The sequence below is a fragment of the Acinetobacter sp. NIPH 1852 genome, from assembly GCF_022549455.1.
Classification (GTDB): domain Bacteria; phylum Pseudomonadota; class Gammaproteobacteria; order Pseudomonadales; family Moraxellaceae; genus Acinetobacter.
In genome coordinates, this window is record NZ_JAKZGG010000008.1 from 57,672 (window position 1) to 115,342 (window position 57,671).

Sequence of the window (57,671 nt, forward strand, 5' to 3'; positions counted from 1 at the left end):
CAAGTCATTAACCTAGTACGTCGTACAGATGCAATTGCTGAGATGCAGGCTTTAGGTATCCAACATGTGGTTGCAACTGATCAGGAGGATTGGAAGCAACAAGTCAAAGCCATTCATGTGGATCAAACTCTGATTGCTGGGGTCGATTCAATCGGTGGAACGGCTAGTGGTGAGATGCTGAATTTGCTAAGTGAAAATAGTCTATTGGTTTCATTTGGCAGTATGACGGGCGAAACCATGCAGATTTCATCGGGTGATTTGATATTCAAACAAGCGACGGTAAAAGGTTTTTGGGCAAGTGTAGTGAATAAAGAAATGCCAGCAGAACGTAAAAAAGCGTTGTTTGTTGAGTTGTTAACGCTTGCGACGCAAAAGAAACTGATTTTACCTGTTGAGGGTGTTTTTAGTTTTGATGACATTAAAACGGCTGCACTGAAGGCGACTCAGGGCGCTCGTCAGGGTAAAGTATTATTAAAACCATAATTGGAAAAATAGCAGATCAGCCGTGCGGTTGGTCTGTTTAAGTTCAGACACAATAAAAAGGAAAAAAGTATGATCGGACAACTGCTCGTAGGATTGATTGCTTTATTGCATGTTTATATTTTAGTGCTTGAAATGTTTTTGTGGGATAAACCCGCGGGTTTAAAGGCATTTGGTAATAGCTTGGAAAAAGCACAACTGACCAAAGTCTTGGCACAAAATCAGGGTCTTTATAATGGTTTTCTTGCCGCAGGTTTATTGTGGTCGTTGTGTGCACCTGAAAGCTACGCATTGCCTTTAGCGAATTTCTTTTTAGGCTGTGTGTTGGTGGCTGGTATTTATGGTGGGCTGACCGCCAGTAAAAAGATTATTTATATTCAAGCTGTGCCGGCATTGATTGCTTTAATTGCGGTTAACTTTTTTTAATGGATAAAGGTATTCACTCGATCTCGTTTGTGTTTTAATGCAATCAGTTTGAGATGAGCCTCATACAGTATATCGGACGATACGATATACGACTAAGCCCCTTAATTGGGGCTTTTTTACGACGATATAAATGATTTTAATCGGTTAAATGTTGTCTAAACCGAACCATTGACGTTTTTGATAGGCACTGTCCCAAAACAACCACTCCAGTTTTGCACCCATGGTATAAGCCGCGTGCATTTTCGCTAAAGTATCTTCATCACAGCGCGCCGCTACTTTATCCACGGTCGCGATCACATTGCGTACCGCTGTATTAAATTCTTCACCTGCATATGTATCAATCCATGCTTGGTACGGGTTATTCGCAACCGATTGGCTTACGATATCTTTCCCCACTTCCGCGTAAATCCAGAAACAAGGCAGTAGCGCTGCCAAAATCACGGGATAGCTTTCTGACCAAGCGGTCGCTGTCAGGAAAGAGGTGTAATGATGGCAAGCGAGTGTCAAAGGTGTGTTTTCAAACTCGGTTTTAGTGACGTCAAATTCCTGCATAAAATCATTATGCAAACTGCGCTCAACAATAATCGCAATTTTGGCAGCCTCAGAAAACTGAATCACATCATCGGCATCAAAGGCTTTTGCTGCTGCAACCGCAAGCGCACGACCATAAGCCAATAAATAATGTGCATCTTGAATCACATAATGACAAAAAACCGTACGATCCAAGGTTCCCGCAGCAAGTTCTTGGTTAAAGGGCAAGGCTAAAATTTGTTGATATAAATCGTGGTTGCGTTGCCAAAGTGTTTGGGAAAAAGTCATCAATTGAACCTGTTAAAAAATGATAAAAATGCATCTTGTTAAAACTATAACAGAACTCCGTTTTAATCGCTTTTGATCTCAAAATAAGTCCAACAATCTGCACTATCTTTCGGCAAAAACTCGCCTACAATAGACACATTTTTATGACCCAACAATTTCGAATAAAAGGCTGCTCATGAAGCATTTCCGTTTTTCAATATTCTTTACGATCGTGTGCTTGGCACTGTCTGCTTATTGGGGCTATACGCATGGCCCTGAGGCGGGTGTGTCAACCATGCTCAAAGCCTTAACCATTACGGCCATCTTGGCCATTATGGAAGTTTCACTCTCATTTGATAATGCTGTTGTGAATGCCTCAGTGTTACGCAACTGGGATCATTTTTGGAAGATGCTATTCTTAACTGTCGGTATCTTAATCGCTGTATTTGGCATGCGTTTAATCTTCCCCGTTATGATTGTGGCTGTGACCGCAGACATGGGTATGATGGAAGTGGTGAAATTGGCACTGAATGATCCAAAGGCATACTCCGCACGCCTCATGGAACATCATCCTGAGATTGCTGCCTTTGGTGGCACATTCCTGTTAATGGTGTTTTTAAACTTCTTCTTTGATGATGAAAAAGAAACCCATTGGTTCCGTTGGATCGAATCTAAACTTGCGCATTTGGCCAGTGTCCCTGCGATGTCTGTGTTTATTGCATTGGTGGCGATGTTGATTATGGCGTCGCATGTCGATGAAGCGAAGCGTTTGGTTGTGACCATGGCGGGTATTTGGGGCATTGTGGTTTACATTGGCGTGAAAGTCTTAAGTCATTTACTGGGTGGTGAACCCGAAGTAGACGAGAGTGGAAATGCAGTAACCTCAGGTGCTGATGGTGCGTCGAAAGGTGTGGTAAAAGCAGGGATTGGTGGTTTCTTGTATTTAGAAGTGCTCGATGCATCTTTCAGTTTCGATGGCGTCATTGGTGCGTTTGCGATTACCAGTGATGTGGTAATCATCATGCTCGGTCTAGCGATTGGTGCGATCTTCGTGCGCTCGATGACGATTTATTTGGTCGAGAAGGGTACTTTAGAGGCTTATATTTTCCTAGAACATGGTGCGCACTATGCGATTGGTGCTTTGGCCTTTATCATGATTAGCAGTGGTACGGGTGTGCATGTACCAGAAGTGGTGACAGGTTTGATTGGTGTGGCATTTATTGTTTGGGCGGTGATCGCTTCTATTCAATATAACAAGCGACAGCAACAATTGTCTTAAGCTTGAATTCAGTTTACTGAATTAGCATGATATGAAGGGGCGGAAACGTCCCTTTTTAATTTTTTGGTTGTGTTTTTATTTAACGCTTTGTGAGCGGATGGCTTATAATCCGCTGAGCCAGTTTTAGTGTCTTGAAATGATGAATGCTTTAGAACGCCGTTCAACCTTTGCCTTAAGTAGCATTTTTGCCTTACGCATGTTGGGCTTGTTCATGATTATTCCTGTGTTTGCGGTTGCAGGACAATCATATCAATATGCAACACCAGCATTGATCGGTTTGGCGGTCGGCGTGTATGGACTGACCCAAGCACTGTTACAGATTCCATTTAGTTTGCTGGCTGATCGGTTTAATCGTAAGCCTTTGGTCATCCTTGGCTTATTGTTATTTGCACTCGGTGGTGCGATTGCGGCCATGTCAGAAACCATTTATGGGGTGATTATTGGTCGAGCAATTGCGGGCGCTGGCGCGGTTTCTGCGGTGGTCATGGCTTTGCTGGCAGATGTGACGCGTGAAGAGCAACGCACTAAAGCCATGGCGATTATGGGCATGAGTATCGGTCTGTCATTTGTGGTCGCCTTTAGCCTAGGTCCTTGGTTGACTCATCTCGTGGGAATCTCAGGGCTATTTTGGGTTACCACACTGATGGGCTTGATTGCGATCGTGATGTTGTCGTTGGTTCCCAAAGTCACACGCCATCATCGCAACTTTCAACAAGGCTATTTGCCACAGCTTAAACAAGTCATTCAGATGGCTGATTTGAATCGACTGCATGTTTCTGTTTTTTCTTTACATTTACTTCTCACCGCGATGTTTTTGTATGTGCCGTCGCAGTTAATCGAATATGCTCAAATTCCTTTGGCAAAACATGGTTGGGTGTATTTACCGTTATTGCTGATTAGTCTGTTTTTTGCTTTTCCAAGCATTATCATTGCTGAAAAATATCGCAAAATGCGCGGCATTTTCTTGTCTGCAATCGTAGGGATTATTCTCGGACTCTTTATTTTGATTTTTGGTTATGAATCAAAATATCTGTTATTGGTAGGTTTAGGTATTTTCTTTATTGCCTTTAATGTGATGGAAGCGCTATTGCCATCGTGGTTGTCTAAATCGGCACCGCTGCAATCCAAAGCGACTGCGATGGGGGTGAATGCCAGTGCCCAATTTTTAGGTGCATTTTGTGGTGGTATGCTGGGTGGTCAATTGATCATGTTACAGAATACTGCACTGGGTTGGAGTGTGCTGACAGTCATTGCTATACTATGGTTGTTGATTAGTTTTCGTCTCGCCCAGCCCCGTTATTTGTCTTCAGTGGTGTTTACATTACCTGAAATTAAACAAATGGATGAGTGGACTTCTAAACTATTGGCAATTCGTGGTATTGAAGAAGTTGTGGTGATGCCTGATCAGCAAGTTGCTTATATTAAAGTCGATAAACAGTGCTTAGATGCTGCCGCGCGACATGATTTAACGCAGCTGTTGGGGAAAGAGCTAGCCATTTAAGCATAACTCTTATAAAGTAAAACACAGAAATACATAGGATGATGACAGCAAATGCGTGGTGTGAATAAAGTAATTTTAGTCGGTACTTTGGGTAAAGATCCTGAAACAAAAACTTTTCCAAATGGTGGCTCGCTCACACAGTTTTCGATTGCAACCAGTGAATCGTGGACAGATAAAAGTACGGGCGAACGTAAAGAACAGACTGAGTGGCATCGTATTGTATTGCATAACCGTTTAGGTGAAATCGCGCAGCAATATTTGCGCAAAGGCTCAAAAGTGTACATCGAAGGTTCATTGCGTACACGCCAATGGACAGACCAAAATGGTCAAGAGCGTTACACCACAGAAATTCGTGGCGATCAAATGCAAATGTTGGATTCACGTCAGCAAAGTAGTGAACAAGGCGGTGGCGATTTCAACCAACCACGTTTTAATAACAATAATAATCAAGGCGGTGGTTACCAAAATACAGGTTATAACAATAACCAAGGTGGTCAGGGTCAAGGCAATTATGCGGGCAATCCACAAGCGGGTAATGGTTTTAATACACCAAAATCTGCACCACAACCTGCTGCGACAGCACCTGCTGATTTAGATGATGATTTACCGTTCTGACACCTACTAGAGATATACTTTTGTAAAGTTTATAAAATTATTCTTTATTGATAGAGTGTTATAAAAAAGTTTACAGACATTAGAAATAATTCTGTAAACTTTTTTTATTTTGATAGTGAGGCTCCAAACATTGTTCAAAGCCTCATCCTGATAGAGAATAATTTAAGAATTTACGCTTTAATTAAGGGTAGATCCTCCTCAGGTGGGCGTTTTGTTTCTTTAGCGCATTTGGTTCGAATGTTTTTAAATCTATTCTCCCCACTTTCTAGTCTTTTTATGTTTCTAAATTCAGTAGCTGCCCGTAGAGCTGCATCTTCAAAAGAACATGTTTCTGAGTCACGTATCTCTTGAGTCATTTCTGATAAAACAGCTTCTTCACCAAATTCTAAGCAAGCCATATTGAAATGATAGTGTTCTTTACCAGCCTTATATACAGATTCTGCTGCTAATGTTGCGCGCTGAACTTTTTTCATATTTATTTCCTCTTTTAATAGGGAGTATCTATTAAAAATTAAACCTTGTTTCAATTAGAATCATATATTTTATTAGCGTGTATATAGATTCTAGAGTTTAGGTAAATCATAGTTTTTAAAGAAAAAAGTTCTAAAAAAACTATATGTATGATGGATTAAATTAAGCTTTTGTTGAGATATTTTTAATTTTTCAAAATCCCTAACACTGTGAGATTATCGGCAGAATAGTCATAGTGTGTTATAAGATTTTTATTGATTACTATTCCAAAATTAGCTAATTCATCTAAGACGGCATTCTTTACTTCTTGAGATAACTCAATCCCTTGATGGGCTGCTTTATTAAGCCAAAAATATGACTCGAGAAGTTTCTCAGAGTTATCGCTGTAAAATTCATACAGATAGTAGCCTAATTGATGCTGGCATTTACTATGATTTAGCTCTGCACCCTGATGGAAATAATTTATTGCTTTATCATAGTCTGGCTCTATAAGTTCACCATTACTATATAAAATACCTAGCATAAAAGCTGCTTCAGGCTCCTTGGGCAGTATTTTTTCTAAAATTTCTGATCCTAAATCGATGTCTTGTTCACATTTGATACCTGCAGAAATTGCACAAGCTAGGATAATTCGATTCTCATTAGTAATTTTAGAGCGATCTAGAAAATCAAAACCTAATATGGTATTTCGTGGTTTAATAGTACTGCCTCGTAGGTAAGCATTGGCTAAATGCTCAATAGCTAAATTTGATTGAAATTTTTCAGCCAAGTGGCATAACTCAAAATAATAATTTGTATATCCATGTTCTTCAAATTCAAATTCGAATGCTAGTTCAATACAATCTAGATTATTAAATTGAAGACCTTTTGCTATTAATTCTTTTGCTTTATTAATCTCTACAGCCCCGCCTCGGCCATGTAAATACATTTTAGCTAGGCATCCTATTGAGTCATCATTTCCTAAAGCGATCGCTTTTTGGTGGTATTCTCTAGCTAATTTAGGGTGGTATTCAAATATACCATCTAGATCGTGACCATTACCTAATGCATGCAATGAATGATTATCACCTAAAGAGGCTGCACGTAAATATAACTCCTTTGCTCTTGTTAAATCTTTTTGAACGTAGAGTCCCTGACGGTACATATAGGCCAATTGATTTATAGCTTCACGATGATTTTTTTCAGCACAAGTATTGAAGCGTTCATATGCTGTCTGATAATTATGATCAATTAAAGATAGTAAAGCTAATAGAAATTTAGCTTCGATATCACTATTAGTTTGATCAAGCTTCTGCAATAAAAAGGATGTATTTGTGCCTCCTTTTTTATCAGAAATATACTGTTCACCAATTAATTTTTTTAGAAAAACTATTGTAAGAGGTGACCTTTGATCAACGAGCCATTGACATTTACCCATTGAACTTAGGAGGGGCATGTTGTATTTCAAAAAGTTACATAAAGCAGGAATCTTATCTTTTACGACAAATTCAATATAATTTTCCCAAATAACTTTAAATTCTGAAGGAGTGATTTTAAAATCTTTGGAAGAAGGCCATGGCCATAATAATGCAGGTATATTGAAATCTATTTCAAATTCTTTAGAGATCAATTGTGGCAATTTTACAATCACAGACGGGGTAATAATCAGAGGATTCTCAGGAGAAAATTCAGCTCTGAAAGCCTTATAATCATCAAAATTAAAAGCTTTCGCTACCAAATCTAAAATAATATATTGTTTACACTGGAAGTTATTAAAGCTACCAGAAGAAAGGTAGTGTTTTAAATTACTTGCTAAAGAAGTAAGGTGTTTTTCTGTATGAATCATAATAAAACTCACAAACCATCAACTACAGGTAGTTCATAAAACTGCCTATAGTTTCGTAAAAGATGATTTGGTTGTTCTAACTACAAATTTTTTTGTAATTGCCCAGTCCCCGCACTAATCTATTTTTACCTATTAATAGGCCGAAAAGCACCTGCGCTTTTTTTACAGTAAATAATGGCTACTTAAAATGCAAGTATCAATTATCATATTTTTACTTATAAATTTAACAAAACTTCATAATATATTGATATATATGAAAATATATATTTTTGGTATATATATCCATTTTAAATCGCAAGCTTAGAAATATTAAAAAGGCATAAAACTCAGTTTTATGCCTTTTTTGTTTTAGTTATAGCGTAGAAGCAATAATTTTCTATTTTTTAAACTATAGGCTATAACCACTATCTGTTTCTGCCAGTTGACGTAGGCCATCGATTAACGTGTCGATAAGCTTTTCAACCACCAAGCGTTGTCCTTTTCGTGACGCATATACCAACTGAACCGTTCCTCGATTAGATTTCCATTCAGGGAGAATATGAATTAGTTTGCCCTTCTCAATATCGGCTTGCACGGTTAAATAGGGTAGGTCTGCGATGCCGATGCCATCACTTACCGCATAATACACGCCAGCCAAATCATTACTTTTTACTCGGGGTGAATAGGCTACATCGACCGTTTCATCACGATTCACGCTGCATAAATGCCAAACATATTGATTTTTCTGAATGCCCAAAGCCACACTCGGGTAATCTTGTAATTCTGAATAATGTTGGATCTGTTTGCCTTGCAATAATTCGGGCGCTGCAACCAGACAATGCTCAGTGCGGATCACATCACGAACAATCAGGCTTGAATCTTCAGTGGGTTCAAAATTGGTTCGGATCGCGATATCGATATCATCATGTAATACGTCGACACGGCGGCTGGTGAGTTCTAAGGAGATTTCAACTTTGGGATGGTTTTTTAAAAATTGATTCAATAATTTGCGTACTTGAAAATGCATCATTAAAGGCGGACAGCTAATTTTGACCAAACCTTGAGGTTCACTTTTTTGCTTGAGTAATACATTTTCAGCACATTCAACTTGAGCAATCACCTTGCAACACTCTTCATAAAACTCTTGTCCGAGTTCGGTGACTTTAAAATGCCGTGTAGTTCTTTGAATCAGACTTACATTGAACTTATTTTCTAGATCAATAATACGTCGACTCAGTTTGGATTTGCTGATATTTTCCGCTTCACTGGCTGCACTAAAGCCGCCATGTTTTACCACGAGATAGAAATAGTAAAAGTCATCAAATGAGTTCATCACGGCAAATGAAATCCTATAAAGGTTAAAGATTAGAATAGCATTGACTATTCTAATCTTTATTGAACATTTTATTTTTGTGAGGTGTTTTGATTGTAACTGTTGATCAGGTTGCGATAGTCAGGGATATGATTTGAGAACAATGCACCTAAACCTTCGATATCATTACGCCAGTCACGATGCAATTCACACGCCATGCCAAACCAAGTCATCATTTGTGCGCCTGCGCTAGACATACGATCCCAAGCAGCGTCGCGGGTTAATGCATTAAACGTCCCAGATGCATCAGTAATCACAAACACATCAAATTCTTCTGCAAGTGCTGAAAGCGTAGGAAAAGCGACACATACTTCGGTGACGACACCTGCAATAATCAATTGCTTTTTACCTGTCGCTTTGACGGCTTTTACAAAGTCTTCATTGTCCCATGCATTAATTTGACCTGGACGAGCGATGTAAGGTGCGTCTGGGAATATTTCTTTGAGTTCTGGGACCAATGGACCATTTGGACCATTTTCAAAACTGGTGGTTAAAATGGTGGGTAAATTAAAATATTTTGCGGCATTTGCCAGTGCCAATACATTATTTTTAAATTTATCAGGGTCAATATCACGAACTAGAGACAGTAAACCTGTTTGATGATCGACCAGTAGTACAGCCGCATTGTCTTTGTCTAGGCGAATATAGTCTTGACTCATTAGTGGTATTCCTCATGTTTCTGTAAAATGAATAAGAGCGTAGATGATCTCTTTTTCGTATTGCTCAAAATGATGCTAGCTAAATTTATAAGTTGAATGAAGTCTAAGAAATGAGATTATGAATATCAAAAATAGGATGATTGATGATTCTAGCTACTCATGTGGTTTTTATTAATCTGATTGTCCCATATATAGAATAATGTGTTGTCAATCTATGTCTATAAGCCGTCCTCGCTGAAGCGTACAATCTATATTAATAACAGAACTTCTACCTTACAGGAGAAACCAAATGAAAAAAATTCTCGGTGTGTATCAAAATAAGCAGATGCACTGGGTCGGCGATGGTTTTCCCGTCTATAACTTATTTTCCTATGACCGTTTAGGACAAAGTATTAGTCCATTTTTACTCTTGGATTATGCTGCGCCATATCGGTTTGATCCAACCACAGCACAACATGGTGTGGGTTCACATCCACATCGCGGTTTTGAGACAGTCACTATTGCCTACCAAGGTGAGGTGACACATAAAGATTCTGCGGGTGGTGGTGGAACCATTCAAGCGGGTGATGTGCAATGGATGACAGCTGGTGCAGGGATCTTGCATCAAGAGTTTCATTCTCCTGAGTTTGCTCAGCAGGGTGGTTTATTTGAAATGGTACAACTCTGGGTAAATTTGCCAGCGCATTCAAAAATGACACCAGCAAAATACCAAGCCATTGAAGCCAGCCAAATCCAAAGTATTGCGCTTGATGATGTCGGAAGTGAATTACGCGTCATTGCTGGTCAATATCAGGATACGGCAGGTGCAGCAAGCACATTTAGCCCTGTGAATGTATGGGATGGAACTTTAGTTGAAGGTCAAGCACATACCTTTTATGTGACGGAAGGGCATAGCGCATTGTTTGTGTTGCTTTCAGGAGAGGTGGTATTCAATGAAACTCAAACGATTGAAGCACCAAGTTTGGTGGTTTTAAGTCGTGATGAGATTGATTTTAATATCAAGGCCCAACAAAACAGCAAATTCCTGATTTTGACAGGTCAGCCACTGAATGAGCCCATTGAAGGTTATGGCCCATTTGTGATGAATAACAAAGCCGAAATAATGGAAGCGATTAATGATTTTAATCGTGGTAAATTTGGAGGAATAGCGAGTTAATTCATTTATTAATCAGTGATCTATAAGAAAGCCCGAAACTCCATTAGAGTCTCGGGCTTTCGGTATAAAGGGTGCTCTATTGATTTTTTTAATATTATGTCACTTATAATTATTCAGCTTGTTATGTGACTTAGTTCTCGTTATTGTTTAATCAGAATAGCGCGATTTTTGTCCTTTGCAAAGCCCTTCAAGTACAAAAAATGGATAAATAAAGACGGATCTGTATAATTATTGCTGTTTTTATATAATAAATTTAATAATTTCATGTGTTTATGGTTAAAATTTTAATTGTGATAAAGTGTAACAACAGATATTAACCACATTTCGACAAAACTCTGACTTTAATGCTGAATCTGGTATTTTTTAATACCGTATTTAGGTTAAGGATCAGTCATAATCAATAAAAATCATCAACTGATGGGACATAATTTTGGATATTGCAATTATAGGCAGTGGAATGGCAGGGCTTGCTGCAGCCAGAATCCTACATGATGCAGGACATAAAGTGACGATATTCGAAGCACTTGCTGGTCGAGGCATGGATAGTCATAGTATTGATTTTGATGGTGGGATCATTGACGCACCTTTGCGTGTGATGAACCCAAAGCTTTGGAAAAATACGCTGAGCTTGGCGAGCTACTTGGGCATTGAAACATTCCCAGTACGTACCTTTATGGCGTGCAGTTGGTTATTTGAAGACAGAACTGAAACATGGTTGACCACGTCGCGTAGCCGCATTGGTAATTTTCCGATCATTAATAACCGTAAAGGCATCCAGCAATATGGTTGGCGACTTGTTAAAGGCATGTTGCAACTCAAAACTGCGGTGCATCAATTTTTTAAATCAGACAATCAAGACATCACTTTAGCTGAATTTATGAATCAATATCATATTGAGGAAGTATTTTGGCATGGTACGGTGATGCCTGTTTTATACACCATCTGCACTTGTCATCCCAAAACCATTGGTGAGTGGCCTGCGAAACCGTTATTAGAATTTATTCGCCAACTCACTGAAGGTGAAGCTTTGTTACGGATGAAGGGCGGTACACCTGCTTTGGTCAGCCGCTTAATTGAAGGGATTGAAATTCACAGTGGTTCACCTGTGCAAAAAGTAGAACAACAAGGCGAACAAATCTTGGTTGAAAATGAGCAAGGTGAAAGACAGCTTTTTGATCGTGTAGTGATTGCAACGCCAACCCCTGTCATCGAAAATTTCCTGAAGCAACCTCAATTTGCCGATGACATTGCCTTGCTACAAAAGTTCAGATTTGAGCAAGGTGATCTCGTCATTCATACCGATCCAATCGTGATGCCAGAGCGCCGTAAAGATTGGGCAGTGTTAAGTTATATGATGGATCGTAAGTTTACTCGTCAGCAATTTACGGTATGGATCAATGCGATTGAGCCAAGTTTAGTTGGTAAAAATGCAGTGTTCCAAACATGGTGTCCTGTGATTGATATTGATCCAAAGAAAATTATTTCCAAGGTGAAACTCACGCGTGCTGTGGTTGACTCGGAAACTGTCGCACTGAATAAGCAGATTCAACAACGTCATTTAGATATCAACCGTAAAATCTTTTATTGTGGTTCATGGTCATGTGATGGTTTGCCAATCTTAGAATCAGCGGTCACCTCTGCGATGAAAATTGCTGAGATTATTGGTGCTCCAGCTCCCTTTGTTGGGCTTAAACCTAAAGTGACGGTCGCGCCTGAACTCGGTTATTAAGATGACCAACCACAAACAAGCGCTGTTCGAGAAAATCCTAGGGCATAAGTATGCGATTGATGCAAAACGCCTTGGTGATGACTCGCCGCTTGCTTGGAGTAATTTAGGGTATTGGCAAGCCCCACAGTCGGATTTACAGCAACATGATTATCCGCAGGCTTGCCAGACTTTAGCCGATCAAGTCGCAATCTCAGTCCAACTCAAAAAATCAGATCGTGTTTTAGATCTAGGCTGTGGGCAAGGGGCGAGTTTGTTGCATTGGCTTAATGAGTATGATGTGGAACAACTCAGTGCGGTTGAATTACAAACAACATGTATAGAACAAATTCAAAAAAACTTGCCGCAGGTTGAAAGCTATTGCCAATCTTTTTTGAATTTAAAACAACTGAATTTTTTGAATTCATTTGATGCGGTGGTTTGTATCGATGCAGCCTATCACAGTAATTTGAATTCATTTCTCAATTCAGCCACCTCGGTTTTAAATTCAAAAGGTCGAATCGCGTTTCATTATTTGATGTGGTCTGATGCTTGGCAGCATTGTCGTTATCTACGAAAACAACAATATCGTTATCTGCTAAAAAGTGCCGATGTGCAGTGGCAGCATTTGATGAATGAGCAACAACTCGTACAGACCTTAGCAGAGCATGGTTTGGGTGATATTGTTATTCAGGATTTTTCAGTGCCTGTTTTAGCTGGATTTGCTGAATATATTGAAACAAGCACGATAGAGAAAAAGTTGTTTGATCTTGCTCAATTCAAAATAGACATGACGGCCAAGTTATGCCGAAAACTCTATAGAGATGGTTTAGTGCGTTATATTCAGATCAGTGCTGTCAAAAATTAGCGCATAAAAAAAGGCTTAAACCCGATGATGAGTTTAAGCCTTTTTTGAATTTGATGGTGCCGGCACACGGATTCGAACTGTGGACCTACTGATTACAAGTCAGTTGCTCTACCAACTGAGCTATGCCGGCAACGTGGCGTGAATTTTACCGAATTTGGGTAAAAAGACAAGCGAAAAAGTGAGCAAACAGATAATTTTAATTTGATTGTTGATCAATTTCATTTGTGTTGATTGGAGTAAATCCCAACTATCTTAGGATTCAATAGTCTTTATTGGAAAGCATAAGACATTGCTGTTTAGATATTCGTATGGATTTTTGATCTGTTTTCTTTTGTTGATACGTTAAAAATAAAAACTATAAGTTGAGAACCTCGATCAAATTAGTGAGAATGTCACAGGCTCAAGCTTCTGACAATTGTACAAAGCGCCATGCTAAAGAACTTTGGTTTATTTTTTGGTCAATTTTAATTAACTGTAGACAACCTATGAACAAGCAACAACTCGCTTCCAAAATTTGGGACTCAGCAAACAGAATGCGCTCAAAGATTGAGGCAAATGAATACAAAGACTATATCTTAGGGTTCATGTTCTACAAATTTCTATCAGACAAAGAGCAAGCCTTTTTAGAAGCTAACGACTTTAGTCAGGCTGATATTGAAGCACTCACAGAAGAAGATCCTGAAACTGTTGAATTTATTAAAAATGGTATTGGTTATTTCATTGCCTATGACAACTTATTTTCAACATGGTTAAAGAAAGGGAATGATTTTAACGTTGCCAATGTCCGTGATGCGCTTTCTGCCTTTGGGCGTTTAATCAATAATTCACATAAAAAAGTATTTGATGGTATTTTTAAAACACTGGAAACAGGTTTAAGTAAACTTGGTGACAACTCAAACAGTCAAACCAAAGCCATCAGCGATTTATTGCAATTGATCAAAGTTATTCCGATGAATAATAAACAAGATTATGATGTACTTGGATTTATTTATGAGTATTTGATTGGTTCGTTTGCTGCCAATGCGGGCAAAAAAGCAGGTGAGTTCTACACACCACATGAAGTATCTGTGCTGATGTCTGAAATCATTGCGTATCATTTAAAAGATCAGCAAGAAATCAAAATTTATGACCCAACCAGTGGCTCAGGTTCATTGCTGATTAATATCGGTACTTCTGTTGCCAAACATGTCAATGATGCGAATAAAATCAAATACTATGCCCAAGAGTTAAAAGAAAATACATATAACCTGACTCGTATGAACTTGGTTATGCGTGGTATTTTACCCTCCAATATTGTAGCTCGAAATGCCGATACCTTAGAGGATGATTGGCCGTATTTTGATGACAATGATCCGATCAATACCTACGAGCCATTGTATGTCGATGCAGTGGTATCTAATCCACCGTACTCGCAAGCATGGGAGCCTGCAAATAAAGAGTCAGATCCTCGTTATGCCCGTTTTGGTTTAGCACCAAAAACTAAAGCAGATTATGCGTTTTTACTACATGATCTATATCACTTAAAACCTGATGGCATCATGGCGATTGTTCTGCCACACGGCGTATTGTTTCGTGGTGGTGAAGAAGAGCGTATTCGTAAAAACTTGCTTGAAAATAAGCATATTGATGCAATCATCGGGTTACCTGCCAATATCTTCTTTGGTACAGGTATTCCAACCGTAATCATTATTTTAAAACAACGTCGCCAAAGTAGTGATGTGCTTATTGTCGATGCATCCAAAGGCTTTATCAAAGTTGGTAAAAATAACCATCTACAAGCGTCGAATATCAAGAAAATTGTTGATGCTGTTGTACAGCGTAAAGATATTGAGCAATTTTCTAAATTGGTCAGTTTGGAAGAAATTCGTGAGCAAGGCTATAACTTAAATATTCCACGTTATGTAGACTCATCAGCAACAGCGGAAACTTGGGATATTTATGCCACGATCTTTGGCGGTATTCCAAAGAAAGAAATTGATGCATATGCCGAGTATTGGAAGGCATTCCCTCAGTTACGCCAAGACTTGTTTACTGACAGCGACACACCTTATGTCGATTTAGCCACGACAGAAATCAGTAACGCCATTCATCAGCATGCGAATGTTCAAACATTTAAAACGCAATTTAATACTGCTTTTGCCAATTTCCATGATTATTTAAAAGCTGAACTCATTGGCAAGATGCAGTCTTTGCATATTGCACAGCAGGAAAATGTTTTAAGTCAGGATATTTTCAAGCGGTTGGAAAATATTGCTTTAGTTGACAAATATCAAGCCTATCAAGCCTTGGATGATCAATGGCAAAGCATCGCAGGGGACTTGGAGATTATTCAATCTGAAGGTTTGGCTGCTGCAAAGATTGTGAATCCTAATATCGTCATTAAAAAGAAAGATGGTAAGGAGCAGGAAGTTCAAGATGGTTGGGCGGGTTATGTGTTGCCGTTTGATTTAGTGCAACAACATTTACTCATTGATGAACTCGTTGCTTTACAAAGCAAAGAACGTGCTTTAACTGAAGTGAGTGCTGAAATTGAAGCGATTATGGACTCGTTGTCTGAAGAATATAAAGACACTTTATTAAATGATGCCAATGATGCTTTTGTAACAGCAGCGATTACCAAAGCGTTGAAACAGGCATTTGAAGAGATTGAAACGCCTGAAATCCGTGCGATTAATGAATTGTTAGAATTGCTTGCAAATAAAGCGAAAAAGCCTGAGCAAGAACAGTTTGTACAGGCACACCCTGAGGTGCAATGGGCCAAGATTGAAGCCAATAAAAACGGCACATTTGCTTTAGGTAAAGTGAAAGCCTATTTAAAAACTTTACAAGCTGATTTTACTTTTGCGGAAGACTCTCTGGAAGCGAAGTTGTTCCAAGTGGAAGATTTACTTGCACAGGAAAAAGAGCTGAAAGCTGAGATTAAAGCTGATGCTAATGCTTTACACCTTTTGACTAAAACCACGATTGAAGCTTTAGAAGATTCGCAAGTTTTGGAGTTGTTAGAAGCGAAGTGGGTGCAACCGATTGTTTCTGCAATTTTAGCGTTGCCGAATGAAGTGATTGAGCATTTGACTGATCTGATGCAGGCTTTGGCAGATAAGTATGCAGTGACCTATACCGAAACCACGCAAAAGTTGACCGAGGCAGAGCATAGTCTTGCCAACTTGATTGATGATTTAACAGGCGATGATTTTGATATGCAAGGTTTGACACAATTTCAAACTTTGTTAAAAGGGGCGTAATGTGGAAAAGCAAAAATACCCTGAGGTGAGGTTTAGTCAGTTTCATAAAAGTTGGGAAGTACAGCCATTAAACAATATTTTTGGAAAGATTAGGAATGCCTTTGTTGGTACTGCGACTCCCTTTTATGTAAAAAAAGGTAACTTCTATTTAGAATCTAATAATGTAAAAGATGGGAAAATCAATAAAAAAACACAAATTTTTATTGATGATTATTTCTATTTCAAACAAAGGGATAAATGGCTTAAAACTGATGATCTTGTGATGGTTCAATCAGGTCATGTGGGGCACTCAGCTGTAATTTCTGAAGAATTAAATAATTCAGCAGCTCATGCTTTGATTATGTTCTCAGATTATAAGGTGCAAACTAATCCTCACTTTTTAAATTATCAATGGCAAACGAATAGTGCGAAAAAGGCTATTGAAAAAATTGCTACAGGTAATACGATTAGGCATATTCTTTCATCGGATATGAAAGAATTTCTATCTTTCTTTTCTAGTTATGATGAACAAATCCAAATCGGTAACTTTTTCCAAAACCTTGATCAATCTATTGCATTACAAGAAAAGAAACTTGCCCAAACGCAAAATTTAAAAAAAGCCATGTTGGAAAAAATGTTTCCTAAAGCAGGAAGTAAGCAACCTGAGATTCGTTTAAAAGGGTTTAGTGGGGATTGGGAGCAGCAATCTATAGGAGATTTTACAAAAGTAGGCTCAGGTGCTCGAGTTCATAAAGAAGAGTGGACTTCATCAGGAGTTCCTTTTTATAGATCAAGTGATGTTGTTTCAAGTTATAAAGGTAATGATAATTCTAAGGCTTATATTCCATTTAGCTTGTTTGAAAAGTTGATACAAATCTCTGGTCGATTGGAAAAAGATGATTTATTAGTTACTGGTGGTGGCTCAATTGGCATACCTTATCTAGTCCCAAATAATGAGCCACTATATTCAAAAGATGCAGATTTAATTTGGATTAAAAAATCTAAAAAATTTAATAGCCAGTATTTGTATACTTTTTTTTCTACAAGTTACTTTAGAAATTTTATTGCTAGTATTTCTCATATTGGAACAATTGCGCATTATACAATAGAGCAAGTTAAAGCGACGCCTGTTTGCTTACCTTCTATTGAGGAACAGGTTCAAATTGGTAATTTTTTCAAACAACTTGACGAAACACTTGCTCTACAACAGCAACAGCTTCAGACCTTAAAAAAATTAAAACAGGCATTTTTAGAAAAGATGTTTGTTTAATTAATCCCCCTTGCGGAACAGTGTTCCTCACCTTTAACAAAGGGGGGGGACTCCTACTTGATGTAAGGAGATAGAATTTAAAATTGATTTGATAAAAGCAAATAGACCATGACATTTAAAACAGAAACAGCATTTGAACAGGCATTTATCGAAACTCTTTTTAACAAAGGGTGGGAAAGTACGGTTCTAAAAAATCCAACGGAACAGGATTTAATTAAAAACTGGGCAAAAATTCTATTTGAAAATAACAGTGGTATAGATCGACTGAATGGTCAGCCACTTACTGACTCTGAAATGGCACAGATACTCGAACAAATCAAAAAATTGCGTACACCGTTGGCACTCAATGGCTTTATTAACGGTAAAACAGTTTCTATCAAACGAGACAATCCAAATGATTCAGCACACTTGGGTAAAGAAATCAGTCTCAGCATCTATGACCGACAACAAATTGCGGCTGGGGAAAGCCGTTACCAAATCGTACAACAGCCAAAATTCCCAACGTCTTCACCGATTTTAAATGACCGACGTGGCGATATCATGTTGCTGATCAATGGTATGCCACTGTTTCATATCGAACTGAAACGCTCAGGCGTCCCTGTCAGTCAGGCAGCACATCAAATCGAAAACTATGCCCGTTCAGGCATCTTTTCAGGATTATTTTCATTGGTACAGATCTTTGTTGCCATGAATCCAGAAGAAACAAAATACTTTGCTAATCCTGGGCCTGAAGGCAAATTTAATTCAGATTACTATTTTAACTGGGCAGATTTTAATAACGAACCAATCAACCATTGGAAAGATATTGCTGCAGATCTATTGTCTATCCCAATGGCACATCAGTTGATCGGTTTTTATACCGTTGCGGATAAAACCGATGGTGTGCTGAAAGTCATGCGTAGTTATCAGTTCTATGCTGTACGTGCTATTTCAGACCGTGTGGCTCGTATTGGATGGGATGGGCGTGATCGTTTAGGAGGTTATATCTGGCATACCACTGGTTCGGGTAAAACCATGACCAGTTTTAAATCAGCTTATCTGATTGCAACCTCGAAAGATGCTGATAAAGTGATTTTCTTGATGGATCGTATTGAACTCGGCACGCAGTCATTAGAACAATACAACAACTTTGCAGATACCGATGATTTTGTACAATCGACCGAAAATACCTATGCGCTGATTAGCAAACTCAAAAGTACCAATCCGAACGAAGTCCTGATTGTTAGCTCAATTCAAAAAATGAGTAATATTAGAGATGAAGAAGGTGGAATCAATGCGCATGATTTAGCACAAATCCAAAACAAACGTATTGTGATTATTGTCGATGAAGCACATCGATCAACGATGGGAGCAAATTTAACATCGAATCAAATTGGTGAAGACCCAAAATCAGCAAAATCAGATGGTATGCTGATTACGATTAAACAAACCTTTCCTAAAGCAGTGTTCTTTGGTTTTACAGGGACACCGATTCAAGACGAAAATGAAAAAAATAAGAATACTACAGCGACTGTATTTGGGCATGAGTTGCACCGTTACAGTATCGCAGATGGTATTCGAGATAAAAACGTACTCGGTTTTGATCCTTACCTGATTTCAACCTATAAAGACTCAAAGTTAAGAGAATTTATTGCTTTAGATGAAGCCAAAGCAAAGACGGTCCAAGAAGCTTTGGATGATTCTAAAAAGAAAGAAATTTATTTACGTTTTATGGATAAAAGTCAGGTGGCTATGGCGGGTCATTGGGACAAAGCCAATAACTATGTCAGAGGAATTGAAGATTACTTAACAACAGCACAGTATCGTCGTCCAGCGCATCAGAAGAAAGTGGTTGAAGATATTTTAGAGAACTGGATTCAATATAGCCAAAATAATAAATTTCACGGCATGTTTGCGACCAGTAGTATTGCTGAAGCAATTGAATATTATCGCTTATTTAAAAAACTTAAACCTGAGCTAAAAATTACGGCACTGTTTGATCCAAATATTGATAATAATGAAAATGCTAAATTCAAAGAAGATGGCTTAGTTGAGATCATAAGCGATTATAACAATCGTTATGGCATGGAGTTCAGTTTAGCCACCCACGCCAAAATGAAGCGTGATATTGCTGATCGTTTAGCCCATAAAGAATTGTATAAGCGTGTAGAACATACCCCTGAAAAGCAGCTTGATCTATTGATTGTTGTTGATCAGATGCTGACAGGTTTTGATTCTAAGTGGGTCAATACTTTGTACTTGGATAAAATGCTTGAGTATGCAAACTTGATTCAAGCATTCTCACGTACCAACCGCTTATTTGGTAAAGATAAGCCATTCGGTATCATTCGATATTACCGACGTCCGCATACGATGAAACGTAATATTGATGCAGCAGTTAAGTTATATTCAGGCGATAAACCTTTGGCTTTATTTGTAGATAAACTGCAAGACAACCTAGATAAATTAAATTCTATTTTTATTGATATAGAGCAACTGTTTAAAAATGCAGGCATCGAAAACTTTGAAAAGTTACCTGAAGATAAAGAGGCTTGTGGTCAGTTTGCAAAGTTATTTAAACAATTTAATGAGCATTTGGAAGCTGCAAAAATCCAAGGCTTTAATTGGAACACACTGACATATCACTTTAACGATAATGATGCTTCTAAATCATCATTCCAAGTTGCAATAGATGAGCAAGCATACCTCATTCTTGCTTTACGTTATAAAGAATTATTTTCTGAAGGTGGAAGTGGTGGCGGTGGGGGCAGTGTTCCATTTGAGATAGACGGCTATTTGACTGAAATTGATACCGATAAAATTGATTCAGATTACATGAACAGTCGCTTTACCAAATACTTAAAAGCATTACATGACAGTGAAAAGACAATCTCGGTTGAAGAAGCATTAAATGAACTGCATAAGAGTTTTGCAGCTTTAACGCATGATGAGCAAAGAATTGCAAATATCTTTTTGCATGACGTTCAACGTGGTGACGTGAAATTGCAAGAAGCTAAGTCATTTAGAGACTATATTACAGAGTATCAATTTAAAGCCAAAGAAGATGAAATTCACGAAATTGCTCATTCTTTGGGACTAGATGAAAAGAAATTGAGGCAACTCATTAATGCTCATGTGAATGAAGGTAATATTGATGAATTCGGGCGTTTTGGGCAATTGTTGAGTACTGTTGATAAAGCTAAGGCAAAGCAGTATTTTGAAAGGAAAGAAGAGCAGGCAATCCCAGCATTTAAAGTTAAAGTGAAAACCGATAAATTTTTGAGAGAATATATTTTGCGTAGCTCGAAGACCTGTTAGTTCAATTCAATCTAGGCGATACATTGTTTAAGAAGGGAAACGCACTTGAAATATTCTATCGGTACGACTGAGGGTGATTATGAGCGGGGTTCTGATGGTCGAGTACTAAAGAATAAACTTGGTATTACCTCTGAAACAGAAATGCAAGAAGCTGAAGAGTATTTGTTGCTGCAGTTGTATAATTATATTTTTGCAGACGAGTTTTCAATAGAGAGATTGTCTTTCCAAGATATTATGGTTTGGCATAGGAAATGGTTGAAGCCTATCTATGCTTGGGCTGGGGAGTTGAGAACTGTTGATATGTCCAAAGGAGATTTTAGATTCGCTGCAGCTCAATTTTTACAAGCACAAATACAACCTTTTGAAGATGAGTTTTTGAATTGCTACAGTAAATTAAACCAAATTGATTTTGAAGAATTAGTTAGTTTTTTGGCAAAAAGCCATGTTGAGTTCATTTTGATTCATCCATTTCGGGAAGGAAATGGACGCATGTCACGATTATTAATGGATGTATTGGCGACACAAGCAGGTTACGGTCCTTTAGACTATTCTCTATGGGATCAACATAAGGACTTTTATTTTGGCTCAATTCAGGCAGGTGTTGCAGGAGACTACCAACACATGGAACGATTAGTTAGAAACATTTTGATTAAAGCTCATTGAGCTAAAGTTAGGTGGCTGTATTTTGTATTTTTGTCTTTGAGTCGAGTTTCGATTTCTTGTATTGGTGTGCCAGTTTCAATAGCACTTGAACTCGCTACTGAACGATAAATACGTGTTTTACTGACTTTCTTAGTCGGTTTTCTAGTATCCATAAGTTCGGCCTCTTAAACTAGTTTGATTATAACAGATACTGAATTCAATAAAAAATTCTCACAGCTTATAAAGAGTAATTCTTTTATAGCTCCTTTTTCATCAGAATATTTGGCTTTCTTTTCTAATGGTTTGATCTTTCTGACCTGAGCATGTGTATGCATTGCAAGGCTTCCCGTAGAAATTTGGGGGTATAAAAATGAGGGTAATTTATTATACCCCCAGTTATACCCCCGACTATATCAGGATTCAATAGGGTCAATTGGAAAACATAAGGCAATAAAAAAGCTTAAACTCTTTAGGTTTAAGCTTTTAGGATTCTATGGTATCTCATAGAAAATAATCTTGGCGGTGAGAGAGGGATTCGAACCCTCGATACGCGCAAACGTATACACACTTTCCAGGCGTGCTCCTTAAGCCACTCGGACACCTCACCAAGGTGTGGGATAGTAACCAAAAAAAAACCAACTGCCAAGCGACAAAATCATAGATTTGCAGAAAAAGTTTTTGGCTAGTGGTAATATGGCGCAATCTCAAATCCGATTTGATTGAAATATATGCAAAGTGCTGCAAAAAAAACCGCATTGCCAGTGATGACATTGGCAGCCTTAGGGGTGGTCTTTGGAGACATTGGTACAAGTCCGTTATATGCCATACGAGAGTGTTTTAACACTGGACACATGGCGATCAATGAAGCATCGGTGCTGGGGATTTTATCCCTGATTTTTTGGTGTATGAACTTAACCATTAGCTTTAAATATGTTTCAGTCATCATGCGTGCAGATAACAACGGTGAAGGCGGGATTATCTCGTTACTGGCGTTAAACCTTCGCTCAAAAGTATTTTCAGATAAAAATAAGATTTACCTGATCGCACTGGGTTTTATCGGCGCATCATTATTTTTTGGTGATGGCATTATCACCCCTGCGATTTCGGTTCTATCTGCGATTGAAGGACTGAGTATCGTGACGCCTGCTTTTAATCAATGGTTGGTTCCGATCGCACTTGGGATTTTGACAGGGCTCTTCATGGTGCAACGGCATGGTACGGCCACGATGGGGAAACTGTTTGGGCCAGTGACGCTGCTATGGTTTCTGTCCATTGGCTTGATTGGGCTATGGAGCATTATTCAAACGCCTTATGTGCTGATGATGATCAATCCCTACTGGGCGTTTAACTTTGTCTATGAACAGCCGATGATTGCATTTATCACCATGGGGGCAGTGATCCTGACCATGACAGGCGGTGAAGCCTTATATGCGGATATGGGGCATTTTGGGCGTATGCCAATCAAGTTGGCGTGGTTCTGTATCGTCCTTCCTTCTTTGTTATTGAATTATGCAGGTCAGGGCGCGTTATTGCTTCGTAATCCACAAGCAATTGAAAATCCATTCTATCTGTTAGTTCCGGATTGGGCATTATTTCCCATGATTGGGCTTGCAACTGCGGCTGCCGTGATTGCTTCGCAAGCGGTGATTACTGGGGTATTCTCGGTCGCCAATCAGGCGATGCAGTTACGCTATTTACCCCGTTTAACGGTGCACCATACTTCGGATGTTGAGCAAGGTCAGATTTATTTACCCTTTATCAATTGGGTGTTGTTTATTTCCGTCGTTATTTTGATTTTACTTTTTGAAAGCAGTACTGAGTTAGCCAGCGCCTATGGCGTTGCGGTGACCATGACTATGTTGTGTGGCACCATCCTCATTTCGACCTTGGCCTATGGCGTGTGGCGCTGGTCTTGGTGGAAAGTCGCGCTGCTGGCGATCCCTTTTTTATTACTCGATTTAGTATTTGTTGCGTCGACATCATTAAAGATCTTGGCTGGCGGTTGGGTACCAATTTTAATTGGTGCAGTGGTATATACCATTTTGATGACATGGAAACGTGGGCGCGAGATTGTATATAAGCGTATGGAAACCGATGCGTTATCGCTAGACTTATTTATTAAAAGTATCGGTATGAGCAAGGAAACTCAATTTGTTCCTGGCGAAGCGATCTTTTTAACAGGCACGCCAAATATTGTTCCGCATGCGATGCTGCACAATATTAAACATAATAAAGTGCTGCATGAGCGCAATGTGATCGTCACGGTCTATACCGAGGACATTCCATATGTGGCAACAGAAGATCGTGTAAAAGTGGAAAAACTGGATGATCACTTCTATCGCATTTATATGTATTACGGCTTTAAAGATCAGCCTAATGTGCCAAATGCTTTGGAACAAGCTTATCAGGAACTTGGTTTTGAATTCGATATGATGCAAATGAGTTTCTTTATTTCACGAGATCGTATTGTACATACGGTGGGTGACGGAATGTCTCCTTGGCGCGAAAAGCTGTTTATTTCGATGCAACGTAATACCAGTCCAGTCAGCGACTTTTATCAGATTCCAACCAACCGTGTGGTTGAGTTAGGAAGTCAGATCGAAATCTAAACTTGGATCGATAAAAATGGCACCATCGGGTGCCATTTTTTATGTTTGATGATTGAGTGTTCAGATTTACGACATAAAGTGTCGTTCTAAGCCGCTGTTCAATGTACAGCAAGGGTTTGACTTGATAAGCTGCGCGTTCATGTTGATTTTGATATGGTTATGGCAAGAAGAACGAGCAGGAAGAGTAAAGCGAAATTCGCTTTTTTGAGCCAAAATTTTGGAAAGATCGTATTAGCGCTGCTTGCAACAAGTAGTTTTGCAATAGCTTTTGGCAATGAAAAAATTGCCAAATTTATTCCCTTGCAAAGCAGTAGTAATCCCACTTGTTTAAAGCAGTTTTATCGTGATGTTCCGCCCTTACTCAGCAAAGCCAGTTTGCAAAAAGACAGTTATGCACTGTGCTTTAATGATTTTAATGTGATGTATTCAGGGGTGTCCAAAACACCACTTTGGTCAGCAGCCTATCTGACTCCACAACGTTTGAGTATCAAGATCAAGCGTGAAGATAATTTCCATGAGGAAACCCGTGTAGCAGAGCGACATCGTGCTTTGTTATCCGACTATCGAGGCTCAGGCTACGATCGTGGGCACATGGCACCCAATGGCGATATGAACAATAAAGCGGCGCAATATGACAGTTTCTCATTGGCCAATATGGTGCCCCAAGCGCCTAAAAATAATCAGGAAGTATGGCGTAAAGTTGAGGAAGCGGTACGTGCAGTGGTGAGTAAGCAGCATAAAGATGCTTATGTGATTACAGGTCCAGTATTTGAAGGACAAAGACTAAAAACCATTGGCAATGGTGTCATTGTTCCAACCGCAGTTTATAAAGCGGTGTATTTGCCGAAGCAGGGGATTATTGGGGCGTATTATGCTCCGAATAATAATTCGCTACAGGTAAAAGTAGTCAGTGTGTGTTATTTGGAAGAGAAATTAGGCATTAATTTATTTCCCCAATTAACAGAACAACAGAAGCGTAATGTCTATCAATTACCCACCTCAGCACAGCAGGTCAAAGCACAGAGCGAGTTGAAGTATTTGCATTGGGATGGTCAGAGCCAATGTGCAGAAGATGCCAGTGCGGACAGTATTCAAGCACAACAACGTCAGTTTATGAATAACTCAACGCTAACGGCTGAACGCCCAGTGTCGTCAATAGATGAGGAAGCAAAGCAAGAAGTTATTCGACAGTTGGTGGATATGCTGGTGCAGTATTTTTTACAAGTGTTGAGATAATGTAGGATCACTTGCAAAGCAAGAATGCACAGCGCAGGCTATCTCAAATAAAATAACAATGTGAGGCTGAAATGTTTAAACCGTTTGAAAATGGCAATGAATCTTCGGCGATTGATGATCTGACTTTGGAAAATCAGGTGGATTGCGTCAGTTTGTATGGGAATTTGCAGATCACCAAAGATCAGGTGGGTTTGCAAACAGCAAAAGTGCTACAGCAATTTATCAATGATGTGGTCATCGCATTAGAGAAAGACGACTTACCCGAAAAGATTGAGCGTTTGCCTGAAAAGGAAATAGATAATCCATTTTTATAAGCACAATAAAAATGCCTCCTTTTAAAGGAGGCATTTTTTAATCATAAATCGTTGGAACTTCATCATGATTTAGTTATTTTCACGTCCAACCAATTTATAGATCACAGCACCGATAATTGGGGCAACCCAGAATAACCAAAGTTGACCTAACGCCGCTGTTTCGGCAAAGAAAGCAACCCCTGTACTACGTGCAGGGTTTACAGAGGTATTGGTCACTGGAATACTGATTAAGTGAATACAGTAAGTGTTAAACCAATTGCAATAGGTGCAAAACCAGCAGGAGCACGACGATCAGTTGCTCCCATAATGATGATTAAGAAGAATGCAGTTAATACCACCTCGATAATAAAGGCTGAGCCGAGTGAGAAATTATTTGGGGATAAATCACCAAAACCATTACTCGCGAAACCACCTGTACCTGCAAAGCTAGCTTGACCTTGTACAATGAATTAATTCACACAGGTTCTACGCTCTTGTATAAATGCTGTAAAAACAATGAACAGTTGTGAAACCGTAAGTTTGAATTGAGTTTTATTACGAATTGTAAATTGTGTTGTTGTTCCGCCACTGTTGCGGTGTTTTCCCTGTCCAAAGCTTAAAAGCACGTTGAAAAGCACTTTGTTCCGAATAACACAGTAACAAGGCGATTTCTTGCAGACTAAGGTGGGGGTCTTTTAAATATTCTGTTGCCAACATAAAGCGAACTTGCTGAACACGTGCCTGAAACGTAGTGTCCTGTTGCTGCAAGTGTCGTTGAAGCTGTCGAACTGAAAGCCCTAGCTTTTCAGCAATAAAGTCAATTTGATATTGGTCCTTTTGCAGACCGGTCAGAATCGCATGTTGTAAACGTTGATCGAGTTGAGTGGAATTGGGAAGCTTATCCAATAAAGCTTGAGCTTGTTGTAGCAACAATTGCTGTAAAGTGTGATCGCCTGTTCGAAGTGGCTTAAAGGCTTCGGTAACAGGTAGAAGTAGCTGAGTTTTAGGCTGATCAAAACGGACTTTACAACGGAAATACTGCTCATAAACCATAATGTTTTTCGGTGCGGTATTCACAAAATGCACTTCGTGTAGATTGAGATCTTCACCTGACAGAAATAACTTATGGAATTGCACCATCAGCGCAATTGCAATTTCATCTGTTAATTGGGTTGGGTTGGGTTCTGGAGCTTCCCAGCGGATTGATGCGTAGGGTGGGTTAAATTCAACGACGAGAGGGCTACCATCATAAATTAAGCGATGAAAATCATGATAACGCGCCAATGCTTCGCCCAAGTTTTCACATGACAGTGCGAGATAAGCAATAATTCCTAAATGTTTAGGTTGTACGTGCTCTGCAATTTCTAAGCCTAAACCTGTCTTGGGATTTAAACGATTAAGATCTTCAAGTAAGTCACGCCAAATGACGTAATCAAAACGTTCAAGATTTTGGACTTGTTGTAATTGCTCAGGAATTTCAATATTTTTTGTTTCGCAATAAGCCTTTAATAAATGCCCTAATCCGCCATAAACAGAGCCTGTATAGTTCTTGAGTTGGGACATCCTGTCTACTCCTTATTCTGTCGTGTTTTGTCAATATAAATATATCGTATCGTCAATACTTCGCCTACAAAAATTTATATCTTTAAAAAAATAAGGAAACATTTGGAGAAAACCATGTTGAAGGGTTTTGTTGCAGGTTTGGCAGTTGCAAATGCATATGAATGGTTTGCTCATAAATATCTATTGCATGGGGTACACCGTAAAGGCAAGCCACGTTTCAGTCCAACGCCAAAACAGATGGAATCGCATTGGGCACATCATCGTGAAGTCCGTAAACAAGACTTTTCTGATGATTGTTATGTGGAAGGTCTAGACAGTTGGCGTACACGTAATGAAATTATGTCATTGGCTGTGGTAGCGGGCGTTGCCAGTGTGGCGTTTTATCCTTTTTCAAAAGGCATGGCATTGGCAGCAGTTTATAGTGCAGGCAATTATTATTATGTACATCGCCGTGCACACTTAGAACCTGATTGGGCAAAGCGTAAAATTCCTTGGCATTATGATCATCATATGAACTCCAACCAGGATGCCAATTGGTGTGTGACACGTCCTTGGTTTGACTATGTCATGGGAACGCGGGTGGTATCTTCTGCTGATTTAAAAGAAGCCAATCCACTTGGCTTGCCATTGCCAGCGCCTATTTCAAAAGTACTAACGCAAGCGATTGAATCCATTTTTCCTGCTAAATGGGTGGAGCAGAAACCAAAATTAGTGACTACCGCTCAGGTAAAGGACACCGAAACAGTATCAGTGGCATCTTGATGAAAAACGCAAAGAGGGTATTTGGGATAAAATATGATGATGACCATGTGCTTATGTCGTGAATTGTCAATAATATAGGGTTTTACTGTCAATATTTACCACTTGATTATCGCTATGTTAGTGCAAGCAGCGTGAATGTTTCAGATTAATCCAGTGTTATTGTTGTTGAAGTTACCCTCTGGCGTTGAATAAACGCAGTTTCTATACCTTGCATAGCAAGGTATTTTTTTGTCTATTCGTTTTGTAAACTCAAACCTGTCAAAAGATAGCGTGTATTACTATCTTTAAAATTGGGTGAATACTGGAAGCATATTTTCTGATTAGGTTGAATTTGAGCCATGATTGGCAAATTTTTAGCAACAGCACGATTACGTGCAAAAACAAAAATCTGTCCTTGTTCTGTTTTAAACTCATATAGGATTTGAGTCCAATTACCATTCCTTGAATAATGCTCAATGCTTTGGTGTTGATTAAAAATTCCACAATGGTGTTCTTGCTTGGGGTTATTCACTGCAAAATAATAGTAAATTTGATGAGCATAAACGTATAAAAAAATTATACTGGGAACACTTATAAGAGAAATTACAACACTGAGAAAAACAGATTCCTGATGTTTGAGCCAATAGATAATCAGGCCTAGACAACCGAAAAGAACAATCCAAACTAAAGTTTCATTCATTTTTTTTCTTCTATTAAGAACACAGGTGTAACCTAGAATCTTGTTACACCTGTCATTCTGTTTACAAGCGCATTTCAATGCCTTGTGCAGCAAGATACTGTTTAGCTTCTGGAATGCTATGTTGACCAAAGTGGAAAATAGAGGCTGCAAGGACTGCATCCGCGCCACCTTTTAAAATACCATCGGCTAAATGTTGTAAGTTGCCTACACCACCTGATGCAATGGTCGGAACACTGACGCGGTCATTGATCGCACGCATCAGTGCGATGTCATAGCCTGCTTTGGTGCCATCGGCATCCATACTGGTAATCAATAATTCGCCTGCGCCAAAATCAGCCATTTTCACAGCCCATTCAATCGCATCGATACCTGTCGGTTTACGTCCGCCGTGAGTAAAAATTTCCCACTTATTTTCGCCCGTTTTTTTCGCATCAATCGCAACTACGATACATTGCGCACCGAAACGTTGAGAGGCTTCTTGTACAAACTCAGGATTAAATACGGCTGCTGAGTTGATGCTGACCTTATCCGCACCAGCATTGAGCAGTAAACGAATATCTTCTACTTTGCGCACACCGCCACCGACGGTTAATGGCACAAAGACACTTTCAGCCATGCGTTCTACAGTGCGGTAAGTGGTGTCACGTCCATGATGGGTAGCAGTAATATCTAAAAAGGTAATTTCATCGGCGCCTTGTTCGTTATAACGACGAGCAACCTCGACAGGATCACCTGCATCACGAATATCAAGGAATTGAACGCCTTTGACGACTCGACCATTATCAACATCTAAGCAAGGGATAATACGTTTTGCGAGCATAAAATTTTCCAAAAAATCGCCAATAAAGAAAGGAGACCGATTTAGGTGCTACACCTTCATGAAGGGAACAGGTATTCTAGCAAACTTCACAGCTATTTTTTGCAGGTTTTCCATGTCGGTTTATACCCCGTTGAGTTTAGAACAAGTTCAAGCTTTTGCTGAGCCTTATGGTTTGGCAGTGATTGATCTGATTCCAATCCAAGGCGGTATTCAAAACACCAATTATTTTTTGGTGGATCAAAATCAGAAGCAGTATGTTTTAACGGTTTTTGAAGAATTAGATGCGGTCGGGGCAGGTGAACTGGTGCCTGTGTTGGATTGTTTGGGACAGGCAGGTGTGCCTGTGGCAGTGCCATTGAAACATCATGGTCAGGCGATTCATAGTATTGCTAATAAACCTGCACAAATTGCGCCACGAATCATGGGTGAACATCCAGAAGATACGACCATTGAGCAGATTGAAGCGATTGCTCAGGCACAAGCAAAATTGCATTTGGCTTTACAAGGCTTTCCTTTGGTGCGTGATTTTAACCGTAATCATCAGTATTGGTCAGATGTCGCTGAACAGCTCAAGCCACAGATGAATACTGATGATCAAAGTTTATTGGCGCTGGTCTTTCAACAATTTGCCGACATCACGCAACAACACCCTAATCGTCCAGTGGGCTTTATTCATTCAGACTTATTTAGAGACAACACGCTATTTGAAGGCAATCAGTTAAACGGTATTCTTGATTTTTATGAACTCAATCAAGATGAGTGGTTATTTGATATTGCGATTAGTATCAATGATTTCTGTACTGCCTATCCACAAGCGTATCTTGATCAGAGCAAAGCAGATGCATTTTTGGCGGCTTATCAGGTGATTCGCACGCTTAGCGACGATGAGCTGGCGTGTTTAGATATTTATTTGGCGATGGCGGCTTGCCGTTTTTGGAGTATGCGTTTGCAAGTGGCGCAGAAAAATGCAGCGCATGGTCGTACAGGTGAAGATATTTCTCAGAAAGATCCAGTTGAAATGCGAATGATGTTACTAGACCGATTACAACGAATCACAGCTTAGGAAGAAGTCATGCGAGATCAAGGACGTTTAGTGGAATGGTTTGATGACAAGGGCTATGGCTTTATTCAACCCAATGATGCGAAGAAAGAGCGAGTTTTTCTACATATCAAAGACTTTGCTCGCACTGGCCCAAGACCGATTGTGGGCTGTGCTTTAGATTATTTGGTGATTTTAGATGAGCGTGGTCGCTATCGTGCGCAACAGGTCGTTTATTTGAAAGCATCACAAGTGATTGAGCATAAAGCCGCGCCCGTTCGACCAACCACAGCGACTGGATGGTCGCCGATGAAAGTAGGGATTGGGGTTTATATTGTCTTTATGGTGATTGCGAGTTTTAGCAAGCTATTACCGCCGTTTACTTTGCTCTTTGTAAGCTTGATGAATGCGCTAAGTTACTGGTTGTATTCTCAAGACAAAGAAGCAGCGCAATTGGGCAATCGTCGTATACCCGAACAGACTCTGCACATTGTTGATTCTTTAGGAGGATGGTGCGCTGGTTGGCTTGCTCAACAAAAACTGAGACATAAAACACAAAAACAACCGTTTCGTAAGATTTATTTCTGTACCATAGCCTTTCATATATTGTTGATATGTTGGTTAATTTCTCCACTCAATATTTTTCATTGAGGGAGGTTTTGGAGCTAAATAAAAATGAATTACTCTGTTGATCAAGACCCGAATCGTACTTTGACCTTGATTCTTTATGTGCTTTATATTATTGCGATTTTTAGCGGTGGTTTATTGGCGATCATTGCCTTGATTATTAACTATGTGAAACGTAGCGATGTACAAGGTTCAATTTTTGAAAGCCACTTTACTTGGCAAATTCGCACCTTTTGGTGGTATTTAGCGTGGAATATTATTGCCTTTATCCCATTTTTCTTCCTGTTTTTGACAGGCGATAATCCAAATGCATTTGCTGGTGTTGCACTGTCTGGCACGGTTTTCTGTGTATCGGTTATTTTTGTTGCATGGGTATGGATCGTTTACCGAGCGATTCGTGGTTTGATTGCATTGAATGATAATAAACCGATGTATCAGTAGTTTATTGAGTTGATCGCTATTATGCTATGGCGGTCAACGTTGTCACTTTTAGCGTGACTGGTTCTATTCCATATCATATAAAATAGCGTTGGTTTACAAAGATCTGTTTTATAGATGAGATGTCATCTATTTGAATTAATTTTTTGCCCAAACATTTATGGGTTAGAGGGAAATACATCACAATGAATGCCGTCGTTGATCAGAAAGCCAATCGTACTTTGACCTATATTCTTTACCTTTTTTATATTCTTGCAAGTGTTTCAGCTGGTGTTTTAGCCGTTTTAGCGCTTATTGCCATCGTTCTGAACTATATCAAACGTAAAGATATGAAAGGGACGCTCTTAGAAAGTCATTTTACTTGGCAAATTCGCACCTTTTGGTGGTATCTCTTTTGGAATATGCTGACATTAGGTTTATTTGCGGTGGCTATTTTTAGTAACGAGTTGGGTTTTAAGCTGACCAATGACGGGACGCCTTGGGCATTTTTTGCTGGGCTGACGCTGTTATTTGCGACGTGGGCTTGGGCTGTTTATCGAGGTGTGAATGGTTTATTCTGTTTATATGATAATCAACCGATGTATCAGTAAGATGAAAAGTTGATAGAGACGCCTCTATTAACTTTTTTGTAAAAAATGTCAGTGCTTTTTATTGTACTAAAATTATTTATAATTCTGATTCTTCTTAAAAAACCTCAACTTCAACTCACTCACCAAAACGCCTAAGACCACCAGTAAACCACCAAATAATGCTAGTAGTGGCAAGCGTTCACCTGCGATACGCCCAAATAATCCTGCCCAAACGGGCTCGCCAGCATAAATGATGGCAGCACGGCTTGGATCAACCATTCGTTGTGCCCAATTCATCACAAATTGAATCAATGCACTGGCAAGCCCTAAGCCCACTGCGATCATCACTAAGGGCCATGAAAAAGCTGGAATGGTATGTTCACCAACAAGAGGCATACTAGCAAATGACAATCCAGACGCAACCACCAACTGAACCACTGTGACCCGTCTCAGATTCACTTTTCCTGCAAAATATCCAATCAAAATAATTTCTAAAGCGATCACAAAGGCACAGATCAAGGTGAGCATTTGCCCATAATTTAAATTGATACTCGAAAAACCATTCCCAGTTAAAAAGACTAACCCCGTAAACGCCAAGACTGAGCCAATCCATGTCATCAATGACGGCCGTTTCTGGAAAATGATCCACATCAATATGGGAACGAGTGGAACATAAAGCGCTGTCAGAAAGGCGGATTCACTACTCAGGATCGTTTGCAGGCCAATGGTTTGTGTACCATAACCAATGGTAATCATGAGACCAATTGCTGTACCTGCAAGGGTTTCCTTGAGCGTCAAACCAGCAATGGATTTCATTGAAATAAGCAAGATCACCAATGCCGCCACCGCAAAACGACAACCGACAAAAAACATCGGCGTACTAAAATTCAGCGCATATTGCACCGCTAAAAAAGTACCACCCCAAATCATAGTAATAAAAATCAGGGCGAGTTGAGGCGTATAGGCGTTAAATCTTGTCACAACAGTTCCTAAAGCGACACTTCATTTAGCAGAGCTAAATACCTTGCTAAATGAAATGTTTTCCCCGAGCTTATCTTAGCAATAGCACAGGTTTTGTGGAGCGAACTAATAGTTTCGTGGTGGTGCTGCCAATAAAAAATTGACGGATTTTAGAGTGTCCATAAGCGCCGATCACCATTAAATCAATATTCTTTTGGTCGGCGTAATTCAGAATACTTTCATCAACATCACCTTCCAAAGTGCTTAGTGTCATATTAAAGCCTTGTGACTCTAATTGTTCTTTTGCCCAAGCGAGTTGAGTGTGTATTTCTTGATTTGGTTGACCAACATAGACCAGATGTGCAGCGAGTCCTTTAAGTAAAGGGCTATTCGCAATCTTCTCTACGCACTTCTTCGCCGTTGCGCTGCCATCAAACGCCACTAAGAAAGATTGAGGCTGAGTGAAGGGTGATGAGGCAATCAAAACAGGTTGGTGAATGGCACGTACCACATTCTCGATTTGTGTGCCTATTTTATCGGAATGGTATGCCGTTTGAGTACCATGTTTTCCCATGATCAGCACACGTATATCTTCTTCCAAAGCGACAATGGTTTCTAACAAACTGCCACGACGTTGGAAGCTATGTACATCGAGACTGAAGTTGTCTAGCACATATTTTTTTGCCTCACGAAGCAAAATTTTGCCATGCTCAATCTCAACTTTTCCTTTACGTTCCTCGAGCTGTACTAACTCATTTAACAACGTTTCTCGACTGCCTAAGCCAATTGCGCCACTCAAATCTTGTGGGGCTTGTGCTCTAGGGCTATCGATCACATGTAAAAGTTCAAGTGGCGCATTCAGTTTTTGGCTAAACCAAGCGGCATAATCACATACCGTATTTGTGCCGATTGAGCCATCAAGACATGCAATAATTTTTGACATAATTATAATTCTCCTTTTATTAGTGATTACCCAAACGATCTAACGCATCAGGTTTGTCATGCACACCAAATTTATCAACCATGGTTTGACTTGCTTCATTCATCCCGATCAATTCAACGTCCGTTCCTTCACGTTTAAATTTAATCACAACTTTATCAACGGCTGCTACGGCTGAAACATCCCAGAAATGCGCTTGACTAACATCAATTACAACTTTTGAAATAGCTTCTTTAAAATCAAAGGATGCCGTAAACTTATCCGCAGAACTAAAGAAGATCTGACCAGTAACCACATAGGTACGGGTACTTTCAGTTTCATCGAAAACAGATTGAACTGCCATATAACGTTCGATTTTATTGGCAAAAAATAGCGCAGATAACAGCACACCGATGAGTACACCATAAGCCAAGTTATGGGTTGCCACAACAATCGCAACGGTCGCGATCATGACGATATTACTTGAGAGTGGGTATTGGCGAATATTTCTGAGTGAATCCCAGTTAAATGTACCAATTGATACCATGATCATCACAGCGACTAGTGCAGCCATAGGAATGATTTTCAGCCAATCACTAATGAACACCACCATGATCAACAAGAATATACCTGCACAGAATGTAGATAAACGGGTACGACCGCCAGATTTAACATTAATAATGGATTGACCAATCATGGCACAACCTGCCATACCACCCATAAAACCAGAGGCGATATTGGCTACACCTTGGCCTTTACATTCGCGGTTTTTGTCACTCGAAGTATCGGTTAAATCATCGACAATCGTGGCTGTCATCATCGACTCAAGTAAGCCCACTGCGGCCAACGCTGCTGCATAAGGGAAAATAATACGAAGTGTTTCTAAGTTCAGTGGAATGTCTGGTAGCAAGAACACAGGCAGTGTATCAGGCAGTTGACCCATATCACCGACAGTACGAATGTCGAGTCCCATCAGGATTGCAACAATGGTTAAAACCACAATGGTCACCAAAGGCGATGGAATTAATGTTCCGATTTTAGGGATGTATGGGAATAAATAAATAATCGCTAAACCTGCCGCAGTCATCGCATAGACATGCCATGTGACATTGGTGAGTTCAGGTAACTGTGCCATAAAAATCAAAATTGCTAAGGCATTCACAAAGCCGATAACGACGGATTTAGACACAAAGCGCATAAATTGCGCTAGCTTTAAATACCCTGCCACAATTTGCAAGACACCGGTCAGGATTGTTGCAGCGAGTAGATATTCCAGTCCATGCTCTTTTACTAGCATCACCATGAGCAATGCCATTGCGCCTGTTGCGGCAGAAATCATGCCGGGACGACCACCGACAAAAGAAATCACAACCGCGATACAGAATGAAGCATATAGCCCAATTTTAGGATCTACACCTGCAATAATCGAAAATGCAATTGCTTCAGGAACGAGTGCTAAAGCAACGACAAGACCCGCCAGCACATCGCCACGGATATTGGAGAACCATTGTTCTCTTACATTGGAAAACATAGAAATAGCCTGTTTCTTTAAGGATAAAAAAGGCTAGTGATGTGATATATAAAAACACACGACTACACCACATCACTAGACAGTGATGAGTTCATTACAAATAAGAGGTAAAAAAACTAAGGTGGCGTAAGTGTCATTATAAAAAAGAGGGGTGTGTACGAAAGTGTCGCTAGCATAACATTTTAGTGGGAGGATTGCCAAATTTCGTAGAAAACGATATAAATTAATTTAATCATTAAGAGATTGTTTTATAAATTTATTTACCACTTTTAAATGGTTGATGTCTGAAGAGACAGATTACTTATTTAAATTCACTATTCAAAATAAGAGCAACTTGTGAATAGAAAATTAAGAAAAGTCTTGGTCTTTCTTTTTGTATTATACGTTTTAATGAGTACGATTGATTTGGTTAGTCATATCATGAATACGTATGTAAGATTTGAAAAATTTGGACAGCAGCATTGTGCACTCATTCAAATGATGTCAAATCATAAACAGTGTAATCGATTAATTTCTTATCGATATCAGATGATTACATTTGAAGACTCCCATCATTATGCAAATGAATATTATGTTTCTATATATCAATTAAAATTTGATGCGATGCAGCATTTAATCCAAAGAGTGAAAGAGGCTGAACATGATGGGGCGATATTTCAAAAAGATCAAAGTCATGAATATTTTTTTGCGCAAACGCCCTCCAAGCGTGTGTGGCTTCTTCCTCATTTAAAAAAATATTGTTTGGGTTCAAGTGATTCCTGTATTCGGAAAAAAATGGGTTCATCTGATAATTACATCAAGGAATACGGATCGTATTTGGTATATGGTCAAGATCAATTATTTGAGAAAATAGACAAAGCTGAGAACCTGACCTGTAATCAAAACTTAATTTTAAATAATGATGTTATTAAGAAAAATTTTGAAGGGTTTCAATTGTATATCCCTAGAAGTACCGTAAAAACAACTTCTCTGATTTGCTATGATAAAGAAAGTAGTGTGGTTCGATTAATTTCAAAAGTAACTACAGCTTCTCTACGATAGATTGCGTATACATAAAAAAAGAGCCGTAAGGCTCTTTTTTAGCATTTTGTTTAGAGGCGATCTTCATCCAACAATAACTGCGCGTCACGAAGGCTCAATGTTCCTTCATAAATTGCACGACCTGTAATCGCGCCTAAAATGCCCGTTTGGCCTTTTAGGTTACGCACATCGTCAAGATTGGTCACGCCACCTGAAGCAATTACAGGCAAGCCTGAATATTGCGCCAAATTGACGGTTTGTTCAACGTTAACGCCTTGCATCATGCCATCACGAGCGATGTCAGTGTAGACAATGCTTGACACGCCTGCATCGGCAAAACGCTTAGCAAGATCAGTGGCTTTAACATCTGTGACATTGGCCCAGCCATCGGTTGCAACCATACCATTGATGGCATCAATACCAACGATGATATGACCTGCAAAGCGTTTACATGCTTCGTCCACGAACGCAGGATCTTGAACCGCTTTAGTTCCAATAATCACAAACGAGACACCCGCTTCTAAATAGTGTTCGATCGTTTCAAGTGAGCGAATCCCGCCGCCGATCTGAATCGGAAGTTCAGGTTGAGCACGGGCAATTGCTTCAACCACCGGTTTATGAATTGGCGTACCAGCGAAAGCACCATTTAAATCAACTAAATGTAAACGGCGCGCGCCTTCATCAACCCAGTGTTGTGCAGTTGCGACAGGATCATCAGAGAAAACAGTATCGTCTTCCATACGGCCTTGTTTTAAACGAACACATTTGCCATCTTTCAGGTCAATTGCAGGGATGATTAGCATGCTTTCGCTCCTTGCGTCATCATAGAGTTTAAATTGGCTACATATTAGCAAAGTATTGCTCAATCGCTAAGCTTTGGATGTTAGACGACAGCGTCTTTCTTTAAAGTTTTATGCAAATAAAAAAGCCAAGTCTAATAACTTGGCTGATCAACATCTAAATTCTGTCATTTATTTATTCAGAATAGTTTTGTTGATATTGCATTTGGATTTGTTGGCTTCGTTCGATGTAGTCTTGATAAGCTGGCAGCGCGATTGCTCCGATAATACCGAAAACAAATGCCAGTGGAATAATCACAATATAGATCCAGCCAAATACTTTTTCCCAACCTGCTGTTTCCCGCAGAGGACCATAACTATTTTCACCGTCCGAGCCTTTTGCAGCGAGTAGATAGATTAAAAATATAAGGTTAAAGACGGGAATAAGCATTAACAATGATAGCCATCCAGTTTGATTGCGATCATGTAAACGGCGAATAGTAAAAATAAAAGAGACATAGATCATTGCAACATAAATCACAATGAAAAGTAGTACGGTGATTAAGGGGAAATCACCGCTTACTAGAAGATTGCCACCAAAACTTGCTAAGGCCAAAATGAAAATCACGATACAGAAAACAATCGTCATTAACAATGTCCATGCGGCAAAAGACAATCGGCCAAAACGACCTTTTGGGCTTAGCGGTTTATCTACAGTTAGGATAGGTGAATTCATTTTTATTCCTATTTAGGTGTTTTTATACAATTGTTAAAATGGAGTGATCTGTATAGATGCGAATAATAAAGAAAATAATATGAGAATTACAGAATATTTTTATAAAAGCAGATCAAATAAATTTGATCTGCTATGGTTTTTCTAATTAGATGTTCCATTCCACAAAGTTTTTTAACAACTGTAAACCTGCGGTATGACTCTTTTCAGGGTGGAATTGTGTGGCAAATAAATTATCTTTATGAATGGCGGTACAAAAGTTCACACCATAATCGCAAGTTGCTGCAATCACAGATGAATCTTGCGGTTCAACATAATAGCTATGCACAAAATAAAAACGCGCATCTTGTTCGATGTTATTCCACATCGGATGGCTTAGATCAAGTTGATGTACTTGGTTCCAGCCCATGTGCGGTACTTTTAAATTTGGCATTTCAGGAAAATGTTTGACTACACCGTCAAAGATACCGAGCGCAGCAACGCCACCATTTTCTTCGGATGTTTGCAATAAGGCTTGCATGCCTACACAAATCGCCAAAACAGGCTTATTGAATGCAGCTTGACGAACCACTTCATCAATACCAGCTTCGTGCATACCTTGCATACAGTCGCGCATCGCACCAACACCCGGAAATACGATTTTGTCGGCTTTGGCGATCAGTTTAGGATCATTGGTCACGTCAACCGTTGCGCCGACATGTTCCAAGGCTTTTGCAGCAGAGTGCAAATTGCCCATGCCATAGTCAAGTAAAGCAATACGCGTCATTACAAACTACCTTTGGTCGAAGCAATGGTATTTTCAGCGCGTGGATCAACTTCACATGCCATACGCAAAGCACGCGCTAGAGCTTTAAACACGCTTTCAATCTGATGGTGACTATTTTTACCTTTCAAGCTATCAATATGTAAGGTCATCAGAGCGTGATTGACAAATCCCTGAAAAAATTCAGAGAATAAATCGACATCGAAGCTGCCAATACGGGCACGAGTGAAGGGGATATCCATAAATAAACCAGGACGACCTGACAAATCGACCACAACACGAGACAATGCTTCATCTAAAGGTGCATAAAAATGACCATAGCGGCGTAAGCCTTTTTTATCACCCAAAGCTTGCGCAAAGGCTTGCCCTAAGGTGATTCCACAGTCTTCTACTGTGTGATGATCGTCAATTTCAAGGTCGCCATCACAATGAATATCAATATCAAATAGACCATGGCGCTTGATTTGATCAATCATATGGTCTAAAAATGGAACTCCAGTGTTGAGTGTGCCTTGACCAGTACCATCGAGATTGAGACGAACTCGAATTTTTGTTTCGTTGGTATTTCTTACCACTTCACTGATACGTTGCGTCATGGACACGTTCCTCAAAAAACGTCAAAAATGATTGAATTAAAAATAGTTTCGCTGTGACGAAAAAGTGACAGCATCATAGTTTGCTCAGGAGGGTTAATCAATGCCTATTACAGTACATGCCTACAGTTCTTTAGACCAACTAGGAATCCGTACTCAGCTAGAGCGACTCTATGATACCAGCCCAGAGTTCGGAGATGGGCAAGATGCGATGGAGCAACTTGAACAAAATCTACAGCAATATACCACAGTTTATACCGCTGAATTTAACAGCAAAATTATAGGTGCAATCTGGGCAACAGGGCAAGGAGAAAGCCGTGTTTTAGAATATATTGTGGTGCATCCTGCCAATCGAGGCCGTGGTGTAGCAGAACGTTTGGTTGAAGAGGTCTGTCGTTTTGAAGAAGAGCAAGGCGTAAAGCAGTTTGAACCAGGGTGCGGTGCAATTCATCGTTGCTTATCCCACATTGGAAAAATCTAAAGCAGGTTGGAGCGTTACTGGCTTTGTTGCAAAATTAAACGCTAGGTAGAAAAATCCGCAAATTTGCTTGACGGATTTTGACAAACATTGTTTAATACGCCCACTTTGGCGCGATAGCTCAGTCGGTAGAGCAACGGATTGAAAATCCGTGTGTCCCCAGTTCGATCCTGGGTCACGCCACCATGATTTGTATTTTCAATCCCTGATCCCATCAGGGATTTTTTTTGTCCAAAAACTTTTGCAGTATACTTTTTGGATAAGAAATGGTCATTTAAATCAAAAGCTCAGGATAGTTGTTGACTATTTATCTGAGATACGGCTTAATACACGCCATTGGCGCGATAGCTCAGTAGGTAGAGCAACGGATTGAAAATCCGTGTGTCCCCAGTTCGATCCTGGGTCACGCCACCATATTCAAAAAACCCCAAACGAAAGTTTGGGGTTTTTTTATGGAAAATCGAAACCAATGACAACGCATTTCAAATGCGTAATTAACTGACGCCGATTGCTCAAGCTAACTATTACATTGTGGATGTATGATAAAAAGCAGAAAAGCATGCTTCCACATGCTTTCCTGCTGCAAATATAACTGTATTGTTAAGCTGATTTTGCTGTTTTGATTGGCACTAACATCTGTCCTGTTTCTTCAAAGTTGGCATGCCAAGACAGCGCTTCACGCAGGATATGAGGAGTGTGACCACCTCTTGCACAAGCACGATCAAAATAGTCGTTTAATGCAGCTTGATACAATGGATGTACACAATGGTCGATAATGACACGTGCGCGCTCACGCGGTGCTAAACCACGCAAATCTGCCAATCCTTGTTCTGTCACCAAAATATCCACATCGTGCTCACAATGATCCACGTGGCTCGCCATCGGAACGACCGAAGAGATATCTCCACCCTTGGCAATCGATTTAGTCACAAAAATGGCAAGATGTGCATTACGGGCAAAATCGCCTGAACCGCCGATACCATTCATCATTTTGGTACCACAAACATGGGTTGAGTTGACGTTGCCATAAATATCAAACTCTAGCGCCGTGTTAATCCCAATAATGCCTAAGCGACGTACGATCTCTGGATGATTTGAAATTTCTTGTGGGCGTAATACCAGTTTGTCTTTGTATTGATCTAGATTGCCAAAAACGCGCTCGCCACATTTTGCCGATAATGTAATGGAGCTACCTGAGGCAAACTTCATTTTACCTGCATCGATCAATTCAAAAGTACAGTCTTGTAGCACTTCTGAATACATCACCAGATCTTCAAAATTAGAATCTTTTAAGCCTGTTAAAACGGCATTGGCTATTGAACCAATTCCTGCTTGTAACGGACCTAAATTTTTTGCTAAACGACCTGCCGCAACCTCTTGTTCAAAGAAGGCAATGAGATGATTGGCAATCGCTTGTGTTTCCGCATCGGGTGCAGTTACGGTTGATGGAGAGTCTGCGGTGTCGTTGAGTACGATGCCTACAATTTTTGCTGGGTCGATTGGAATCGCCGTTGAGCCAATACGATCGTCCACTTGAGTTAAGGGGAGTGGTGTTCGTGTCGGACGATAGCTAGGTATGTAGATATCATGTAAGCCTTCAAAGTCTTCGCTTAATGCGGTGTTGATTTCCACAATGACTTTTTCAGCAAAGATCGCAAAGCTGGCAGAGTTGCCGACTGATGTGGTTGGTACAATATGACCTTGCTCGGTTATGGCCACCGCTTCAATCACTGCAATATCTGGGCGTTTGAGCTGCTGATTACGCATTTGCTCGACGGTTTCAGATAAGTGCTGGTCCACAAACATGACTTCGCCATTGTTGATGGCACGACGTAAGGTGCTATCGACTTGGAAGGGCATACGACGCGCCAAGACACCTGCCTCAGTCAATTGCTTGTCTAAATCATTACCGAGGCTTGCACCTGTAATTAATGTGATTTTTAATGGATTTTTTTTAGCACGATTGACCAGTGCTTGTGGAACGGCTTTTGCTTCACCTGCGCGGGTGAAACCACTCATGCCAACGGTCATACCATTTTCAATAAAGCTGGAAGCCTCGTCAGCGCTCATAACTTTGTCATGTAGGCTGTGACGGCGAATGCGACTTAAAGACATCATCCATTCTCAATGTTGCTTTTTATAAGCGTTGGATTTTAGCGCTAAAATGTGAAAAGTGTATTGATTTTAGGCTAAGGTCTAACGCAAATCACAGTATATCTGATCAGAAAACGTCTCTCTAAAAATGTCCCGTCAGCGTTTGTCTGATTTTGTCGATGGTGTTGTTTTGCGGCTCATCCGTTTTTTCGCTTGGAATGGGCAATGAAATGACCACTTCTAAGCCGCCTTGTTCGCGGTTGCGAATATTGATTTGCCCTTGGTGAATATCAACAATACGCTTCACGATCGCAAGGCCAAGTCCACTGCCTTGAACGGTGCGGGCTGAATTTCCACGCACAAAGGGTTGCATCAACTCTTCGACCTGATCGGGAGGAATGCCTTCGCCATGATCAGCTACGGTAATGAGAATATGATCATCGACATGGCTGGCAGAGAGTTCAATCGGCTCAGAACCATAACGTTTCGCGTTATTGAGCAAATTGGCGATTAAACGTTTCAAAGATAAGCTACGTGCTGGAATGATCGGGAGCTCTTGTGCTTCAAACTGAATATCGAGCGGTTGGAATTGCACCACCAACTCTTGGAGTAAGGTGTTGAGATTGGTCTCTGTCAGCTCTTCATCAGAACCATCACGCATATAAGAAATGAATTGATTTAAAATCGCATCCATATCATCCACATCGTAGATCAAGCCTTCTCGAAAGAATTCATCAGGTAGCATTTCTGCGGTTAAACGAATACGCGTCAACGGGGTGCGGAGGTCATGTGAAATGCCTGCCAACATGATTTGCCGATCACGTTCCGTTTGTTCAAGGGTATAGACCATTTGGTTAAAGGCTTGATTGACTTGACGGATTTCTAGTGGACCATGATTGGTGTCCAAGTACGGTGCTTTGCCTGTTTTACTATAATTATTGGCGGCATTTTGTAATCGACGCAATGGTCGATTCATTTGGCGAACCAGAATGAGAATAATAATTGAAGATAGGATCGGTACACCAAACAACCATGTGGCAATCAACTCGATGCTATAATTGTCATAGGTTTTGAGTGGTTCACGAACCCAGTTGCCATTCATTTCTGGCGTTTGAATCCAGATGCGCGGAATCGGTTTAAATTTGAAGTAAACCGTCACATCTTTCACACCTAACTCTTTGGCGAGTTTGGCTTCAATTTGATTGGTAAATAATTCAGCGAGAAATTTTTCTTCAACTCTAGGGAATTCTTTTGGATCGGTAATGTATTCGATGCCAATACGGTTCTTTAACCAGTCATCAATATCGACTTCGGTATCTTGATGTAAAATACGAATATCGGGATTGTTGACGAGTTCAAGTTCAACTGCGAGATAACGCGCATGTTGTTGCAACTCAGGTAAATATAAAGTGCGCCAAAAGAACCACAAAGACATAAACAGACTGAAAAAGACCATGGACAGTACCAAAATTACGGTACGCATGGCGGCAGAACGCGGTTTGATTTTATCTAAAAAACGTTCCCATTTTGTTCGTGGCCTTTCAGAGTAGGCCACGAAGTCTGTAAATTCTTGCGGATCAATTGGTTCAAGTTTCAAGGTCTAGTTTCCTACGCTTATTCCGCACCATCTGGAACAAAAACATAGCCTACACCCCAAACAGTTTGGATATAGCGTGCACGTGCTGGGTTGTCTTCGATTAAGCGACGTAAGCGAGAGACTTGTACATCGATTGAACGCTCCATTGCGCCCCATTCACGACCACGTGCGAGATTCATTAGTTTGTCGCGCGTCAATGGTTCACGTGGATGTTGGACCAGTGCTTTGAGCACGGCAAACTCACCTGTGGTCAGAGTCACAACTTGACCTTCACGCGTTAAGGTTCGTGTGGATAGATCTAAAGCCCAAGGTCCAAAACTGACGACTTCAACGTGTTGGCTTGGTGCACCGGGCACTTCACGCACCTGACGGCGTAATACCGCACGAATACGTGCCAGCAACTCATTTGGATTGAACGGTTTTGGTAGGTAATCATCTGCACCTGCTTCTAAGCCCGCGATACGGTCAGAGTCACTGCCACGTGCAGTCAGCATAATGATCGGGGTGTCAATGTTGGATTGACGTAAGCGGCGACAGATACTTAACCCGTCTTCAACCGGTAACATAAAATCAAGGACGATGAGCGAGAACAACTCACGTTGTAGCAAACGGTCCATTTGGGTTGCGTCATGGGCAGTTTTAACTACAAAGCCTTTGTCTTCGAGGAAGCGTTGTAAAAGCGTACGCAAGCGCACATCATCATCGACCACTAAAATGCGTTCGACCCGGTCTGTTTCATGGTGAACAGTTTCCGTCGATTCGGCAGGTACAACTAAACTCATGCTGTGCTCCTTTATCGTTTATTGTCATCGTCTTTATGCAATGCTGTAGGGGCTATTTATATTTCAACCCTGCTTTGCGTTATCGGCTAAAATCTAGCACCGTATACGGCTTATGTCGCAATGAGAGCTATAGCTCGTAAGGTGAATGTGAATAGACTCTGTAGTATACGACTCATTGCACAGTCTTGGCTATGTTATAAAGCAACAAATATTGCCAATAAAATCAAGAGAAAGATACCAAATATATACAGGTAAAATTATGACAATCAATCTATTTTTCAATATTTAGGCAGAAAAAGCTTGGTATTTTAGAAACATTGCTCAATTAGCATAATCTGTAGGGTTTGTGGGGAAAGAAGTGACCCTATGCACAATATTTTAAAAAAACAATAGTGGATTTTATAGCCATGGACTTTATAATCATTGCTTTTAGACTCAACCCTTGTGGAATCAATCACGATGACTGACTTAGTTCAGCAGTTGGCAAATGAACTTGCCGTACGTCCAAACCAAGTAGAAGCTGCTATTCGTTTAATTGATGAAGGCGCTAGTGTTCCTTTTATCGCACGTTACCGTAAAGAGGTCACTCAAGGCTTAGACGATACGCAATTACGTCAACTTGATACACGTTTAACTTACTTGCGTGATTTATACGAGCGTCGTGAGAAAGTGATCCAGTCTTTACAAGAACAAGATAAATTGAACGATGATTTATTAGGACGTGTAAATGCTGCTGAAACCAAGAATGCGTTAGAAGAAATTTATGCGCCGTATCGCCCGAAACGCACCAGCAAATCATTTAAAGCAAAAGAAGCGGGTTTAGGTGTTATTGCTGAGAAGATTATTAATGATCAAGTTGATCCAACTGAAGCTTTAGCTGGTTTTAGTCATGAAGACTACCCAGATGTTGAAAGCCAGCTTGATGCGATTCAGCATATTTTAATTGATGATTGGGCACAAAATATTGCTTTAACCACTGAATTAAAACAAACTTTTTCTAAAACAGCAGTGTTGAAAAGTGCGGTCGCTTCTGAAGAGAAAAAAGAAGTTGGTAAAAAATTCCGTGATTATTTTGAGTTCTCAGAAAACTTAAATAAAGTCCCTTCACATCGTTTATTGGCGATGTTACGCGGTCGTCAAGAAAACGTATTGGGCTTGAAAGTGGATGGTGAAGACGATGCACCATTGGCACGTATCGAAACAGAATATAATCTTGAACAAATTCAACCACAAACACGCCAAGATTATTTAAAACAAACTGCAAAATTATTTTGGTTGGGTAAGATTCGCCCACAAATTGAACATTCGTTATTAACAGATAAGCGTTTAACCGCAGAAGCTGAAGCAATGGATGTCTTTGCAGAAAACTTACGTCATTTATTGCTTTCTGCACCAGCAGGCAGTCGCACCACTTTAGGTGTTGATCCTGGTATTCGTACTGGTGTGAAGCTTGCCGTGGTGAGTGATGCAGGTGATGTACTTGCACATAGCACTATTTATCCATTTGCGCCAAAAGAAGATAAAGCCGGTTCGATTGCTGAGCTTGCACGTTTATGCCGAGAGTTCCACGTGGAACTTATTGCGATTGGCAATGGTACAGCGAGTCGTGAAACTGAAGCTGTGGTTGCAGAAATGATGGCAGCCAATGCTGACTTGAAACTGACACGTATCACGGTGAGTGAAGCAGGTGCATCAGTTTATTCGGCAAGTGAGTTGGCTTCACAAGAATTACCTGACCTTGATGTATCAATTCGCGGTGCAGTCTCAATTGCTCGTCGTTTACAAGATCCATTGGCTGAACTGGTTAAAATCGACCCGAAATCAATCGGTGTAGGTCAGTACCAACATGATGTCAATCAAACAGGTTTAGCAAAAACCCTAGATGCTGTGGTTGAAGACTGTGTGAATGCAGTTGGCGTGGATGTGAATACCGCGTCTCCTGCGATTCTGGCTTATATTGCGGGTCTGAATAAATCCATTGCACAACAAATCTTTGAATATCGTAAAGAACATGGTCGTTTTGATAGTCGCCAAGCATTGAAAAAAGTACCACGTTTAGGCGAGCGTACTTTTGAGCAAGCAGCAGGTTTCTTGCGTATTCAGGATGGTACAGAACCATTGGATGCATCAGCTGTTCACCCTGAGAGTTATGGCGTGGTTGAAAAAATCGTTGCGGCGAAAGCAACCACGGTTAAAGACATCATTGGTAATACTGAAATTATTCGTCAAGTCAAAGCAGATGAGTTTGTCGATGACAAATTTGGTTTGCCAACGATTCAGGATATTTTGGCTGAATTGGAAAAGCCTGCGCGTGATCCACGTCCAGAGTTCCGTACTGCAAAATTCCGTGACGACATTACCGAAGTTGCACAACTCACGGAGGGTTTGCAGCTTGAAGGTGTAGTGACCAATGTTACGAATTTTGGTGCTTTCGTAGATGTAGGTGTGCATCAAGATGGTTTAGTGCATATCTCTGAACTTGCCAATGAATTTGTTTCTGATCCGCATAAAGTAGTGAAACCGGGTCAAATTGTACAAGTTCGTGTGATTCAAGTGGATGCAGAGCGTAATCGCGTCAACTTGAGTATGCGTGCAGAAGGTTCTGCACCAGTGAAAGCACCGCGTCAACAGCAGCGTCCACAGCAAGATCGTCCAGAACGTTCAGAGCGTAAGCCACAAGGTCAGCGTCCACCACGTAAAGAAGGTGACTTTAAACGTCCGCAAAATAACAAGCCAAAAACCGAGAAACCACAAGAGCAAAAAATTGGTGGTTTAGGTGCGTTGTTATTGCAAGCAGGGATTAAAGGCTCGAAATAAGCAAGGCTCGAAATAATTGAATTGAGTCCACTTACAAAACCTTCCTGCGGGAAGGTTTTTTTATGCGAGTAGATGTGTGAATAAGGTTATAAGTTTGGAGAATTAGAATAAGATAGTTAAACAGCAATTTTATTCTATAAATCTGATCGAATTGCGTTAATCTGATTTGATGCAAAAATCCAAAGGAGGTCGTGATGTCACGTAGACCTCGTGAACAAGTCGATTACTTACACCTCGAAGAACTCGGTGGTTTAGAAATGCTGAAAGCCAGTTACTTTCAGCAGGAGTTTTCACGACATGTGCATGAAGGATTTTGTATCGGTGTGATCGAAGAAGGCGCACAACGTTTTTATCGCACAGGTGGCAATCATGTCGCACCGCAAGGCGATATTATTTTGGTCAATGCCGATGAGGTACATACAGGTTCTTCAGCAGTAGAGACGGGGTGGCGTTATCGGGCGATTTATCCTACACCTGAGGTGTTTAATGAGCTGACACGCGATTTGACCACTGTTCATGGTACTGCACCGTGGTTTAGAGAAGCCGTATTGCATGATGAAGGTTTGGCACAACAATTTCGTTTGCTATTCGACTTATTCGAGCAACCCAGCAATACCTTACTGAAGCAAACCTTATTTCTCTCTACTATCGCTTGGCTTGTGTCGAAGTATAGTCAAACCAAGCCTCAATCTGCTGAATTGAGCAATGCCAAACAGCGTATTCTGAATATTAAAGAGCTGATGGCATCGATGCCTGAACAAGAGTTCTCTTTGACGGCATTGGCTGACATGGCCAATCTAAGCCAGTGGCATTTTCTACGCCAGTTTAAAAAGCATGTGGGATTGTCTCCACATGCATGGTTAGTGCAAGCACGTTTGCAAAAGGCACAAAAATTATTAAGACAAGGACTAAATTTATCTGAGATTTCGCAGCAATGTGGCTTTTCAGATCAAAGCCATTTTAGTCGGCATTTCCGTCAAACTTTTGGGATTACGCCAGGTGGCTATATTGCCTATCTCAAATAAAACAGCAATTTTATGCAATCTTGATTGATTGATTTTTGGCATAGTCAACAGTCTCTTATAAACGATTGTAATGCTGATGTTGACTGAGACGATCGAAGACACCTCTATGTCTGTACCTCGGGCCTTTTTAAATGGTGTGGTCAAAATATTGCCCTTGTGTTTTGCTGTGTTGCCTTGGGGCATCTTGGCAGGCTCAATGGCGATCCAAGCTGGGCTAACGACCATGCAAGCCATTGCAATGTCAGCATTGGTTTTTGCTGGCGCTGCTCAATTGATGACTTTAGGCTTGGTCATGGCGGGGACACCTGCACTGACCATCATCATTTCGGTATTTTTGATTACCACGCAGCATTATTTATATGCGCTGTATTTACGTGAAGATATTTCCAAGCAACCGTTAAAACATCGGTTAATGTTAGGTTTTTTACTCACAGATGAGTTGTTTGCGGTCAGTATTAAAAAACAACAGCACTATATTTACTATCTTCTCGGGGCGGGCAGTTGCTTTTATCTGTGTTGGGTGTTGTTTAGTGTTTGTGGGGTGTTGCTTGCATCCTCTGTACCGAATTTAGATCAATACCATCTCGATTTTTCGATTGTCGCGACTTTTATCGCTATCGTGATTCCATTTATTAAAAATTTAAATACTTTGGTGGGTGTGTTAGTTTCAGTGGCTTTAACCGTGGTGTTTCTGAGTTTAGGTTTTAAAAGTGCAGCCATTATGGCAGGGGTGATTGGTATGTTCACAGCGACTTGCCTGCAAAATCTGCGGGAGCGTACAGCATGACTTGGTTTGTTTTGATTATTTTGGCATTGGTGGTATTTATGAATCGCTATATTTTGCTCGAACCAAATATTCCGCTGCGTTTACCGAAATGGTTTCAACAGTCATTGCAGTATTCAGCACCGTGTTTATTGACGGCGATCGCTACTCCAATTGTCTTTATGGATGAGCATGGCGCATTTCGTGAGACTTTATTGAACCCTTATTTTATTGCCACGATTTTAACCATTGCGATTGCATATAAGGTTCGCCATACCTTACTGACGATTGTTCTAAGTTTGGCTTGTTTTTATGCTTTGGTATTTTGGTTCAATTAAAAAAAGCTTGGATACATGTGAATCATGACCCAAGCCTTTCTCATGAACATGAATTAACGCGTGGTATAACCACCATTGGCGAAAATGGTTTGTCCAGTTATCCACCAGCCATCGGTGACTAAGAAACGAATCAAAGGTTCAATATCTTCAATTTTGGTGAGTCCACCGAGCGCAGATGCCGATTTATGATAAGCCACCGCCTCAGGCGCTTCTTGACCATAGAAAAATGGCGTATCCATGGGACCTGGCGCGACAGCAGTCACCGAGATACCGCGTTCGCCAAACTCTTTGGAAGCCGCACGGGTATAGTGTTCCACAGGGGCTTTTAATCCTTCATAAGTAGAATAAAGACCTGTGTAGGCTGCCAATAAACTGGTCACAATGCTACAGATTTTGCCGTGTGGGTTGAGATGGCGACCGGCTGATTGAATAAAGAAATAAGCAATTTTATTATTGATGTCATTCATCCCATCAAACTCTTGTTCGGTGGTGTCCAAATAGGGTTTTTTCAACACACGACCGACGGTATTAATCGCAATATCAACACCGCCAAATTCAGCTTTTGCTTGGGTAAATAAGGCTTCGATGTTTTGAATATCGGATAGATCAGCTTGAATTAAAATGGCTTTGGCACCGAGCGCTTGTACGGTTTTTAAGGTGTCTTCGGCATCGGCTTGTGTCGCTGCACTATTATAATGGATCACTAAATTTGCCCCTTGCTCGGCAAACTTACGTGAGATCAAACCACCTAAATTCTTTGCACCGCCTGCGATCAGTACTGTTTTATCTTTTAAATCATGTTGTGACATTATTTCATCCAGCTTTTGTTTTGTGTGAAAATTATCCTAAATCAATTTCTTTGTTTGAAATAGTTGTTAGTATTGAACTGATTGTGCAAGAAAGTTGAATAATAAATGGATAAGATCGAGCGCCTAAAAATATTTTGTTTGGTGGCAGAAAAGCAATCTTTCGCACAAGCGGCACTGCAATTGGGGCTGCCGCGTTCTAATGTCACTTACGCAATTCAATCACTTGAAAAAGAATATGAAGTGCTGTTGTTTTACCGTACGACACGTAAGGTTGCTTTAACGCATGAGGGCAGTCTGTTTTATGACGAAGCGATCCGTTTGGTCGCACAATTAAAAGAACTAAATCGTTTTAAAACCCATGTTCGTAGTCAAGAGGGCAAGATCAGTATTGGTATGCCGAAGCGACTGGCAACACAGCTTTTGATTCCGAATTTACTCGCGTTTTATCAGCGTTATCCAAAGGTAAAAGTGTTGATCAATGGCAGTGATGATTTTTCTAATTTGATCGAACAACAACTTGATTGCGTGGTGCGAGTAGGGCAAGTTCAGGATGAATATTTATTGATCAGACCGATTACCCAGACCAAGATTTGGACATTGGCATCACCGCAGTATGTCGCTGAATTCGGGGAACCCAAAAATTTTGATGAGTTACAGCAGCATTTTGCTGTGGATTATCATGTGGCAAAAAACTACCGAGAAATGAGTGAACTTGCGTTTCGTGATCATCGTATCGATATGCCGTATCGCTTACTGATCGAAAACACTGAAGCTTATATTCATGCAGGTTTGGCAGGTATTGGCATGATTCAAATTCCTGAGTTCGATGCTGTACCTTATGTTCAACAAGGAACACTGCAACGCCTATTTGTCGATATTCCCAGTTTAGAATTACCCGTCAATATTTTACTGACAGATCGACAATACCGTCCAAAGTATTTTCAGGACTTCATCGAATGGTTAGATGATTTACTCAAAAGACGGCTTTAAGCTGTAGTTTTTTGTCAAGAACGATTGCTTTGACATTGAGCAATATTTGCAGTAAAACCTAAATTAGAGCAATTACTCTAATTTTATATGGGAATAATAATGCAGATTGGTCGACAAGCATGGATGATACAAACTTCAGGTGATTTATCTTTGAAAGATCGTATGGCTCTATTGAGTCATAGTCTATTACCTGTATTGAAACAAAGTATAAAAATGTATGGCTTAGCACATCGCTCGAAGAGCAAAGCACAGCATGATTTGAGTCTCGATGATCTGTATTTACCTGATAGCGCTGATGTAAAGCAGGCATTGCAGAAGATGCAATCTTGTAGTTCTGAAGCCTTGCAAAATCATTGTTTGAGAACTTGGTGTTATGCAGTTGCATTTGCCAAGATGCAAAATTTAAAGCGCGATGATGAGCTATTGGCGGTGTCATGTTTATTGCATGATTTGGGGATGACTGAACAGCATTATCAGCATCATGAAAACTGTCGATGCTTTGCAGGACAGGGGGCTTATGCTGCAAAAGATTGGTCAATTGAGCGAGGATGGCATGCCCCTCGTGCGGATCAATTGTTTGATGTGATCAGTATGCACATGAATCCTTATGTGGCGATGGAGGATGGTGTCGAAGCTCATTTACTGCAACAAGCTGCCAGTTGTGATGTAATTGGCAGTCGAGGTTTTGAATTTTCTCAGCAGTTTAGACAACAATTATATGCGCAACATCCACGTTTGGACTTTAATCACAAGATGATTGAATTTAGTCAGTTAGAAGCAATCAACCGTCCAAAGTCTCGTACTGCGATGGTGGTACAGAGTGGTTTTAAGCAGCTTATAAATTTGAATCCTTATCTGGTTAAGTAATTTCATCCTTTATTCCTTCCAATAAAAAAGCAGCGCATATCTCTATGCGCTGCTTTTTTATTTTGCAGGGAGTTGCTTAAATTACCAATGTTCACCTGGGAACAAACGCGCGTAAGCACGCTGCATGATGTTTAACTTTTCTTGCTGACCTACTGAGGCAGTAGAACTTGGGAATAAGTTAAAGCCAATCGACATCAAAATATTATTGATGTCTGGCGCAACCGCATAGGTGATCGATGCTAAGCGACCTAAGTTGGTTGCGATTTTCTTCGGACGTTTTACGATCGCATAAGCAATCAAATCGGCCGCTTGTTCTGGAGAAAGTGTTGGAACATATTTATACATTTTAGTTGGCGCAATCATCGGTGTACGCACTAATGGCATATAAATAGAGGTAATCGCGATCTTGTGTGAATGAACTTCAGCAGAGAGACAACGACTAAATGCATCTAGTGCAGCTTTAGATGCGACATACGCTGAAAAACGGGTTGCATTTGCAAGTACGCCAATCGAACTGATGTTAATGATTTGACCATCTTTACGTTGCATCATATGCGGCAAGATATTCAAAACTAAGCGTACAGCACCAAAGTAGTTAAGCTGCATAGTACGTTCAAAGTCATGAAAACGATCAACTGACTCATGCACAGCACGACGAATTGAACGCCCCGCGTTGTTGACTAAAATATCAATGTGATCAACAGAAGCTAAAATCTCTTTTGAAACCGCATCAATCGATTCCATATCGTTGAGATCACATGGGAATACAGTGGCTTTACCACCTTCTGCTTCGATCTCAGCTTTTACTTCATCTAATTTCTCTTTGGTACGCGCTAGCAATAAGACATGTGCACCTGCTTGAGCAAGATATTTTGAAACCGTTAAACCAATGCCACTTGAAGCGCCTGTGACAATGATTGTTTTCCCGTCGACTTTTTGTTGAAAAAGCTTTTTGAGTTTTGCGTTCATGTAAGTTTCCTACATTAATCAAGCTGTTGTTTACAATGTCCTTGTGTTGCGATTAAACACTGCACTTTATTTTGTACTAATATTAACCGTTTTTTTTTGTTTGTCTAGTGTAAATGTTTGAAATATAATAATATTTTTAGAGTAAAAGCTCTAAAACAAATGATTGTAATAGTTGAAAATGCAATAATATTTTTCTTCAAAAGCATAAAAAACAGCCTCTAAAGTGAGGCTGTTGTCTTTTATTCAGTTTAAACCTGAGCGAGGGCTTGTTCGAGGTCTGAAATCAGATCGTCGATATGCTCAATCCCAATAGACAAGCGGACTAGGTCTTCACTCACACCAGCAGATTTAAGTTCTTCTGCGTTGAGTTGACGATGGGTCGTCGTTGCAGGATGACATGCCAAGCTTTTTGCATCGCCAATGTTAACCAGACGAGTAAATAACTGTAATGCATCAATAAAGCGAGTTCCACCATCTAAGCCATCCTGTACCCCAAAGGAAAGGATGGCAGAAGGTTTACCTTTCACATATTTTTGTGCCAAATGATGCTGTGGATGGTCGGTTAAACCAGCATAATTGACCCATTTGACTTTTGGGTGTTGTTTTAAATATTTTGCAACTTGAAGGGCGTTTTCAGTGTGGCGCTCCATACGAAGGTTTAACGTTTCTAAACCTTGTAAAATAAGGAAGACGCTGAGCGGGCTAATGGCTGCACCTGTATTTCGTAATGGAACAACACGAGCACGAGCGATATAAGCTGCTTCACCGAGCACTTCAACGTAATTTACGCCGTGATAACTTGGGTCTGGCGTATTCAGTGCTTTAAAACGCTCTGGATATTTGCCCCAAGGAAATTTGCCACTATCGACAATAATGCCACCAATACTATTGCCATGACCGCCGATGTATTTAGTCAATGAGTGAATGACAACATCCGCACCAAATTCAAACGGCTTTAATAGGGCAGGGGTTGCAACGGTATTATCAACAATAACTGGCACACCATATTCATGAGCAATTTTTGAGATTGCTTCTAAGTCGATAATATTGCCCAATGGGTTGCCGATCGACTCAACAAAAACCAATTTAGTTTTATCATCAATCAAGTTGCGTAAGCTTTCAGGGTTTTGATAATCAAAGAAGCGAACTTCGATGCCTTGTTTGGGTAGGGTATGTGCAAATAGATTATACGTTCCACCATAGAGTGTTGAAACCGAAGCAATATTGTCACCTGCTTCTGCAATGGTTTGAATCGAATAAGTGATGGCTGCCATCCCAGATGCTAAAGCTAATGCGCCAATCCCACCCTCTAGTGCTGCAATACGTTGTTCCAGCACAGCCGTGGTTGGGTTCATGATACGGGTATAGATATTTCCCTGAACTTTTAAATCAAATAAATCTGCACCATGTTGCGTGTTGTCAAAAGCATAAGAGGTGGTTTGGTAAATAGGGACAGCCACTGCTTTAGTCGTTGCCTCTGGTGAATAGCCCGCATGAATCGCTAAAGTTTCATCTTTATAAGTCATGATTACATCATCTACATGAGTTAAATAGTGACCGAGTTTAGCTTAAAAACCGTCCAAAATGGTGCATAATTTATGCGATTTATTGCGTTTTTATTCATATAAACAGAATCTTGGTCTCTTCCTATTTTTTTCAGCATGACTGTATCGTGAATCGTGTAACGTCTTGAAAAAGAAAATCCTTTGAATGAAGCAAACAAATATCATCTTAACTTCATGTTAATCCGGTTTTCAGCGTATAATACGTGCGATTATTTTTCGCTTTTTGCGATTTATTGGTTTTTCAATTGAGGAGTCCTGCGTGGCCCAATATATTTATACGATGAATCGAGTGTCGAAGATGGTTCCGCCTAAGCGCGAAATCCTAAAAGACATCTCTTTATCATTTTTCCCAGGCGCAAAAATTGGTGTGCTTGGTTTGAACGGTGCAGGTAAATCTACCCTACTCCGTATTATGGCTGGCGTAGATAAAGATTTCTCAGGTGAAGCGCGTGCACAACCGGGAATCAAAATCGGTTATTTAGAACAAGAGCCACCATTAGATCCAAGTAAAGATGTTCGTGGAAATGTTGAAGATGGCGTACGTGAAGCACTAGATGCGTTAGAACGTCTTGATCAAGTTTTTGCTGAATATGCTGACCCTGATGCAGATTTTGATGCACTTGCAAAAGAGCAAGAAAAATTAGAATCCATCATTCATGCATGGGATGCACATAACCTCAATAACCAACTTGAAATTGCGGCAGGTGCTTTGAACCTACCAGCTTGGGATGCAGACGTATCTCTACTTTCAGGTGGTGAGCGTCGTCGTGTGGCACTTTGCCGTTTATTGCTATCTAAGCCTGACATGTTGCTTTTAGATGAACCGACGAACCATTTGGATGCTGAATCGGTATCTTGGTTGGAACGTTTCTTAAAAGATTTCCCAGGTACGATCGTTGCGATTACGCATGACCGTTATTTCTTGGATAACGTGGCTGAGTGGATTCTTGAGCTTGACCGTGGCATGGGTATTCCATATCAAGGTAACTATACCTCTTGGCTTGAGCAGAAAAATGCACGTTTAGAGCAAGAGAATAAACAAGAAGAATCTTTTGCTAAGGCATTGAAGAAAGAGCTTGAATGGGTTCGCTCAAATGCCAAAGGTCAGCAAAAGAAAAACAAAGCGCGTATGGAACGTTTTGAAGAGTTGAACTCTAAAGAATTCCAACAGCGTAATGAAACTTCTGAAATCTATATTCCACCTGGCCCACGCCTAGGGAATAAAGTTGTAGAAGTTGAAGGCATCAGCAAATCATTTGATGGTCGTCTGCTTTATAAAGACTTAACATTTACCATACCGCCAACTGCGATTGTGGGTATTGTTGGTCCTAACGGTGCGGGTAAAACCACATTATTCCGTATGATGACAGGTGAACAGCAACCTGATACTGGTACGGTAACGTTGGGTGAGTCGGTTAAAGTGGCGTATGTTGGTCAGATTCGCGATACTTTAGATAACAATAAAACCGTTTGGGAAGAAGTTTCTGGCGGTTTAGATATCTTGAAAATCGGTGATTATGAAATCGCGTCGCGTGCTTATATCGGCCGCTTTAACTTCAAAGGTCAGGATCAGCAAAAACGTGTTGGTGAGCTGTCAGGTGGTGAGCGTAATCGTTTACAACTGGCAAAAATCTTACAGTTAGGTGCAAACGTAATCTTACTGGATGAGCCATCAAACGACTTGGATATCGAAACTTTACGTGCGCTTGAGGATGCAATTCTTGTATTCCCAGGTACTGTGATGGTGGTATCGCATGACCGTTGGTTCTTAGACCGTATTGCAACGCATATCTTGTCTTTTGAAAATGAACAGCCAGAATTCTACACAGGTAACTATGCAGAATATGAAGCATATCGCCAGTCACGTTTAGGTGATGAAGCAGGTGCAAAGCGTTCAAAATATAAAAAGATTACGGGTTAATAACTCATTAAAAAACCAGCCTAAGGGCTGGTTTTTTTTATTCTCCTACAAGAATGATACTTGTAAATCCTTCGTCTAAAGAAGGTGCTTCTATCGCAGCGAAAACATTTTTTAGGGCTTGCTCATCTACCATTTTATCTATAGTTCTTTGCGCATTTCTTTCCAAACAAATCGCTAAATCTGTTTTGAATAAAACAGCTATACATTGAAGATTTTTTTGGGCTGCAATATCGAGAATTGGTGCTCGTTCAATTTTCTTAACTAAAATCGCATCAAAAACAATATTATAAGGCTCTTCCTTGATTTTTTTGTCAGCCCAAGTGCTTTTACCAGCAGCTTGGCAACCAATCAGGACATAAACGATTTGTACGCTAGAATTGTTAATGACTTCTTTTTCAAAGTCATCAAAGCATTTTGCCCATGCGATCTGATTTCGTTTAGCAGTGAAGACTCTACCAGAGACTGTTTCTAAATAGTGATCGGGGTTGATATGCATTTGAGCCTAAGGGAGTAAATATATTTATGAGAATATGGATATATTAAGCATCGAAAAATTTTAAAGTGTTTACTTTTTGTTTAATGTAATTTTATTACATACACATTGCTTGTTATAGTAAGGCAAATTTTGACCAGTTGGTGAAACGTGCGACGTTGCGCTGTATTTATGACACTCTTGCTAAGTTTGTTCATATTCCAAAGTATTTGGAATGTGGCAGCGGCTTATTGCAGTCATGAAACTACAAGCAAAGCAACGATAGCCGTTACTCATTTCGGTCATCATCTTTTAGATAACTCAAAAGATCAGGTAAGTTCTTTCACCGTGGTTGAAGATAATCTTGATTTATCACAACCGTTGAATCTGCAAGATCATCATGATCATTTGCCAACATGTTTTCATGTGGCTGTCATCGCAGGGCAACAGCAGCTGAATGAACCTGTTTTACGAATGCATGAATTAGAACAAAAATATCACTGGTCAAATGATTACCAGTCTCCTTATTTGTCTGGATTAAACCGACCTCCTGTACTCACCCCGCTTTTGGTGGGATAGCCAAAAAGCCCACCAGAAATAGATCTATTTCAAAGGGTTCTTCTATGCTTGATGATGCACATAAAAAATGTAAAGCACTCTTATGAATGGAGGTCTCAATATCACATT

At 40.1% G+C, this 57,671-nt stretch carries 53 protein-coding genes, 4 tRNA genes and 1 pseudogene (1 of these 58 only partly in view); 32 read left to right on the forward strand and 26 right to left on the reverse strand.

The window, feature by feature from the left end; genetic code table 11:
- Both MMO38_RS08175 and MMO38_RS08180 read left to right on the forward strand, forming a co-directional pair.
- A protein-coding gene (locus MMO38_RS08175; RefSeq protein WP_241323217.1) for a zinc-binding dehydrogenase crosses the window boundary here: on the forward strand, positions 1-483 show its end. The gene continues 495 nt to the left of window position 1, outside the view; only the last 483 of its 978 coding nucleotides appear in the window; the start codon falls outside the window, past its left edge; it ends in the stop codon at positions 481-483.
- Between the two features lie 69 nt (positions 484-552).
- A complete protein-coding gene (locus MMO38_RS08180; RefSeq protein WP_005194008.1) occupies positions 553-906 on the forward strand; it encodes a DUF1304 domain-containing protein in 354 nt (117 codons plus the stop codon).
- 144 nt (positions 907-1,050) lie between these two features.
- On the opposite strand, the gene tenA is transcribed toward MMO38_RS08180, so the two are convergent.
- Positions 1,051-1,725: a thiaminase II gene (gene tenA, locus MMO38_RS08185; protein ID WP_005194007.1), complete on the reverse strand. Its 675-nt coding sequence runs from the start codon at positions 1,723-1,725 to the stop codon at positions 1,051-1,053.
- A 175-nt stretch (positions 1,726-1,900) separates the two neighbouring features.
- On the opposite strand from tenA, the gene MMO38_RS08190 reads away from it, so the two are divergent.
- From MMO38_RS08190 to ssb, 3 genes are all read left to right on the forward strand, one after another.
- A complete protein-coding gene (locus tag MMO38_RS08190) occupies positions 1,901-2,983 on the forward strand; it encodes a DUF475 domain-containing protein (RefSeq protein WP_241323218.1) in 1,083 nt (360 codons plus the stop codon).
- A gap of 136 nt (positions 2,984-3,119) precedes the next feature.
- A complete protein-coding gene (locus tag MMO38_RS08195; RefSeq protein ID WP_241323219.1) occupies positions 3,120-4,484 on the forward strand; it encodes an MFS transporter in 1,365 nt (454 codons plus the stop codon).
- Positions 4,485-4,535: 51 nt separating this feature from the next.
- A complete protein-coding gene (ssb, locus tag MMO38_RS08200) occupies positions 4,536-5,099 on the forward strand; it encodes a single-stranded DNA-binding protein (RefSeq protein ID WP_241323220.1) in 564 nt (187 codons plus the stop codon).
- A 170-nt stretch (positions 5,100-5,269) separates the two neighbouring features.
- On the opposite strand, the gene MMO38_RS08205 is transcribed toward ssb, so the two are convergent.
- From MMO38_RS08205 to ycaC, 4 genes are all read right to left on the reverse strand, one after another.
- Positions 5,270-5,626, reverse strand: a complete 357-nt coding sequence (locus MMO38_RS08205; protein ID WP_171496143.1) for a hypothetical protein — start codon at positions 5,624-5,626, stop codon at positions 5,270-5,272.
- A gap of 128 nt (positions 5,627-5,754) precedes the next feature.
- Positions 5,755-7,395 (reverse strand): sel1 repeat family protein, encoded by a 1,641-nt coding sequence (locus MMO38_RS08210; RefSeq protein ID WP_241323221.1) that lies wholly within the window; start codon positions 7,393-7,395, stop codon positions 5,755-5,757.
- Between the two features lie 388 nt (positions 7,396-7,783).
- A complete protein-coding gene (locus MMO38_RS08215) occupies positions 7,784-8,707 on the reverse strand; it encodes a LysR substrate-binding domain-containing protein (RefSeq protein ID WP_241323262.1) in 924 nt (307 codons plus the stop codon).
- 71 nt (positions 8,708-8,778) lie between these two features.
- Positions 8,779-9,405 (reverse strand): isochorismate family cysteine hydrolase YcaC, encoded by a 627-nt coding sequence (gene ycaC / locus MMO38_RS08220; protein WP_004673372.1) that lies wholly within the window; start codon positions 9,403-9,405, stop codon positions 8,779-8,781.
- Between the two features lie 289 nt (positions 9,406-9,694).
- Between ycaC and MMO38_RS08225 the strand changes: the two genes are divergently transcribed.
- From MMO38_RS08225 to MMO38_RS08235, 3 genes are all read left to right on the forward strand, one after another.
- Positions 9,695-10,561 carry a pirin family protein gene (locus tag MMO38_RS08225; protein ID WP_241323222.1) on the forward strand — a complete coding sequence of 289 codons (867 nt, stop codon included), beginning with the start codon at positions 9,695-9,697 and terminating at the stop codon, positions 10,559-10,561.
- A gap of 430 nt (positions 10,562-10,991) precedes the next feature.
- Positions 10,992-12,290 carry an FAD-dependent oxidoreductase gene (locus tag MMO38_RS08230; protein ID WP_241323223.1) on the forward strand — a complete coding sequence of 433 codons (1,299 nt, stop codon included), beginning with the start codon at positions 10,992-10,994 and terminating at the stop codon, positions 12,288-12,290.
- A gap of 1 nt (position 12,291) precedes the next feature.
- The gene (locus tag MMO38_RS08235; RefSeq protein WP_241323224.1) at positions 12,292-13,134 is read left to right on the forward strand and encodes a class I SAM-dependent methyltransferase; all 843 of its coding nucleotides are present in this window, start codon (positions 12,292-12,294) and stop codon (positions 13,132-13,134) included.
- A 54-nt stretch (positions 13,135-13,188) separates the two neighbouring features.
- On the opposite strand, the gene MMO38_RS08240 is transcribed toward MMO38_RS08235, so the two are convergent.
- Positions 13,189-13,264 (reverse strand) — tRNA-Thr (locus MMO38_RS08240).
- Between the two features lie 355 nt (positions 13,265-13,619).
- Between MMO38_RS08240 and MMO38_RS08245 the strand changes: the two genes are divergently transcribed.
- The 4 genes from MMO38_RS08245 to MMO38_RS08260 all read left to right on the forward strand — a co-directional run bounded on the left by MMO38_RS08245 (position 13,620) and on the right by MMO38_RS08260 (position 21,585).
- Positions 13,620-16,376, forward strand: a complete 2,757-nt coding sequence (locus MMO38_RS08245; RefSeq protein ID WP_277602827.1) for a type I restriction-modification system subunit M — start codon at positions 13,620-13,622, stop codon at positions 16,374-16,376.
- Position 16,377: 1 nt separating this feature from the next.
- Positions 16,378-17,625 (forward strand): restriction endonuclease subunit S, encoded by a 1,248-nt coding sequence (locus MMO38_RS16700; protein WP_241323226.1) that lies wholly within the window; start codon positions 16,378-16,380, stop codon positions 17,623-17,625.
- A gap of 108 nt (positions 17,626-17,733) precedes the next feature.
- Positions 17,734-20,922: an HsdR family type I site-specific deoxyribonuclease gene (locus MMO38_RS08255; RefSeq protein WP_241323227.1), complete on the forward strand. Its 3,189-nt coding sequence runs from the start codon at positions 17,734-17,736 to the stop codon at positions 20,920-20,922.
- Between the two features lie 45 nt (positions 20,923-20,967).
- Positions 20,968-21,585: a Fic family protein gene (locus MMO38_RS08260; RefSeq protein ID WP_241323228.1), complete on the forward strand. Its 618-nt coding sequence runs from the start codon at positions 20,968-20,970 to the stop codon at positions 21,583-21,585.
- Here MMO38_RS08260 and MMO38_RS08265 read toward each other — a convergent pair.
- A complete protein-coding gene (locus MMO38_RS08265; protein ID WP_004673353.1) occupies positions 21,579-21,737 on the reverse strand; it encodes a hypothetical protein in 159 nt (52 codons plus the stop codon). The two genes, MMO38_RS08260 and MMO38_RS08265, sit on opposite strands and share 7 nt — an antisense overlap.
- Positions 21,738-22,081: 344 nt before the next feature.
- A tRNA-Ser gene (locus MMO38_RS08270) sits at positions 22,082-22,171 on the reverse strand.
- A 121-nt stretch (positions 22,172-22,292) separates the two neighbouring features.
- Here MMO38_RS08270 and MMO38_RS08275 point away from each other — a divergent pair.
- The 3 genes from MMO38_RS08275 (at position 22,293) to MMO38_RS08285 (ending at position 25,723) form a co-directional block, all read left to right on the forward strand.
- Positions 22,293-24,173, forward strand: coding sequence for a potassium transporter Kup (locus MMO38_RS08275; RefSeq protein ID WP_005193957.1), 1,881 nt, complete (start codon positions 22,293-22,295; stop codon positions 24,171-24,173).
- A 159-nt stretch (positions 24,174-24,332) separates the two neighbouring features.
- Positions 24,333-25,409 carry a DNA/RNA non-specific endonuclease gene (locus MMO38_RS08280; protein WP_241323229.1) on the forward strand — a complete coding sequence of 359 codons (1,077 nt, stop codon included), beginning with the start codon at positions 24,333-24,335 and terminating at the stop codon, positions 25,407-25,409.
- A 71-nt stretch (positions 25,410-25,480) separates the two neighbouring features.
- Positions 25,481-25,723 carry a hypothetical protein gene (locus MMO38_RS08285; RefSeq protein WP_005088601.1) on the forward strand — a complete coding sequence of 81 codons (243 nt, stop codon included), beginning with the start codon at positions 25,481-25,483 and terminating at the stop codon, positions 25,721-25,723.
- A 69-nt stretch (positions 25,724-25,792) separates the two neighbouring features.
- Here MMO38_RS08285 and MMO38_RS08290 read toward each other — a convergent pair.
- Both MMO38_RS08290 and MMO38_RS08295 read right to left on the reverse strand, forming a co-directional pair.
- Positions 25,793-26,163: pseudogene (locus MMO38_RS08290) on the reverse strand (aquaporin); the annotation flags it as partial.
- Positions 26,164-26,257: 94 nt separating this feature from the next.
- A complete protein-coding gene (locus MMO38_RS08295) occupies positions 26,258-27,265 on the reverse strand; it encodes an AraC family transcriptional regulator (protein ID WP_241323230.1) in 1,008 nt (335 codons plus the stop codon).
- 114 nt (positions 27,266-27,379) lie between these two features.
- On the opposite strand from MMO38_RS08295, the gene MMO38_RS08300 reads away from it, so the two are divergent.
- Complete coding sequence (locus MMO38_RS08300; RefSeq protein WP_241323231.1) at positions 27,380-28,027, forward strand: sterol desaturase family protein; 648 nt, start codon at positions 27,380-27,382, stop codon at positions 28,025-28,027.
- Positions 28,028-28,259: 232 nt separating this feature from the next.
- Here MMO38_RS08300 and MMO38_RS08305 read toward each other — a convergent pair whose 3' ends face one another.
- Positions 28,260-28,706, reverse strand: a complete 447-nt coding sequence (locus MMO38_RS08305) for a hypothetical protein (protein WP_241323232.1) — start codon at positions 28,704-28,706, stop codon at positions 28,260-28,262.
- A 61-nt stretch (positions 28,707-28,767) separates the two neighbouring features.
- Positions 28,768-29,526, reverse strand: coding sequence for an imidazole glycerol phosphate synthase subunit HisF (hisF, locus tag MMO38_RS08310; protein WP_241323233.1), 759 nt, complete (start codon positions 29,524-29,526; stop codon positions 28,768-28,770).
- Positions 29,527-29,638: 112 nt separating this feature from the next.
- On the opposite strand from hisF, the gene MMO38_RS08315 reads away from it, so the two are divergent.
- The 4 genes from MMO38_RS08315 (at position 29,639) to MMO38_RS08330 (ending at position 32,220) form a co-directional block, all read left to right on the forward strand.
- Positions 29,639-30,589: a homoserine kinase gene (locus tag MMO38_RS08315; protein ID WP_241323234.1), complete on the forward strand. Its 951-nt coding sequence runs from the start codon at positions 29,639-29,641 to the stop codon at positions 30,587-30,589.
- A 9-nt stretch (positions 30,590-30,598) separates the two neighbouring features.
- Positions 30,599-31,216, forward strand: coding sequence for a DUF1294 domain-containing protein (locus MMO38_RS08320; protein ID WP_005193932.1), 618 nt, complete (start codon positions 30,599-30,601; stop codon positions 31,214-31,216).
- 24 nt (positions 31,217-31,240) lie between these two features.
- Positions 31,241-31,633: a hypothetical protein gene (locus tag MMO38_RS08325; RefSeq protein ID WP_004673299.1), complete on the forward strand. Its 393-nt coding sequence runs from the start codon at positions 31,241-31,243 to the stop codon at positions 31,631-31,633.
- A 182-nt stretch (positions 31,634-31,815) separates the two neighbouring features.
- Positions 31,816-32,220 (forward strand): hypothetical protein, encoded by a 405-nt coding sequence (locus tag MMO38_RS08330; protein WP_241323235.1) that lies wholly within the window; start codon positions 31,816-31,818, stop codon positions 32,218-32,220.
- A gap of 72 nt (positions 32,221-32,292) precedes the next feature.
- Here the strand turns inward: MMO38_RS08330 and MMO38_RS08335 are convergent, their stop codons facing one another.
- The 3 genes from MMO38_RS08335 to MMO38_RS08345 all read right to left on the reverse strand — a co-directional run bounded on the left by MMO38_RS08335 (position 32,293) and on the right by MMO38_RS08345 (position 35,609).
- A complete protein-coding gene (locus tag MMO38_RS08335; protein ID WP_241323263.1) occupies positions 32,293-33,129 on the reverse strand; it encodes a DMT family transporter in 837 nt (278 codons plus the stop codon).
- Positions 33,130-33,250: 121 nt separating this feature from the next.
- Positions 33,251-34,102: a universal stress protein gene (locus MMO38_RS08340; RefSeq protein WP_241323236.1), complete on the reverse strand. Its 852-nt coding sequence runs from the start codon at positions 34,100-34,102 to the stop codon at positions 33,251-33,253.
- 19 nt (positions 34,103-34,121) lie between these two features.
- Positions 34,122-35,609: a SulP family inorganic anion transporter gene (locus MMO38_RS08345; RefSeq protein ID WP_241323237.1), complete on the reverse strand. Its 1,488-nt coding sequence runs from the start codon at positions 35,607-35,609 to the stop codon at positions 34,122-34,124.
- 420 nt (positions 35,610-36,029) lie between these two features.
- Here MMO38_RS08345 and MMO38_RS08350 point away from each other — a divergent pair, with 420 nt between their 5' ends.
- Positions 36,030-36,650 (forward strand): hypothetical protein, encoded by a 621-nt coding sequence (locus MMO38_RS08350; protein WP_241323238.1) that lies wholly within the window; start codon positions 36,030-36,032, stop codon positions 36,648-36,650.
- A gap of 50 nt (positions 36,651-36,700) precedes the next feature.
- On the opposite strand, the gene hisA is transcribed toward MMO38_RS08350, so the two are convergent.
- The 4 genes from hisA to hisB all read right to left on the reverse strand — a co-directional run bounded on the left by hisA (position 36,701) and on the right by hisB (position 39,500).
- Positions 36,701-37,432 (reverse strand): 1-(5-phosphoribosyl)-5-[(5-phosphoribosylamino)methylideneamino]imidazole-4-carboxamide isomerase, encoded by a 732-nt coding sequence (gene hisA, locus MMO38_RS08355; RefSeq protein ID WP_004673294.1) that lies wholly within the window; start codon positions 37,430-37,432, stop codon positions 36,701-36,703.
- Between the two features lie 172 nt (positions 37,433-37,604).
- A complete protein-coding gene (locus MMO38_RS08360) occupies positions 37,605-38,144 on the reverse strand; it encodes a DUF805 domain-containing protein (RefSeq protein ID WP_241323239.1) in 540 nt (179 codons plus the stop codon).
- Positions 38,145-38,289: 145 nt separating this feature from the next.
- Positions 38,290-38,907: an imidazole glycerol phosphate synthase subunit HisH gene (gene hisH / locus MMO38_RS08365; RefSeq protein WP_241323240.1), complete on the reverse strand. Its 618-nt coding sequence runs from the start codon at positions 38,905-38,907 to the stop codon at positions 38,290-38,292.
- A complete protein-coding gene (hisB, locus tag MMO38_RS08370) occupies positions 38,907-39,500 on the reverse strand; it encodes an imidazoleglycerol-phosphate dehydratase HisB (RefSeq protein ID WP_004673288.1) in 594 nt (197 codons plus the stop codon). Before hisB ends, hisH begins: the two co-directional genes overlap by 1 nt.
- 100 nt (positions 39,501-39,600) lie before the next feature.
- Here hisB and MMO38_RS08375 point away from each other — a divergent pair, with 100 nt between their 5' ends.
- The 3 genes from MMO38_RS08375 to MMO38_RS08385 all read left to right on the forward strand — a co-directional run bounded on the left by MMO38_RS08375 (position 39,601) and on the right by MMO38_RS08385 (position 40,389).
- The gene (locus MMO38_RS08375) at positions 39,601-39,978 is read left to right on the forward strand and encodes a GNAT family N-acetyltransferase (protein WP_121928971.1); all 378 of its coding nucleotides are present in this window, start codon (positions 39,601-39,603) and stop codon (positions 39,976-39,978) included.
- A gap of 107 nt (positions 39,979-40,085) precedes the next feature.
- Positions 40,086-40,161, forward strand: a tRNA-Phe gene (locus MMO38_RS08380).
- A 152-nt stretch (positions 40,162-40,313) separates the two neighbouring features.
- A tRNA-Phe gene (locus MMO38_RS08385) sits at positions 40,314-40,389 on the forward strand.
- A gap of 186 nt (positions 40,390-40,575) precedes the next feature.
- On the opposite strand, the gene MMO38_RS08390 is transcribed toward MMO38_RS08385, so the two are convergent.
- The 3 genes from MMO38_RS08390 to ompR form a co-directional block, all read right to left on the reverse strand.
- Entirely contained in the window at positions 40,576-42,090 is a 1,515-nt protein-coding gene (locus tag MMO38_RS08390; RefSeq protein ID WP_241323241.1) for an acetyl-CoA hydrolase/transferase family protein, read from the reverse strand.
- Positions 42,091-42,211: 121 nt separating this feature from the next.
- On the reverse strand, positions 42,212-43,666 hold the full coding sequence (locus tag MMO38_RS08395; RefSeq protein ID WP_241323242.1) for an ATP-binding protein: 1,455 nt from the start codon (positions 43,664-43,666) through the stop codon (positions 42,212-42,214).
- Between the two features lie 17 nt (positions 43,667-43,683).
- Positions 43,684-44,448 carry a two-component system response regulator OmpR gene (gene ompR / locus MMO38_RS08400; protein ID WP_004673280.1) on the reverse strand — a complete coding sequence of 255 codons (765 nt, stop codon included), beginning with the start codon at positions 44,446-44,448 and terminating at the stop codon, positions 43,684-43,686.
- A gap of 459 nt (positions 44,449-44,907) precedes the next feature.
- Between ompR and MMO38_RS08405 the strand changes: the two genes are divergently transcribed.
- The 4 genes from MMO38_RS08405 (at position 44,908) to MMO38_RS08420 (ending at position 49,391) form a co-directional block, all read left to right on the forward strand.
- Complete coding sequence (locus MMO38_RS08405; protein ID WP_241323243.1) at positions 44,908-47,265, forward strand: Tex family protein; 2,358 nt, start codon at positions 44,908-44,910, stop codon at positions 47,263-47,265.
- A 194-nt stretch (positions 47,266-47,459) separates the two neighbouring features.
- Positions 47,460-48,290, forward strand: a complete 831-nt coding sequence (locus MMO38_RS08410; protein WP_004673276.1) for an AraC family transcriptional regulator — start codon at positions 47,460-47,462, stop codon at positions 48,288-48,290.
- A 76-nt stretch (positions 48,291-48,366) separates the two neighbouring features.
- Positions 48,367-49,077, forward strand: a complete 711-nt coding sequence (locus tag MMO38_RS08415; protein WP_241323244.1) for an AzlC family ABC transporter permease — start codon at positions 48,367-48,369, stop codon at positions 49,075-49,077.
- The gene (locus MMO38_RS08420; RefSeq protein WP_241323245.1) at positions 49,074-49,391 is read left to right on the forward strand and encodes an AzlD domain-containing protein; all 318 of its coding nucleotides are present in this window, start codon (positions 49,074-49,076) and stop codon (positions 49,389-49,391) included. Before MMO38_RS08415 ends, MMO38_RS08420 begins: the two co-directional genes overlap by 4 nt.
- Positions 49,392-49,444: 53 nt before the next feature.
- Here MMO38_RS08420 and MMO38_RS08425 read toward each other — a convergent pair whose 3' ends face one another.
- On the reverse strand, positions 49,445-50,200 hold the full coding sequence (locus tag MMO38_RS08425) for an SDR family oxidoreductase (protein ID WP_241323246.1): 756 nt from the start codon (positions 50,198-50,200) through the stop codon (positions 49,445-49,447).
- 105 nt (positions 50,201-50,305) lie between these two features.
- Here MMO38_RS08425 and MMO38_RS08430 point away from each other — a divergent pair, with 105 nt between their 5' ends.
- Positions 50,306-51,190, forward strand: coding sequence for a LysR family transcriptional regulator (locus MMO38_RS08430; RefSeq protein WP_241323247.1), 885 nt, complete (start codon positions 50,306-50,308; stop codon positions 51,188-51,190).
- Positions 51,191-51,289: 99 nt separating this feature from the next.
- On the forward strand, positions 51,290-52,057 hold the full coding sequence (locus MMO38_RS08435; protein ID WP_241323248.1) for an HD domain-containing protein: 768 nt from the start codon (positions 51,290-51,292) through the stop codon (positions 52,055-52,057).
- A gap of 81 nt (positions 52,058-52,138) precedes the next feature.
- Here MMO38_RS08435 and MMO38_RS08440 read toward each other — a convergent pair whose 3' ends face one another.
- Both MMO38_RS08440 and MMO38_RS08445 read right to left on the reverse strand, forming a co-directional pair.
- Positions 52,139-53,026: an SDR family NAD(P)-dependent oxidoreductase gene (locus MMO38_RS08440; protein WP_005193904.1), complete on the reverse strand. Its 888-nt coding sequence runs from the start codon at positions 53,024-53,026 to the stop codon at positions 52,139-52,141.
- Positions 53,027-53,274: 248 nt separating this feature from the next.
- Complete coding sequence (locus MMO38_RS08445) at positions 53,275-54,552, reverse strand: aminotransferase class I/II-fold pyridoxal phosphate-dependent enzyme (protein WP_241323249.1); 1,278 nt, start codon at positions 54,550-54,552, stop codon at positions 53,275-53,277.
- A gap of 298 nt (positions 54,553-54,850) precedes the next feature.
- Here MMO38_RS08445 and ettA point away from each other — a divergent pair, with 298 nt between their 5' ends.
- The gene (gene ettA, locus MMO38_RS08450; protein ID WP_004673266.1) at positions 54,851-56,512 is read left to right on the forward strand and encodes an energy-dependent translational throttle protein EttA; all 1,662 of its coding nucleotides are present in this window, start codon (positions 54,851-54,853) and stop codon (positions 56,510-56,512) included.
- A 37-nt stretch (positions 56,513-56,549) separates the two neighbouring features.
- On the opposite strand, the gene MMO38_RS08455 is transcribed toward ettA, so the two are convergent.
- The gene (locus tag MMO38_RS08455) at positions 56,550-57,008 is read right to left on the reverse strand and encodes an AAA family ATPase (RefSeq protein ID WP_004673265.1); all 459 of its coding nucleotides are present in this window, start codon (positions 57,006-57,008) and stop codon (positions 56,550-56,552) included.
- Positions 57,009-57,155: 147 nt separating this feature from the next.
- On the opposite strand from MMO38_RS08455, the gene MMO38_RS08460 reads away from it, so the two are divergent.
- Positions 57,156-57,563, forward strand: a complete 408-nt coding sequence (locus tag MMO38_RS08460) for a cation efflux protein, CzcI-like (protein WP_347005838.1) — start codon at positions 57,156-57,158, stop codon at positions 57,561-57,563.
- Positions 57,564-57,671 lie beyond the last annotated feature (108 nt).

Bases quoted from the DNA above. Each gene is read 5' to 3' on its own strand.
- hisH (WP_241323240.1), bottom strand. From the start codon at position 38,907: ATGACGCGTATTGCTTTACTTGACTATGGCATGGGCAATTTGCACTCT.
- MMO38_RS08245 (WP_277602827.1), top strand. From the start codon at position 13,620: ATGAACAAGCAACAACTCGCTTCCAAAATTTGGGACTCAGCAAACAGA.
- MMO38_RS08330 (WP_241323235.1), top strand. From the start codon at position 31,816: ATGAATGCCGTCGTTGATCAGAAAGCCAATCGTACTTTGACCTATATT.
- MMO38_RS08235 (WP_241323224.1), top strand. From the start codon at position 12,292: ATGACCAACCACAAACAAGCGCTGTTCGAGAAAATCCTAGGGCATAAG.
- MMO38_RS08405 (WP_241323243.1), top strand. From the start codon at position 44,908: ATGACTGACTTAGTTCAGCAGTTGGCAAATGAACTTGCCGTACGTCCA.
- ompR (WP_004673280.1), bottom strand. From the start codon at position 44,448: ATGAGTTTAGTTGTACCTGCCGAATCGACGGAAACTGTTCACCATGAA.
- MMO38_RS08195 (WP_241323219.1), top strand. From the start codon at position 3,120: ATGATGAATGCTTTAGAACGCCGTTCAACCTTTGCCTTAAGTAGCATT.
- MMO38_RS08315 (WP_241323234.1), top strand. From the start codon at position 29,639: ATGTCGGTTTATACCCCGTTGAGTTTAGAACAAGTTCAAGCTTTTGCT.
- MMO38_RS08435 (WP_241323248.1), top strand. From the start codon at position 51,290: ATGCAGATTGGTCGACAAGCATGGATGATACAAACTTCAGGTGATTTA.
- MMO38_RS08210 (WP_241323221.1), bottom strand. From the start codon at position 7,395: ATGATTCATACAGAAAAACACCTTACTTCTTTAGCAAGTAATTTAAAA.
- ssb (WP_241323220.1), top strand. From the start codon at position 4,536: ATGCGTGGTGTGAATAAAGTAATTTTAGTCGGTACTTTGGGTAAAGAT.
- MMO38_RS08410 (WP_004673276.1), top strand. From the start codon at position 47,460: ATGTCACGTAGACCTCGTGAACAAGTCGATTACTTACACCTCGAAGAA.
- MMO38_RS08320 (WP_005193932.1), top strand. From the start codon at position 30,599: ATGCGAGATCAAGGACGTTTAGTGGAATGGTTTGATGACAAGGGCTAT.
- MMO38_RS08440 (WP_005193904.1), bottom strand. From the start codon at position 53,026: ATGAACGCAAAACTCAAAAAGCTTTTTCAACAAAAAGTCGACGGGAAA.
- hisA (WP_004673294.1), bottom strand. From the start codon at position 37,432: ATGCTAATCATCCCTGCAATTGACCTGAAAGATGGCAAATGTGTTCGT.
- MMO38_RS08345 (WP_241323237.1), bottom strand. From the start codon at position 35,609: ATGTTTTCCAATGTAAGAGAACAATGGTTCTCCAATATCCGTGGCGAT.
- MMO38_RS08360 (WP_241323239.1), bottom strand. From the start codon at position 38,144: ATGAATTCACCTATCCTAACTGTAGATAAACCGCTAAGCCCAAAAGGT.
- MMO38_RS08190 (WP_241323218.1), top strand. From the start codon at position 1,901: ATGAAGCATTTCCGTTTTTCAATATTCTTTACGATCGTGTGCTTGGCA.
- MMO38_RS08335 (WP_241323263.1), bottom strand. From the start codon at position 33,129: ATGATTTGGGGTGGTACTTTTTTAGCGGTGCAATATGCGCTGAATTTT.
- MMO38_RS08325 (WP_004673299.1), top strand. From the start codon at position 31,241: ATGAATTACTCTGTTGATCAAGACCCGAATCGTACTTTGACCTTGATT.
- MMO38_RS08340 (WP_241323236.1), bottom strand. From the start codon at position 34,102: ATGTCAAAAATTATTGCATGTCTTGATGGCTCAATCGGCACAAATACG.
- MMO38_RS08375 (WP_121928971.1), top strand. From the start codon at position 39,601: ATGCCTATTACAGTACATGCCTACAGTTCTTTAGACCAACTAGGAATC.
- MMO38_RS08425 (WP_241323246.1), bottom strand. From the start codon at position 50,200: ATGTCACAACATGATTTAAAAGATAAAACAGTACTGATCGCAGGCGGT.
- MMO38_RS08215 (WP_241323262.1), bottom strand. From the start codon at position 8,707: ATGAACTCATTTGATGACTTTTACTATTTCTATCTCGTGGTAAAACAT.
- MMO38_RS08445 (WP_241323249.1), bottom strand. From the start codon at position 54,552: ATGACTTATAAAGATGAAACTTTAGCGATTCATGCGGGCTATTCACCA.
- MMO38_RS08390 (WP_241323241.1), bottom strand. From the start codon at position 42,090: ATGTCTTTAAGTCGCATTCGCCGTCACAGCCTACATGACAAAGTTATG.
- MMO38_RS08430 (WP_241323247.1), top strand. From the start codon at position 50,306: ATGGATAAGATCGAGCGCCTAAAAATATTTTGTTTGGTGGCAGAAAAG.
- MMO38_RS08295 (WP_241323230.1), bottom strand. From the start codon at position 27,265: ATGTCCCAACTCAAGAACTATACAGGCTCTGTTTATGGCGGATTAGGG.
- tenA (WP_005194007.1), bottom strand. From the start codon at position 1,725: ATGACTTTTTCCCAAACACTTTGGCAACGCAACCACGATTTATATCAA.
- MMO38_RS08265 (WP_004673353.1), bottom strand. From the start codon at position 21,737: ATGGATACTAGAAAACCGACTAAGAAAGTCAGTAAAACACGTATTTAT.
- MMO38_RS08275 (WP_005193957.1), top strand. From the start codon at position 22,293: ATGCAAAGTGCTGCAAAAAAAACCGCATTGCCAGTGATGACATTGGCA.
- MMO38_RS08300 (WP_241323231.1), top strand. From the start codon at position 27,380: ATGTTGAAGGGTTTTGTTGCAGGTTTGGCAGTTGCAAATGCATATGAA.
- MMO38_RS08350 (WP_241323238.1), top strand. From the start codon at position 36,030: ATGAATACGTATGTAAGATTTGAAAAATTTGGACAGCAGCATTGTGCA.
- MMO38_RS08420 (WP_241323245.1), top strand. From the start codon at position 49,074: ATGACTTGGTTTGTTTTGATTATTTTGGCATTGGTGGTATTTATGAAT.
- MMO38_RS08280 (WP_241323229.1), top strand. From the start codon at position 24,333: ATGGCAAGAAGAACGAGCAGGAAGAGTAAAGCGAAATTCGCTTTTTTG.
- MMO38_RS08180 (WP_005194008.1), top strand. From the start codon at position 553: ATGATCGGACAACTGCTCGTAGGATTGATTGCTTTATTGCATGTTTAT.
- ycaC (WP_004673372.1), bottom strand. From the start codon at position 9,405: ATGAGTCAAGACTATATTCGCCTAGACAAAGACAATGCGGCTGTACTA.
- MMO38_RS08305 (WP_241323232.1), bottom strand. From the start codon at position 28,706: ATGAATGAAACTTTAGTTTGGATTGTTCTTTTCGGTTGTCTAGGCCTG.
- MMO38_RS08225 (WP_241323222.1), top strand. From the start codon at position 9,695: ATGAAAAAAATTCTCGGTGTGTATCAAAATAAGCAGATGCACTGGGTC.
- MMO38_RS08455 (WP_004673265.1), bottom strand. From the start codon at position 57,008: ATGCATATCAACCCCGATCACTATTTAGAAACAGTCTCTGGTAGAGTC.
- hisB (WP_004673288.1), bottom strand. From the start codon at position 39,500: ATGACGCAACGTATCAGTGAAGTGGTAAGAAATACCAACGAAACAAAA.
- hisF (WP_241323233.1), bottom strand. From the start codon at position 29,526: ATGCTCGCAAAACGTATTATCCCTTGCTTAGATGTTGATAATGGTCGA.
- MMO38_RS08255 (WP_241323227.1), top strand. From the start codon at position 17,734: ATGACATTTAAAACAGAAACAGCATTTGAACAGGCATTTATCGAAACT.
- MMO38_RS08415 (WP_241323244.1), top strand. From the start codon at position 48,367: ATGTTGACTGAGACGATCGAAGACACCTCTATGTCTGTACCTCGGGCC.
- MMO38_RS08285 (WP_005088601.1), top strand. From the start codon at position 25,481: ATGTTTAAACCGTTTGAAAATGGCAATGAATCTTCGGCGATTGATGAT.